This is a genomic window from Actinorhabdospora filicis (assembly GCF_030269765.1).
In the GTDB taxonomy this organism is placed as follows: Bacteria; Actinomycetota; Actinomycetes; order Mycobacteriales; family Micromonosporaceae; genus Actinorhabdospora; species Actinorhabdospora filicis.
Genome location: NZ_BSTX01000003.1, coordinates 110,324 through 167,994 on the forward strand (window position 1 = coordinate 110,324; position 57,671 = coordinate 167,994).

General features: G+C 68.7%; 40 protein-coding genes and 1 pseudogene (2 of these 41 running past the window's edge). 16 read left to right on the forward strand and 25 right to left on the reverse strand.

The features are described 5' to 3' along the window. A pseudogene (locus QSK10_RS20885) lies at positions 1-673 on the forward strand (TIGR02679 family protein) (its annotated part extends 527 nt beyond the left edge of the window); the annotation flags it as partial. Between the two features lie 24 nt (positions 674-697). On the opposite strand, the gene dusB reads toward QSK10_RS20885, so the two are convergent. Together dusB and QSK10_RS20895 are read right to left on the reverse strand one after the other, a co-directional pair. Continuing rightward, the gene (dusB, locus tag QSK10_RS20890; protein ID WP_285664597.1) at positions 698-1,915 is read right to left on the reverse strand and encodes a tRNA dihydrouridine synthase DusB; all 1,218 of its coding nucleotides are present in this window, start codon (positions 1,913-1,915) and stop codon (positions 698-700) included. An 86-nt stretch (positions 1,916-2,001) separates the two neighbouring features. After that, complete coding sequence (locus tag QSK10_RS20895) at positions 2,002-4,140, reverse strand: MMPL family transporter (protein WP_285664598.1); 2,139 nt, start codon at positions 4,138-4,140, stop codon at positions 2,002-2,004. A 208-nt stretch (positions 4,141-4,348) separates the two neighbouring features. Here QSK10_RS20895 and QSK10_RS20900 point away from each other — a divergent pair, with 208 nt between their 5' ends. Beyond that, the gene (locus tag QSK10_RS20900) at positions 4,349-5,536 is read left to right on the forward strand and encodes a sensor histidine kinase (protein ID WP_285664599.1); all 1,188 of its coding nucleotides are present in this window, start codon (positions 4,349-4,351) and stop codon (positions 5,534-5,536) included. Between the two features lie 33 nt (positions 5,537-5,569). Beyond that, positions 5,570-6,256 carry a response regulator gene (locus QSK10_RS20905; RefSeq protein WP_285664600.1) on the forward strand — a complete coding sequence of 229 codons (687 nt, stop codon included), beginning with the start codon at positions 5,570-5,572 and terminating at the stop codon, positions 6,254-6,256. A 51-nt stretch (positions 6,257-6,307) separates the two neighbouring features. On the opposite strand, the gene QSK10_RS20910 is transcribed toward QSK10_RS20905, so the two are convergent. The 8 genes from QSK10_RS20910 to pglW form a co-directional block, all read right to left on the reverse strand. Continuing rightward, positions 6,308-8,410, reverse strand: coding sequence for a DEAD/DEAH box helicase (locus QSK10_RS20910; protein WP_285664601.1), 2,103 nt, complete (start codon positions 8,408-8,410; stop codon positions 6,308-6,310). Continuing rightward, complete coding sequence (locus QSK10_RS20915) at positions 8,407-9,366, reverse strand: ParA family protein (RefSeq protein WP_285664602.1); 960 nt, start codon at positions 9,364-9,366, stop codon at positions 8,407-8,409. The genes QSK10_RS20910 and QSK10_RS20915 overlap by 4 nt, the downstream gene beginning before the upstream one ends. Next, the gene (locus QSK10_RS20920; RefSeq protein WP_285664603.1) at positions 9,363-10,547 is read right to left on the reverse strand and encodes an ATP-binding protein; all 1,185 of its coding nucleotides are present in this window, start codon (positions 10,545-10,547) and stop codon (positions 9,363-9,365) included. The genes QSK10_RS20915 and QSK10_RS20920 overlap by 4 nt, the downstream gene beginning before the upstream one ends. A 46-nt stretch (positions 10,548-10,593) precedes the next feature. Next, positions 10,594-11,895 carry a BREX system ATP-binding protein BrxD gene (gene brxD, locus QSK10_RS20925; RefSeq protein WP_285664604.1) on the reverse strand — a complete coding sequence of 434 codons (1,302 nt, stop codon included), beginning with the start codon at positions 11,893-11,895 and terminating at the stop codon, positions 10,594-10,596. Beyond that, on the reverse strand, positions 11,892-14,600 hold the full coding sequence (pglZ, locus tag QSK10_RS20930; protein ID WP_285664605.1) for a BREX-2 system phosphatase PglZ: 2,709 nt from the start codon (positions 14,598-14,600) through the stop codon (positions 11,892-11,894). The genes brxD and pglZ overlap by 4 nt, the downstream gene beginning before the upstream one ends. A 2-nt stretch (positions 14,601-14,602) precedes the next feature. Beyond that, the gene (locus QSK10_RS20935; protein ID WP_285664606.1) at positions 14,603-18,295 is read right to left on the reverse strand and encodes a DUF6079 family protein; all 3,693 of its coding nucleotides are present in this window, start codon (positions 18,293-18,295) and stop codon (positions 14,603-14,605) included. A 9-nt stretch (positions 18,296-18,304) separates the two neighbouring features. Continuing rightward, entirely contained in the window at positions 18,305-21,955 is a 3,651-nt protein-coding gene (gene pglX, locus QSK10_RS20940; protein ID WP_285664607.1) for a BREX-2 system adenine-specific DNA-methyltransferase PglX, read from the reverse strand. A gap of 71 nt (positions 21,956-22,026) precedes the next feature. Continuing rightward, positions 22,027-26,232 (reverse strand): BREX system serine/threonine kinase PglW, encoded by a 4,206-nt coding sequence (gene pglW, locus QSK10_RS20945; RefSeq protein WP_285664608.1) that lies wholly within the window; start codon positions 26,230-26,232, stop codon positions 22,027-22,029. Between the two features lie 222 nt (positions 26,233-26,454). Between pglW and QSK10_RS20950 the strand changes: the two genes are divergently transcribed. After that, positions 26,455-29,703, forward strand: coding sequence for an AAA domain-containing protein (locus tag QSK10_RS20950; RefSeq protein ID WP_285664609.1), 3,249 nt, complete (start codon positions 26,455-26,457; stop codon positions 29,701-29,703). 59 nt (positions 29,704-29,762) lie between these two features. On the opposite strand, the gene QSK10_RS20955 is transcribed toward QSK10_RS20950, so the two are convergent. The 3 genes from QSK10_RS20955 to QSK10_RS20965 are packed head-to-tail and all read right to left on the reverse strand — an operon-like array spanning position 29,763 to position 30,693. Beyond that, positions 29,763-29,966 carry a hypothetical protein gene (locus tag QSK10_RS20955; protein WP_285664610.1) on the reverse strand — a complete coding sequence of 68 codons (204 nt, stop codon included), beginning with the start codon at positions 29,964-29,966 and terminating at the stop codon, positions 29,763-29,765. Further along, positions 29,963-30,463, reverse strand: a complete 501-nt coding sequence (locus QSK10_RS20960) for a hypothetical protein (protein WP_285664611.1) — start codon at positions 30,461-30,463, stop codon at positions 29,963-29,965. Before QSK10_RS20960 ends, QSK10_RS20955 begins: the two co-directional genes overlap by 4 nt. A gap of 2 nt (positions 30,464-30,465) precedes the next feature. Next, on the reverse strand, positions 30,466-30,693 hold the full coding sequence (locus QSK10_RS20965) for a hypothetical protein (protein WP_285664612.1): 228 nt from the start codon (positions 30,691-30,693) through the stop codon (positions 30,466-30,468). A gap of 461 nt (positions 30,694-31,154) precedes the next feature. Between QSK10_RS20965 and QSK10_RS20970 the strand changes: the two genes are divergently transcribed. Together QSK10_RS20970 and QSK10_RS20975 are read left to right on the forward strand one after the other, a co-directional pair. Next, on the forward strand, positions 31,155-32,021 hold the full coding sequence (locus QSK10_RS20970) for a helix-turn-helix domain-containing protein (RefSeq protein WP_285665394.1): 867 nt from the start codon (positions 31,155-31,157) through the stop codon (positions 32,019-32,021). Beyond that, positions 32,021-32,203: a DUF397 domain-containing protein gene (locus QSK10_RS20975; protein ID WP_285664613.1), complete on the forward strand. Its 183-nt coding sequence runs from the start codon at positions 32,021-32,023 to the stop codon at positions 32,201-32,203. Before QSK10_RS20970 ends, QSK10_RS20975 begins: the two co-directional genes overlap by 1 nt. A 19-nt stretch (positions 32,204-32,222) precedes the next feature. On the opposite strand, the gene QSK10_RS20980 is transcribed toward QSK10_RS20975, so the two are convergent. Genes QSK10_RS20980 through QSK10_RS20990 form a run of 3 tightly spaced genes read right to left on the reverse strand, consistent with a single transcriptional unit; the run spans position 32,223 to position 33,653 of the window. Then, positions 32,223-32,771 (reverse strand): hypothetical protein, encoded by a 549-nt coding sequence (locus tag QSK10_RS20980; RefSeq protein ID WP_285664614.1) that lies wholly within the window; start codon positions 32,769-32,771, stop codon positions 32,223-32,225. Further along, positions 32,768-33,382 (reverse strand): hypothetical protein, encoded by a 615-nt coding sequence (locus QSK10_RS20985; protein ID WP_285664615.1) that lies wholly within the window; start codon positions 33,380-33,382, stop codon positions 32,768-32,770. Before QSK10_RS20985 ends, QSK10_RS20980 begins: the two co-directional genes overlap by 4 nt. A gap of 16 nt (positions 33,383-33,398) precedes the next feature. Next, the gene (locus QSK10_RS20990) at positions 33,399-33,653 is read right to left on the reverse strand and encodes a hypothetical protein (RefSeq protein WP_285664616.1); all 255 of its coding nucleotides are present in this window, start codon (positions 33,651-33,653) and stop codon (positions 33,399-33,401) included. A 169-nt stretch (positions 33,654-33,822) separates the two neighbouring features. On the opposite strand from QSK10_RS20990, the gene QSK10_RS20995 reads away from it, so the two are divergent. Continuing rightward, positions 33,823-38,961, forward strand: coding sequence for an AAA domain-containing protein (locus QSK10_RS20995; protein ID WP_285664617.1), 5,139 nt, complete (start codon positions 33,823-33,825; stop codon positions 38,959-38,961). 109 nt (positions 38,962-39,070) lie between these two features. Here the strand turns inward: QSK10_RS20995 and QSK10_RS21000 are convergent, their stop codons facing one another. After that, complete coding sequence (locus QSK10_RS21000) at positions 39,071-39,340, reverse strand: SAV_915 family protein (protein ID WP_285664618.1); 270 nt, start codon at positions 39,338-39,340, stop codon at positions 39,071-39,073. Positions 39,341-39,732: 392 nt separating this feature from the next. Between QSK10_RS21000 and QSK10_RS21005 the strand changes: the two genes are divergently transcribed. Continuing rightward, positions 39,733-40,824, forward strand: coding sequence for a hypothetical protein (locus QSK10_RS21005; RefSeq protein WP_285664619.1), 1,092 nt, complete (start codon positions 39,733-39,735; stop codon positions 40,822-40,824). On the opposite strand, the gene QSK10_RS21010 is transcribed toward QSK10_RS21005, so the two are convergent. The 3 genes from QSK10_RS21010 to QSK10_RS21020 all read right to left on the reverse strand — a co-directional run bounded on the left by QSK10_RS21010 (position 40,790) and on the right by QSK10_RS21020 (position 42,500). Further along, on the reverse strand, positions 40,790-41,374 hold the full coding sequence (locus QSK10_RS21010; protein ID WP_285664620.1) for a hypothetical protein: 585 nt from the start codon (positions 41,372-41,374) through the stop codon (positions 40,790-40,792). The genes QSK10_RS21005 and QSK10_RS21010 overlap by 35 nt on opposite strands. A gap of 127 nt (positions 41,375-41,501) precedes the next feature. Beyond that, positions 41,502-41,906 (reverse strand): hypothetical protein, encoded by a 405-nt coding sequence (locus tag QSK10_RS21015; protein ID WP_285664621.1) that lies wholly within the window; start codon positions 41,904-41,906, stop codon positions 41,502-41,504. 69 nt (positions 41,907-41,975) lie between these two features. Further along, complete coding sequence (locus QSK10_RS21020; protein WP_285664622.1) at positions 41,976-42,500, reverse strand: PadR family transcriptional regulator; 525 nt, start codon at positions 42,498-42,500, stop codon at positions 41,976-41,978. 120 nt (positions 42,501-42,620) lie between these two features. On the opposite strand from QSK10_RS21020, the gene QSK10_RS21025 reads away from it, so the two are divergent. Further along, positions 42,621-43,943, forward strand: coding sequence for an MATE family efflux transporter (locus tag QSK10_RS21025; RefSeq protein ID WP_285664623.1), 1,323 nt, complete (start codon positions 42,621-42,623; stop codon positions 43,941-43,943). Here the strand turns inward: QSK10_RS21025 and QSK10_RS21030 are convergent. The 3 genes from QSK10_RS21030 to QSK10_RS21040 all read right to left on the reverse strand — a co-directional run bounded on the left by QSK10_RS21030 (position 43,888) and on the right by QSK10_RS21040 (position 45,993). Further along, entirely contained in the window at positions 43,888-44,439 is a 552-nt protein-coding gene (locus QSK10_RS21030) for a snapalysin family zinc-dependent metalloprotease (protein ID WP_285664624.1), read from the reverse strand. The genes QSK10_RS21025 and QSK10_RS21030 overlap by 56 nt on opposite strands. Before the next feature lie 151 nt (positions 44,440-44,590). Next, on the reverse strand, positions 44,591-45,355 hold the full coding sequence (locus QSK10_RS21035) for a glucose 1-dehydrogenase (RefSeq protein ID WP_285664625.1): 765 nt from the start codon (positions 45,353-45,355) through the stop codon (positions 44,591-44,593). Positions 45,356-45,405: 50 nt separating this feature from the next. Then, entirely contained in the window at positions 45,406-45,993 is a 588-nt protein-coding gene (locus tag QSK10_RS21040; protein WP_285664626.1) for a phosphatase PAP2 family protein, read from the reverse strand. A gap of 371 nt (positions 45,994-46,364) precedes the next feature. On the opposite strand from QSK10_RS21040, the gene ppdK reads away from it, so the two are divergent. Next, positions 46,365-49,037, forward strand: coding sequence for a pyruvate, phosphate dikinase (ppdK, locus tag QSK10_RS21045; protein WP_285664627.1), 2,673 nt, complete (start codon positions 46,365-46,367; stop codon positions 49,035-49,037). 60 nt (positions 49,038-49,097) lie between these two features. Further along, entirely contained in the window at positions 49,098-49,451 is a 354-nt protein-coding gene (locus tag QSK10_RS21050; protein ID WP_285664628.1) for a VOC family protein, read from the forward strand. Between the two features lie 42 nt (positions 49,452-49,493). Here the strand turns inward: QSK10_RS21050 and QSK10_RS21055 are convergent, their stop codons facing one another. Beyond that, positions 49,494-51,407 carry a YncE family protein gene (locus tag QSK10_RS21055; RefSeq protein ID WP_285664629.1) on the reverse strand — a complete coding sequence of 638 codons (1,914 nt, stop codon included), beginning with the start codon at positions 51,405-51,407 and terminating at the stop codon, positions 49,494-49,496. Positions 51,408-51,665: 258 nt separating this feature from the next. Here QSK10_RS21055 and dnaG point away from each other — a divergent pair, with 258 nt between their 5' ends. Genes dnaG through QSK10_RS21075 form a run of 4 tightly spaced genes read left to right on the forward strand, consistent with a single transcriptional unit; the run spans position 51,666 to position 56,062 of the window. Next, a complete protein-coding gene (gene dnaG / locus QSK10_RS21060; RefSeq protein ID WP_285664630.1) occupies positions 51,666-53,513 on the forward strand; it encodes a DNA primase in 1,848 nt (615 codons plus the stop codon). Positions 53,514-53,563: 50 nt separating this feature from the next. Continuing rightward, entirely contained in the window at positions 53,564-54,496 is a 933-nt protein-coding gene (locus QSK10_RS21065; RefSeq protein ID WP_285664631.1) for an ABC transporter ATP-binding protein, read from the forward strand. Then, positions 54,496-55,263: an ABC transporter permease gene (locus tag QSK10_RS21070; RefSeq protein ID WP_285664632.1), complete on the forward strand. Its 768-nt coding sequence runs from the start codon at positions 54,496-54,498 to the stop codon at positions 55,261-55,263. Before QSK10_RS21065 ends, QSK10_RS21070 begins: the two co-directional genes overlap by 1 nt. A 1-nt stretch (position 55,264) precedes the next feature. Further along, on the forward strand, positions 55,265-56,062 hold the full coding sequence (locus QSK10_RS21075) for an ABC transporter permease (protein WP_285664633.1): 798 nt from the start codon (positions 55,265-55,267) through the stop codon (positions 56,060-56,062). 4 nt (positions 56,063-56,066) lie between these two features. Here QSK10_RS21075 and QSK10_RS21080 read toward each other — a convergent pair whose 3' ends face one another. After that, a complete protein-coding gene (locus tag QSK10_RS21080) occupies positions 56,067-56,609 on the reverse strand; it encodes an AAA family ATPase (protein ID WP_285664634.1) in 543 nt (180 codons plus the stop codon). Positions 56,610-56,825: 216 nt separating this feature from the next. Between QSK10_RS21080 and QSK10_RS21085 the strand changes: the two genes are divergently transcribed. Further along, on the forward strand, positions 56,826-57,671 hold the 5' portion of the coding sequence (locus tag QSK10_RS21085) for a Gfo/Idh/MocA family protein (RefSeq protein WP_285664635.1). The gene runs 330 nt beyond the window's last position; only the first 846 of its 1,176 coding nucleotides appear in the window; its start codon is at positions 56,826-56,828; its stop codon lies beyond the right edge, outside the window.

A 57,671-nucleotide genomic window follows, 5' to 3' on the forward strand; every position in this document is an offset into this window, starting at 1 on the left:
AGGGGACACGAAGGCCTTGGCGGGGACCCCACTGGAGCGTCTCGTGCTACGGGCGCTCGCCGGACGAGCCGGCTCGCCGACGCCCACCACGCGGACCGCCTCCCGGACGGTCTGGCTGAGCGCCGGAGTGGTCATGGACGACATGGCTTCGCAGGTGCTGGTACTCGGCGTGCGGGTCGCCGAGGGGCATTTGACCGGTGGTTGGCTCAACTCCGCGGCGGACGCCGGAATGCCCTTTCGGCTCACCCTCCAGCAGCTCCACGCCTACCCGGTGACCGCCTTGGGGCCGAGGTTGTTCGTCTGCGAGAACCCTGCCGTGCTGAGGATGGCGGCGGCGCGCCTTGGGCCGTCCACACCGCCATTGGTGTGTACCGAAGGGCAGCCGTCGGCAGCGTGTCATCGGCTGCTGGACGCGGCGGTTGATAACGGTGTCCAGGTCCTATGGCGTGGAGACTTCGACTGGACCGGGGTCCGTACTACGACGGCGGCGATGGCGAACCTACGCGCTCTGCCATGGCGGATGACGACCGCAGACTATGCCAATGCGCTCGACGAAGGGGAAACGACGGCATTGACCGGGAGCCCGGCAGGGACTCCCTGGGAACCTGAGCTTGCCGAGACCATGGCTGAGCGCGGCCGGGCGGTGATGGAGGAGCGGCTGATTCCGGCGCTGCTGGATGACCTCGCCGAGGGCAGATCAGCCGCCGGAGTGCTCCAGGTCCGCCCCCGCCGGGACGGTGTCGTCCCACGGGTCGTCCAGCCAGCCGTCGGGCAGCTGGACGCGGGCGGGGGAGTTGGTGCGCCCGCGCGGCTGGCCGAGGACCTGGACGGGGAAGGGCTGGTCGTCGAGGGTCCCCAGTAGATCGTCCAGTTCGGACAGTGAGGACACCATCGCCAGGGCGCGGCGGGTGTCGCTGCCGATGGCGAATCCCTTGAGGTACCAGGCGACGTGCTTGCGGAAGTCGGTGCAGCCGTGCTCCTCGGCGGAGATCTTGCGGCGCTTCTCCGGACGCAGCGACACGCCCTCCTCGGGCGGGATCCCGGCGTCGGCGTACCAGCCGACCAGCAGCTCGGCGTGGCGGCGCATGAGGCGGGCGACCTCGTGGAGGGACGGCAGGACGCGGTCGGCGGGGCTGGGCTCGCGTCCGGCGGCGCGCGCGGCGAAGGCGGCGGCGAGGTCGGCGAACAGCCAGGGACGCCCGAGGCAGCCGCGGCCGACGACGACGCCGTCGCAGCCGGTGGCGTCCATCATGCGCAGGGCGTCGGTGGCCTCCCAGATGTCGCCGTTGCCGAGGACGGGCACATCGAGGGCGGCCTTGAGCTCGCCGATGGCGTCCCAGTCGGCGGTGCCGGAGTAGCGCTGCGCGGCCGTGCGCGCGTGCAGCGCGACCCAGGACACACCGGCGTCCTGCGCGATGCGGCCGGCTTCGATGAAGGTGGGCAGGTCGTCGTCGATGCCGATGCGCATCTTGATGGTCACCGGGATGCCGGAGGGCGCGGCGGCGTCGACGGCCGCGCGCACGATCTGCTCGAAGAGGCGGCGCTTGTAGGGCAGCGCGGCCCCGCCGCCCTTCTTGGTGACCTTGGGGACCGAGCAGCCGAAGTTCATGTCGATGTGATCGGCGAGGTTCTCGGCGGCGATCAGCTCGACGGACTTGCGGACGGTGACCGGGTCCACGCCGTAGAGCTGGAGGCTGCGCGGCGTCTCGTCGGGCCCGAAGGCCATCATGCGGGTGGTCTTGGGGTTGCGCTCGATGAGCGCGCGGGTCATGACCATCTCGCAGGTGTAGATCCCGGCGCCCTGCTCGGCGCACAGGCTGCGGAAGGCGACGTTGGTGATGCCCGCCATGGGCGCGAGCACCACGGGCGGGTCAACGACGTACTTTCCGAGCGTCAGGGTCACACCTTCGAGCATGACATGCGCTCGGCGGCGACCGGGAACAGGGACGACGCAGGTCACACGCCGGACGCCGGGGCGTGGCTCCCCGGCGTCCGGGCCCCTCAGACCCCGACCTCCTCGGCGACCCTGACCTGCGGGGCCGGTGCCGCCCGCGGCTTGCGGCGTCCGGGCATCCACCAGTTGGCCTTGCCGCACAGCTCCATCACCGCCGGGACGAGGATCATCCGGACGATGGTGGCGTCGATGAGCACGGCGACGGCCATGCCGAGGCCGCCCTGTTTGACCGCGATGTCGGGTCCGAGCAGGGAGGTGGTGAACACGGCGATCATGATGGCGGCGGCGGCCGTGATGACCTTGGCGGTCCCGGCCAGGCCGCGGGAGACGGCCGCGCGGGTGTCGCCGGTGCGTTCGTACTCCTCGCGGACGCGTGAGGTCAGGAAGACCTGGTAGTCCATGGACAGCCCGAACAGCACCGGGAACATCATCATCGGCACCCACGTCGCCACCGGCATCGTGGTGGGGAACCCGAGGGCCGAGCCGAGCCAGCCCCACTGGACGACGGCGACGACGACGCCGTAGGCGGCGCCGATGGACAGCAGGTTCATCACGGCGGCCTGGATGGCGATCGTCACCGAGCGGACCATCGCGATCAGCAGCAAAAGCGACAAGAAGATGACGACGGCGATCATCAGCGGCAGACGCGATTGGGTGGTCTCGGCCATGTCGATGGTCGCGGCGTTGGGGCCGCCGATGTAGATCCGCGCGGTGGACGCTCCCGGCAGCACCTCGTCGCGGAGCCGGTGCACGAGGTCGGTGGTCGCCTCGTCCTGGTAGCCGGTCTCGGGGAAGGCCATGAAGATGACGGCCCGGCCGTCCGCGCTGGGCTGGGGCGGGGTGGCGTAGGCGACGCCGTCGGTGTCGCCGACGATCTCGGCGACGGCATGAAGGTCGGTGTTCTCGGCGGCGAAGATCAGCGGTGCCCCGTAGCCGGGGCCGAAGCCCTCGGAGAGGATCTCGTAGGAGATGTGGCTGCTGCGGTCGTGGGGCTGGACGCTGGCGTCGGGCAGGCTCAGCCGCATCGACAGCATGGGGGCGGCCAGGACCAGCAGGACCGCGGTGGACAGGACGGCGGCGACCAGGGGCCTGCGCTGCACGACGGCGGCCCAGCGCTCGGCGAGGGTGCGGCGGTTCCCGGACGTCCGGCGGGCCGTGCGGCGGGGCAGCCGGAGCGCGTTGATGCGGTGGCCGGTGAAGCCCAGGAACGCCGGTAGCAGGGTGACCGCGGCCAGCATCGTGACCAGCACGATCACCGAGGTGGAGACGGCCACGCCGGTCATCAGCCGCTGCTCCATGACGAGCAGGCCCATCAGCGCGATCACCACGGTCGTGCCGGCGAACAGGACGGCGCGGCCGGCGGTGGTGATGGCCTTGACGGTGGCGCTCTCGGGGTCGTCGCCCTCGTGGAGGGCGTCCTTGTAGCGGGTGACGATGAACAGCGCGTAGTCGATGCCGACGCCGAGCCCGATCATCGAGGCGAGGACGACCGTGAAGTCCGGCGAGGGAACCAGGTACCCCACCAGCTTCATCAGCGCGAGGCCGCCGACGATGGCCAGCACGGCGGTCACGATCGGCAGGCCCATCGCCACCAGCGAACCGAAGGCGATGAACAGGATCACCGCCGCCGCCAGGAGGCCGACGCTCTCGGCCGAGCCCTGCGGGGGCGTCTCGGCCTTCTCCGCCTTCTGCCCGGCGAGCCCGAGCGTCACACCGTCGCCTGAGGCGTCCTTGACGGTGTCGACCAGGACCACGATCGCCTCCTTGGCGGCGTCCTTGTCGGTCAGTGGGACGGTCATGCGCGCGATCCGCCGGTCGTGCGTCACGAGGGTCTCGTCGCGGTAGGGCGAGACCAGCGGCCCGGTCACCGGTGAGGCGTCGAGATCGGCGATGACCGCCTCGATGCGCTGCCGGGCGGCGGGGTCGTCGATGCCCTCGTCCGCCTTGATCGCCAGGGTCAGGGTGTCGCCCTGCCGCTCGGGGAAGTGCTCTTCGATCAGGGCCTGCGCCTTGGCGGAATCGGAGTCCCCGCCGGCGGAGTTGTCGCCGGGTGCGCCATAGCCGAAACCGAGGACCGCCACCGCGATCACGCCGAGGATCCAGGCCAGCAGGACCAGGCGGCGGCGCCGGTGGCAGAACCGGGCCAGGCTCGCCAGAGCCCCGTCCGTGCGTGCGGTCTCGCTCATTGACTTCTCCTCAAACCGGGGGCGATGCTCGACCCGATCGTCACGGCGGGCACGTGCCACCGGCGTCGGCTCGTGGTCGCGTCCGGCGCTTTCGCCCACGGGCGTACGGTCATCCCTCGGCGGTAGGCCGGTACACCGCGTGCGGTAGCCGGACGCACCACACACGGCGGACGCGCGTCCCCGGCTGACGAGGGCAGGATCTCTGGGGATGGCGACGACAAAGACACCCGGCACGGCGGCCAAGGCCGCACCGCCCCTCCTCGACGCCTGTATCGGCCTCGGGCTCGCGGTGCTGGTGGTGGCCGCCAGCGGCGCCGACATCGGACCCCCGAGGGGCATCGAGCCCCGCCCGATCGACGCCGGGGCGCTCGCGCTCGCCGTCCTCGTGGCCGCCGCCGTGGCCCTGCGCCGCCGCTACCCGGTGCCGGTCCTGGTGGTTCTCAACGCGGTCGCCCTGACCTGGTCGGCCGCCCACTATCCGGGCCTGCTGATCCTGCTGGCCCCGCCGGTCGCCGGCTACACCCTCGCGGCCCTGCGCGGCTGGCGGTGGGGACTGGCGGGCGTCCTGGTCGGCGCCTTGAGCGCCCTGGCCTCGCTGCACCTGGCCTTCGGCGGCGCCGAACCGGTCGGGATCATCGGCAGCACCGTGTGGATGACCGCCACCGTCGGGGCCGCCGGGACGGCCGTCGGCTACTACCGGGGGATGCTGGCGGCCAGCCGCGCGCAGCTGGCCCGCGAGGCCCAGACCCGCGAGGAGCAGTCCCGCCGCCGCGTCGCCGAGGAGCGGCTGCGCATCGCCCGCGAGCTCCACGACATCCTCGGCCACACCATGGCCACCATCAGCGTGCAGGCCGGAGTCGGCATCCACCTCCTCGCCACGCGGCCCGCGCAGGCCGCCGAGGCGCTGTCCGCGATCAAGCAGATCAGCGACGAGGGGCTGACCGACGTCAAGGTGCTCCTCGGTGTCCTGCGCTCCGACGACGGCGAACCGGACCGGCCCCGCGCGCCTCGCGGCGGCCTGGACCAGCTGGAGGCCCTGCTGGACCCGGTCCGCGCGGCGGGCGTCCGGCCCGAACTCACCGTCCACGGCGACGCCCGGCCACTGTCGGCGGCGGTCGACCTCGCCGCCTACCGGATCATCCAGGAGGCGCTGACCAACGTCATCCGCCACGGACGCGCGCGCACCGTCCGCCTCGACCTGCGCTACGAGCCCACGCGGCTGGTGATCGAGATCCGCGACGACGGCACGGCCACCGGCGCCATCGGCCGCGACGGGCACGGCATCACCGGCATGCGCGAACGGGCCCTGGCCCTGTCCGGCCGGTTCACCGCCGACCGCCACCCCGGCGGCGGCTTCGAGGTGCGGTGCGAGCTGCCCACCGCCGAGGAGTCATGATGACGCCGTGCGCCCGATGATCACCCCCCGCCCATGACCGAACCCATCCGCGTCCTCATCGCCGACGACGAGTCGCTCGTCCGCGCCGGATTCCGGGCCCTCATCAACGCCGAACCCGGCATGACCGTGGTCGGCGAGGCCGCCGACGGCGCCGAGGCCGTCGAGCTGACGCGGCGGACGCGTCCCGACGTGGTCCTCATGGATATCCGCATGCCCGGCGTCGACGGACTCGACGCCACCCGCCAGATCGCCGCCGACGCCGGCCTCGCGCACGTCCACGTCCTGATCCTGACGACCTTCGACCACGACGAGTACGTGATCGAGGCCCTGGACGCCGGTGCGGGCGGATTCCTGATCAAGAACACCGATCCCGTGCAGCTCCTGCACGGCATCCGCGTGGTGTCGGGCGGTGAGGCCCTGCTGTCACCGGGCCTGACCCGGCGCCTGGTCGCCCGCCTCGTCGACCGCACGCCGAACCGCAAGGTGAACGCCAATGCGCTCGCCCGGCTCACCCAGCGCGAACGCGAGGTCGCCGGGCTGGCGGCGTACGGGATGAACAACGACGAGATCGCCGAGTCCCTGTTCATCAGCCAGGCCACCGCCAAGACGCACATCAGCCGGGCGATGACCAAGCTCGGTGCCCGGGACAGGGCTCAGCTGGTGGCGCTGGCGTATCGGCATCGGCTGGTGGATCCGCCGGGTGCGGGGTCACCGGGGTAGTAGAGCTCTTCGACGTGGGCTGGCTCTGCTGGTGTGCCTCGACGGGCGCACTCAGCGGAGGACGACGGCTTGGTCTCGGATGTGGGCCGCGCCGTCCAAGTCGGCGAGCCGTGCCGAGAGCGTTGCCACCGCGAGGCTTCTGGGTAGGGCCGTGCTGAACTTCAAGCCGGTGAGCGCCTGCTCGTCCGGGATCGGTGCACGGAGCTTGTGCGCGAGCCGATCCCGAAGCGCCGCTGTGGATGTGTCTCGTCGGAGCCGGAGCGAGTTGTCGGTGACTCCGAAGTCTTCGGCGAGCTCTCCGAGGCTCTCCTGGAGCGTGAGATTGGCGCGGTAGCCCGCCCAGGTCCACCAGCGTCGCTCGGAGTCTTCGGTGCCGATGATGGTGCCGGCGCCGTCGACGTGGTCCTCATGGCGGGTCCGTGCGTCGGCGAGAGCGGCTATGGCGCGCCTGGTCAACTGGACTGGCGGGTCGCCGCCGAGTAGTACTTCCCGGATCGCTCGGGTGAGCGCGAAGGACCGTCCCTGTCCGGTGCCGCCGGTGCTGTTCCAGCGGATGCTCCCCGGGGCGGTACTCGGCTCGACGAAGAACCGTCGGCGTTTCCAGTCGATCCAGGTGACCCGCCAGCTTCGTCCCGCCAGGAGGAGCACGCGCGGTCCCTCCGCGGGCGTGGCGAGGACCGCCGGGTCCACCCGGCCGATCTCCTCACGGCCGGCGATGGCGGTGAACTCGGGGGCGGCGGTGAAGACACTGGTGAGCTCCAGGAAGTTCCGGCGCCCGAACTTCTGCTCTGCCCGTGGCCCGATGAACAGCATTCCACCGTCGTTTTCGAGGTGGCCCTCGTCGATGAGGAAGTCCAGGATCGGGGCTGCGCTCGCGTCGAAGGGATGGAGTCCGTTCCAGCCCTCGATCCACAGGCGGTCACCGACGCGGGATTCCTGGAGGCATTGGGCGAGTAGCTGCTGGGCGACGATGTGCCGGGGTTCGGGTGGTGCCGTCACGGGCTCGACCCAGTGCCGTCCCCACAGGTGGAGGAGGGCGGCGGCGTCGAGCAATCCGGTCTCGTTCAGCGCGAGGAAGAGGCAGTTGCGGACGGTCCCCGATCGCCGTCCGGTGCGGCCGATGCGCTGAAGGAAGGATGCGACGGTGCGGGGCGCGTTCAGCTGGATCACCCGGTCGAGGTCTCCGACGTCGATGCCCAGCTCCAATGTGGAGGTGGCGACGATGACGCAGTCGCGGGCTTCGGCGAACGCCGTTTCGGCCTGCCTGCGCTCGTCGATGGACAGTGAGGCGTGGGACAGGAATGTGGTGACGTTACGTTCCCGGAGGGCGGCGGCGAGTTCCTCGACGAGTCTCCGGGAGTCGGCGAACACCAGCCGCTTCTCGCCTTGGTGGAGCGCGGCGATGACCTTGGCGGCATTGTCGACCGAGCCGACGTAGTCGAGCTCGACCTCCCCGGCAGGGGGCGGGTCGCCTTCCAGGACTTCGGTGATGGCCGGAACATCGGGCGCGATGACCTTCCCGGGGCGTACACCGGCCTGTGATCCCTTCAGCCAGATGAGCAGCTCGTGGGGGTTCCCGACGGTCGCCGAGCATCCCACCCGCTGAATCGGGCGTCCGGCGACTTTGGACAGCCGCTCCAGGACCGCCAGGAGATGCCACCCGCGGTCGTCTCCGGCGAATGCGTGCACCTCGTCGACGATGACCGCGCGCAGTCCCGCGAAGAACTTCCGGTGGTCGGTCTTGGTGGAGACCAGCAGGCCTTCCAGGGATTCGGGTGTGGTGAGCAGGATGTCCGGAGGGTCATCACGGATCCGCTGCTTCACCGACGCGGACACATCCCCGTGCCACATCCCGGTCCGCCGCCCGAGCCATCCCGAATATGCCTCCAGGCGGGGGAGCAGGTTGTTCAGGAGCGCTTTGATCGGGCACACGTACAGGACTGATAGGCCGGACCAGTTTTCGGTGACCATCGCCGAGAGCAGTGGAAAGGTGGCCGCCTCGGTCTTCCCGCCCGCGGTGGGTGCGAGCAGGAGCGCATCTTCGCCGGCCATCAGCGGTCCGACCGCCTCCTGCTGGAGTGGCCGCAGCCCCGGCCAGCCGAGGGTGTTGACGATGTGGTGGGTCAGCGACGGGTGCAGCTCGTCGAGGCTCACGGCTTGCGGACCCGATCGAGGCGGTCGAGGATGTTGTCGGCCAGGGCACGGAACTCGTCCCGGCAGATCTGAACGTACTTCTGCGTGCTTCCGATCGCGCCATCGCTGGGCCGCAGATCGAACATCGGCTTGTGAGCGCGCTCGGCGAGTTCCATCAGGCTGCCGTAATACCGGAGACGGCCGAGATCATAGTCCGACGGATCATCATCAGGATCGAGAAACGCATGCTGATAGATTTCGATGAGGTTGTCAATCCAGAAGTCTTTGGTCCGTCGGCGATCGAGCTTGGTGATCGTGTAGCCGAGGGGAACGGCTTGCCCAATGGATTGGGCGGCCGCCGATTCGGGATGTTCGAGGCGAAGTTTCGACCAGGCATCCCACCACTTTCGTACCGCCGGGCCAAGGGTGGAGATGCTGAGCTGAGACCGGAGATTGCCGTTCAGTGGAGTGATGAACGCATCCGCGGCCAGGAGTGCTGAGCGGCTGATCGCATCAAGGTTCGGGCCGATGTCAATGAGGACGAGGTCGGCGGAAACCGATTCTGCGGCCTGAGCTATGAGGCGCCGGAATGTGGTGATGTTCTCGATGGCGGCCGGGTCGCCGGCCAGGGCCGGTTGCCATGAGGCGGCTAGCGGGCTCTCGAAACGAAACAGGCCGACATGTCCCGGTAGTAGCCAAATGCCGTCATTGATCCGCCTCGGCCCGGGCAGTTCGATGGAGCTGTCGGCTGAGGTGAGCGGCGGTGCGCTCGGCTCAGCCAGCTCGAAGAGAGCCGGTTGAGGCCACAAGTCCGATGAGTCGTCCTCGGTGAGGAACACCCTGGTGAGGTCGGCCTGCGGGTCGAGGTCGACCGTCAGGATCGTGAGGCCGCTGCGCTGAAACATGTGGGCAAGGTGGTAGGCCAGGGTGGTCTTCCCTGAACCTGCCAGTAGGTCATAGAAGGCAAGGGAGATCACTGTGATCTCCTCATGATGACCAGCCAGGATGTCGCATCGACCACGAATTCGGGTTCGGGATTACCGTTGCGATTCATGGTTTCGATGATGCGGGAGATTCCCCGGCCGAACCGGTTGACGTATCCCAGAGATTTCATGGCCGCGGCCAGCGACGGATTGCGGTAGTCATTCGTCCGGGTGAAATTGTCGGGCCGTACCTGGCCGTAAGGGCCGCCGGGATTACTGATCTCGATCCGGTCGTCGAACCAGCTGATTCGGACGGCGGCGTTGGAGCTCTCATAGTTTCGGTGCATGATGGCGTTCATGCACGCTTCCCGTAGCGCCTCGATCGGGTAGTCCGGTCGTGTTTCCTCGCGCAGATCGCCCGTAGGGTGAATGGACTTGCGATTGTGGGCGCGCAGGAGTGCGCTGAGCGGGCGCTCCAGGTCGGTGATGTTGTACCGAAGCTCCTGGTCGTCGCCGATGTCGCCGGTGACATCCTTGCTTAGGTATCGGATGAATTGCACGTATGCGCCGGGGATCCGGTTTCTCGGATCGAATCCCAGGACCAGGTGCCCGAGTACGGTCGGCACGCCGTCGGCGTCGGTCATGCGGGCGGCCGCGAGCTGTTGCGGGATCGGCCGTCCGTTCTCTTCCAGGACCGACCTGTCCACTGTCGCCGGTAGGTAGTCGTGCCGGAAGAGGCCGAGGTCGAGTTCCTCGACCGTGCTGCCGAGCACCGGGTGGCTGTCGAAAGGCTGGTGGAAATGGATGCGCCGCTCACTGAGGATGCGCTCCTCGTCGGCGACGGCCTTTCGCGTCGACGGACCCGAGCGTACGTAGACGATGTTGTCGAACCGCACTGGAGGAGTCCGCGACGCCTCCACCCTGATCCGGATGACCGGCTTCCCCCGGTACGGGGCCGCGCTGACCTGGATCGTCGGGACGTCCAGGATCTTTCCCTCGTTGCGCATGTTGGAGAACGCGAGGAGCATCGCGTCGGAGGTGTCCGTGCCCTCGACCGGGGTGCCGTCGTCGTTGACCCCGATGAGGATGTCGCCACCTCCGCGACGACCGAGATCGTTGGCCATCGCACAGATCGCCTTGCGGATGTCATCGCGCTTCGTCTTCTGCGACTCGCGCTTGAACTCCAGGGCGATGGTCTCCTGCGTTCCGAGCAGGTCGGCGAGGTCCTCGGTCATCCTCTGATCCTCTCAGACCCGGGCTGGGCGGCCGGGCATGATCGCTTCACAGATCCAGCTCCACGTCATCGGCCGATCCGGCCGCGTTCCGCTCGATCTCCGACAGCTCGCCGGTGCTGATCGTCAAGGTGTAGTGCCGGCGCGGGTCGAAGTCCTCGAACTGGTCGACCCGGTCCAGGACCTGCTCTACGAGCTTGCGCAGGAACAGCCTCGGCGCGATGCCCACCTTCCCGCCGAGCCCGCCCGTCACGGCGACCGCCAGGTCCGTCACGTAGGCGTCGTCGACGACCTGCGCGACCCTCTTGTGTGCTCCATCGGCGTACAGGTCCCGGATCACCCGTCCGAGCTCGGCGAGCTTGCCGAGGTCGAAGCCGGTGAGCCGGATCTGCACCGCCCGTGGGTTGTCGAAGCGCGGATCGGCGAAGTCCGTCGCGAGCCGCTGCGCCAACGGCGCGAGCCGCTGGATTCCTTGCGTCCCGTCGAAGAATGGTGGCGTCCCGGTGATCATCAGGTACAGGCCGGGGAAGCGCCCGCCGTCCACCTCATCGAGGAGCTGGCGGAGCGCGTTGAGGCCCTTCTCCCGCACGTCCGACCGGACTCGCTGGAGCGTCTCGATCTCGTCGAGTACCACCAGGAGCCCGCCGTGCCCGGAGTCGCGCAGGACGGTCAGCAGCCCTTGCAGGAATCCCAGGGCTCCGAAATGGTCGAGGTCTCCCTTCACCCCGGCCGCCCGCTTCACGTTCGCCGCGACATTGGGCTGCCCGCCGATCCAGGCGATCAGGCCCTCGGCCAGCTCGTGGTCCCCGGACAGCAGCGCCCGCCGGTACGCCCGCAGTGCTGCAGCGAACGCAGGAGTCGTCCGTGCGACCTGCGCGAGCCGACGCTCCATGAGCTCCTCGACCGCCGACGCCAGTTCGTCGGCGTCGGTGAGGGCGCGCTCTGCCAGGACGTCCTCTTCGAGCGTGTAGAACCACCCGTCGATGATGTCCCGCAACGCAGATGGCGGCTGTGCTGCCGTCGATAGTCGCTCCACGAGGCGCCGGTACACCGTTTCCAGGCGATGCAGGGGCGTTTCGGTCTCCGAGATCTGGATCTCGGCGGTGGCGAACCCTCGCCGTTTGGCCCGCTCGGCGAGCCATCGCGCGAAGAAGGTCTTGCCGGACCCGTACTCGCCGCGTACCGCCTTGAACACCGCGCCGCCACCGGCGACGGTGTCCAGCTCGGCGTCGATCGCCGTCTCGAAACGGTCCAGCCCCACCGCGAACAGGTCGAGGCCGTTGTACGGGACGGTCCCGCGGCGCAAGGCGTCGATCACCTCACGGCGGCGGGCCGGGCTGACGCCGCTCATCGGGTGCCCCCCAGAAACTGCTCGGCGAGCAGATCGCGGTCGAGCTCAAGGGTCCGGCCACCGTCGATACGGGTGAGCACCTGGTAGCCGTCCAAATTGAGGATCCGGCTCAGCTGCGAGATGTACCCGTCGATCCGGAACAGCGGCAGGCCCGTGATCTCGGCGGCCCGGGCGATGGGAAGCCGCCCACCGGCCTCGTCGAGCCCATCGATGAGGGCCGCGACCTTGTCGCCGTCGAGCTTCGTCCGCCCGAACTTGAGCATGGTGGTGAACTGCGCCGTGCCAACGACGCGCGCCCCCAGACCATCGGCAGCGGCCGGAAGCGTCTCGGGACCGAAGAGAGTCTCGTCCTGTACGGGACGCCGACCGGCGGGAGCCTGTTCGGCCATGGCGGCGGGAAGTCGACCCCACCACTGGGGCTCGTGGTTGCTGCTGGGGGTGAGGGTGTCCCAGTCCGCCGGAACCGACATGCCGACGGGGAGGTACACCAGAACGGGGATGGCCATCTCCGCGAGTGAGGCACCACCGTGGTAGCCGGCCTTGCGCATCCGGTACCGCAGACTCTCGTCATAGGCGGCCACGATGCGGCCGTTTCCGTGCACGACACGGTCGCCGTCGAGCAGGACCTCGCCATCGTCCACCGCATCGGTCGGCGCCCGGAACCGTGCGCTCTCCCCGGACGTACCGGCGCGCCCGCCGTAGTCGCGGATGTGCCCGTGGTCGGAGGTGATGATCACCGGGCGGCCGGCGTTGGCCGCTTCCCGCATCAGCGGTGCGAGGTAGTCGACGGTATCGAGCGTCCATAGTGGAGCACTGATCCGCTCATCGGCCTGGAGCGCGTCGTCGATGCTGTTCAGGACCACCCCGACGACTGCCTTCGGATCCATGAGCGCGTCGCGCAGCTCGTCGGGGATCGTGCTGCCCGGGGTGCCACGAAGGTCGTCTTTGTGGAACAGCCGCGCGGGACGGCCCTTCCAGAAGGCGGTGAAGCCGGTGTCCTCGGCCTTCTGCCCGCCGGCCGTGAGCGAACCGGTCAGCAGGCTGGTACGCGAGTAGGTCGTCATCGACGGGATCACCGCCAAAGCGCCTTCACGCCCGGCGGCGTTACGTCCCGCCTCGATCCAGTCGCCGACCCGGGCGAGGTCCTCGCCGATCGCGGTGGCATCGGCGGCGCTCATGCCGTCGATGACGATCAGGAGCGGCGTCCCCCTGGTCACCAGCGGGCGTGCGACACGACGCATGAGGTTCTCGGCGAGGAGCATGTGCTCGGTCTCGCGCCCCTTCCACGCCGCGAGCTTGAGCGCGAACGCCCGGTCGAGGGTCGTCCGGCGCTCGCGGACCGCCGTGAACAGGGCACGGTAGACGCGTGCCGCCGTCGGCGAGTCCGTGGTATCGGCCCAGGCGAGGACCCGCAGGGCCCGGTCGACCCAGCCGCCCACGCGGATCTGCCAGGTGAGTCCCTCCTCAAGAGAGGCGAACACCGGTGTCTCGATAGAGAGCCAGCGCAGCAGGCGGATCGCATTGGACGCGGCGGCCATCGGCCGTCGATGGACCGGCTCGGAACGCTTGGCCAGCCGGTGCTCCACCAGGAGCACATAGGCCGCCTCGGCGGCCTCCAGACGCCGCCGGTCGGGCTTGGAGCGTGCGGCGCCGATGGCCTTGGCCAGGTCGTCGAGACGGCGGCGGAACCCCTCGGGAAGCACCCGGCTGTGCTCGGCGAGATCGCCGACCCTCAGCTCGCCCAGCAGCGCGCCGGCCCGCGCGTACATGTCCTCGGCGTCCTGGGCGTGCGCACCCTCGGTCCACCGCTCCACCAGGGCCGCGCACGTACGCCCGAACGTACGCAAGGACGCCTCACTGGGCGGCGGTTCGGGGAGATGGCGTTCCAGCCTGATCCGGGCGTCCCGGACCTGCTCGGGGGCGGGATGCCGGTCGGTGTAGAGCTCATCGACGACCAGCCCGAGCGGAATCGCGTCGGCGAGCTTCCCGGCGTGCGTCTTTCGCGGGTCGGCGAGGCTGAGCACGATCTCGGCGACCGGGCCGATGGTCTCGCCGAGGTGGCTCGTGATGCCTTCGCGCTCCTCTTTCGGAAGGTCTCCGAAGGAGGCGAAGGCACCGGGCCGGCGGCTCCAGGTGAGCAGTGTGGCCGGGTCGATGCTCTCCCCGGGCGGGAACCCGAGTCTGAGCGCGGCAAGGCGCTGGAGGAGGTCGCGGGCGCGCAGAACGGGCGTGCGGGCGCGGGCGACCCGCCGCAGTAGGTCGCCATCGCCGAGGACCGCCTCCACGAGCCACCGGTAGCGGCTCGTCTGGAGCACCGGGTCCAGCCGGTCGGCACCGGTCTCACCGAGCAGCACATCCCACAGCCCGAGGCTGAAGACCCGCTGCTCGACGACCCGGGCGAGCACGTTCGGGCCGAGCTCCTCCTCCCGGAACGGGCTGAGGACGATCAGCAACTCGTGCTCGCTCCGCGAGTCGATGGCGTCGAGGACGGCGAGCACGCTGCGGGCGGGGCGGACCCGCACGGTGTGCGCGGTGCCGTCCTCGCCGTCGATCTTCAGCAGCTCGTCCCCGGTCCAGTCCGCCGAAGCGCGCAGCAGCATGACCGGTGGCACATTGTGCGAACCGGTCCGTTTGCGGACGAGCCCCCGCGCCTCACCGAGGATGAGGTGCGGCTGAACCACGGGAACATCGGCGGTCACTGTCATGATCAGGCCATTCTGCGCCAAGTGATCTCGTAGCGCCCCTCTGGATCCTTGGCGAGTTGGGTGCGCAGCTCGTCGAGGACGTCGAAGGAGTCCTTGCCGAAGGTCCGGCGGGTCACAGCTGGTGCCTCACCGGGGGCCGGAGGTGCGGCGGCGACCGGAGGAGGCGTCGCAGGCCCTGGCGCAGGGTCCTGAACCGCTCTCCGGGCCAGCAGTTCGGTGGCCTCCTTGGTGACCTGGCGCAGCACGGGAGCCAGCGCCTTGCCCTGCTCGTCAGCGGCGGCGGTACCCCGCAGCAGCTCCAGAAGGGAGGCCGAGGCCTCGTCACTTCCGGAGGTGGTGACCAGACTGCCGAGGATCGGCCACTGAGCCATCCGCAGGTCGTGCGCGACCGTGGAGGCGGTGTCGAGGCTCTTGCGGTACACCGCGGTATCCGCAGGGAGTTCGGCGGCGGCGAGGGCTTTGACCAGCGCCGTCGGGTCCTCGATCGGGCCTAGCGCCGTGACAAGTTTGAGCGTGGCCTCCGCGGTCGCCAGGCGTGGGCTGCCAGCGGTGAGTCCGAGGACGCCGGAGTGCTTGACCAGCTCGTTTCGCAGTCCGGTGACGTGGCTGTCCATCGCACGACACCGCTCGCGAACGGCGCTCGCGATGGCGGTGACCGATCGGGAGGTGTAGGCCTCACGCCGCGGTCCCTCGAAGATCTCCACGGCCCGCTTGAGCGCGAGGTCGAACTCCGACCGGGACGGCAGTGCCTGCTTGCGCAGGTACATGTCCGCATGAAGCTCGCCGATACCCGGGTTGGTCGCCTGGATCTTGCCGCTGCGGATCCAGACTCGGTCGGCGCGGATGGCATAGAAGCAGACCAGCAGGTCGACGACCATCGCGGGGAGACCGGGGAACTTCTCACCGATCCAGCGGCGCAGCAGGCCGACGCTCAGGTCGTCGTCGGCCATCTTCTCCTGGGCCGCGCGCTGGTCGAGGTCGGTGAGCCAGTCGTCGCGCAGGACCATGACCTCGCCGACGGTGGCGATACCGAGCGGGTTGGCGATCCGCTTGAGGGTCGGCAACTCAGAACCGTCGGGTTCCAGGCGGCCCCTCGGGTCGAGGCTCGCTCGTTCGATCGCACCCAGGACGACCTTGAGGTCGGCGGCGGTGACCGTCTTGCCCTTGTGTTCGAGGTCGAGGTCGGGGTGGGCGGGGTAGGTGGTGTCGAGGAGCTTGCGGACCATCCACGGCAGCGCGTCCCCGAGGGCCATGCCCGCCGGTGGCCGGTCGTGCTCGGCGCGGGGGTCGAACGCCACGACGTGCTTCTCCGTGGTCGGGCTGACATCGGAGGCGTCGGCGCCCTCCACGCCGTAGGCCTTGCGCAGGACCTTGCCCAGCATCTCCTCAAGGCTGCCCTTGCGGGCCTTGAGCTGGTTCTCGGCCTGCGAGCGCTCGTCGGAGGTGAAGTGCCCGGTGTACGTGTCCAGCCGGTCTTTGCGGGCGAGCAGGTTGTCGATGATGACGAGGTCGCCCAGCTCATCCTCGCGGTTCGGAGTCAGGAAGGCCGGCAGCCAGGCGAGGGTGAGCGGTGGGGGACCGGTGAGCAGATCGCGTGCCTTGTGGACGTGCCGCCGGTCATCGACCGGGAAGTGGTTGGCCTCATCGAAGGGGTAGTCGATGAGGACCTTGACCGCCTCGGGCTGCTCGGGCGCGAACCGCACCGTGGGCATCTCGCGGACATTGGTGAAGACCAATTCGACGGTGCGGGACGTTCCACGCCAGTCGACCTTCATCGTGGAGACGGGCGCGTCGAGGTCCTTGAGCCCGAGGTCCTGCCACAGGCGCCGCTTGATCATGTGCTGCCGGGCGTAGGCGTTGTCGACGCCGCGGGCCGCGTCGATGATCTCCTTGGTGTCGACGCCTTTGAGGCTCACCGTGACGGTCGGGTCATCGGAGCCGACGACATCGAAGATGTCGAAGCGCTGCCCGAGTTCCTTGAGGGTCGCGGCGACCTTGCGGGGCTCCATGCCCTGGAAGGAGGCCACGATGGCGCCCTGATTCAGCGCGGCCAGCCGCCCGGCGGTGAGGTTCTGAAACGCAGGGACGCCCTCGACGAGCGCGGCGAGCAGGAGGGTCTTGACGACGAGGTCGTCGGCGGTGAAGCCGCTGCGAGTGGAGCGTGTCTCTGGGGCTCCCTCTTCAAGGCCGTGCTTTTCGAGGAGGTATGGGCGCAGTCGGTCGTGGTAGTAGTTGCGGGCCTTGTCGAAGTGGACCTTGACGGCGTGGCTCGTAGGCGAGTCGGCTCCGTCGGTGAGGACGCCGAAGATCGCGCCGACCGGCATGAGCTGGCCGAGTGGGAGCCGGTCGCGGTACTCCACCAGAAGGCGGCTGATCAGCTTCAGCGCGGACCGCTGCCGCTGGAGGACTCCGGCGACGTCGACCATGACGTTCAGGAACGCGGGAGAGAAGGGGTAGCTGCGCCGGAAGGTGTCGCGGTCGCTGGGGCGGCCCTGGGCGTCGAGGAGGACGTCCCAGACCTCGCGTCCGAGGTTGGCGGTGTTGGCGAAGGCCGCGTCGAGAGCGGCTGTCGCCTCGGTCGACTTCGGCCGCAGGAGCCGCTTTTCGACGATGACGGGGAGGTTGGTGTCGGAGAGCGCGATGGTCTCCAGGCGGCCGTCACCGTGGCCGAGGTCGTCGAAGAGCGCTTCGCGCTCGGCACCGCTGGCCCGCTTCCCGACGAAGTCGTGCAGGCTGCGCTGGCGGGGGACGAAGCTGATGATCGGCGCCGGCCGGTCGGTCTCGGCGGACTCGAAGAGTTTGGCGAGCTTCTGGGTCTCCCGCCGCAGCTTGTTCATGTCACCGATGTAGCTGGACAGCCACAACACCATCTCGTCGAGATACAGGACGAGCGCGTCATAGCCGAGGACGTGGCGGGCGTGTCGGCTGATGACCGACAGGCCCTTGTCGAGGTCGATGAACGCGTCAGCGTTGTTAGCGACGGCCTCGGTGTAGCCGGAGTAGTAAGAGGAGCCGATGAGGGCGGAGACGAGGTCGCGACGTTCCTGGGTGTCTCTCCCAGCGGCGAAGGCACTATCCAGAGAGGCGGTGTTCCACGACGGAGCGTCCCCCCATTCGTCGTCGTCCTGATCGTCGCTCTCGACCACGGGAAGAAGCCTGATGAACGCGTCGTCACCGATGCTCGTGCGCAGGTTCGCGGCGTCGGCGAGCAGTTTGTCGTCCTTGTAGACAGCCGGTAGCGGCTTGTCCGGGTGCTTCTGGCGGACCGTGCGGATATAGCCGTTGAAGATGGCCGACTCGACCGACTCCGCGTTCAGCATGTGGTAGCCGACCTGGAGGAACTTCGTGGTCTGCAGCCAGTCGTCGTGCTTGGAGACGACACCCGCGAGGTTGTCCTTGGTCCGCGCGGCCGGGAAACCGGACAGCAGGGCGTGCAGGACGGTCAAGAAGTGCGACTTACCGGCGCCGAAGGAACCGTCCAGGTACGTGGCCTGCGAGGACTGGGTCTTCACACCCGCCTTGATCAGGTCGAGGGCCTGACTGAAGCAGTCGGCGAGCTGATCGGTGACGACGTAGGAGTCGACGAGATCGGCGGTCTTGCTGTCGGCGTCATTGAGGACGGCGACGAAGTCGCCCGCGAAGACCCGGTCCTCGATGGAGAACAGGTCGTCGAGGGTCTGCTGCGGCTGCGTCACGGGGTCCTCCTACTGCGTCTTCTTCTTCGCCCGGCCGCGGGCGGTCGGCGCGGGGCGCCAGCCAGCGAGGTCCTCGTCGGTGATCCCGAAGCCGCTCGCCAGTTCAGCGCGGACGATGTCGTACTCCCGGGCCGGGTTGATGCCGGTGGCTGGGTCGGTCTCATCGTGCCACTGACGGACCCACGGCATCACCTCGGCGAGTCCGGCGAAGAGCGGGAGGAGTTCCTCGCGGCCCCAGCCGAGCTGCGACATGCGCTCGGTGATGAGGGCGATGAGGGCGTGCGCGGACTCGCGGTGGTCCCAGCCTGCCCAGCCGAGGAGGAGGGAGCCGTCGTCGGAGGGAGTGGCGCCGGGGTAGGAGATGAAGCGTTCCTTGGGGATGTCGAGCTTGCCGCGGTGGCGCCAGTAGTCGGTCTTGAGGAAGTCGGCGGAGGTGTACTTCGGGGGGACGGGAATCGTCTCGGGCTCGCCGGTGAGGTCTTCCTTGCGCTGGAGCTCCCAGGTCTTCTCCCACTGGGCGCGCTTGCGCAGGCCGGAGTCCTTGTAGCGCAGGGGGGAGAGGAAGGGGACGTGCTCGGGGGTCAGGAGGTCGGTGAGGACCTTGACGGGAGTTGCTTCGGGACCGGCGTAGAGGCGCAGGACGGACATGAACTCGTCGTTGGCCGAGAGGCGGTCGGCGAGGCGGTTGATGGTCTGGGGGCTGGGCTGGAGGGCGCCATAGGCGTCGGGGGAGTACCAGAGGTCGCGGTTCTCGATGGCGTCGAGGAGCCAGGATTTGAGTGCGGCTTGCTCCTTCTTCTCCCAGGGCTCGGTGGCCCACCGGCGCTTGTACTCGGGGCGCTCGATGAGGGCGATGTTCCGGTTGGAGGAGATGGTGTCGATACGGCGCTGGACGAGGTCCTGGTACCACTGCGGCCAGTGGGACGGGATCTCGGTGATGGGCGTGGAGTTGTGTCGGGCGAACCACTGGGTCTCGGTTTCTCCAGCGGCCATCTTGCGTGCCAGGACGATCTCGAAGGCGCGCTCGCCGAGCTTGATCTCGGGGACGGCATCGAAGTCGGGGGAGATGAGGGAGGAGGACTCATCCTCTGAGAGGAGGTCGTAGAGACCGTAGACCTGCCAGTCGAGTTCTTCCTGGAGGGCGATCATTGTGGCACGGTTGTGGAGGTATGTATCGTGGGCTTGATCGAGGTCATCACGAGTGAGGTGCCGTGTAGTTGCGGCCGGTTCATGCTGCGCCAGTTCCTGTGCAAGCGAATCAAGGCGGCGACCCAGGAACAGTGGCAACGTCGAAGGGAGGGGGAACTCCTGAAGCTTTGTTCCTGTAAATTCGTAACGATCGATCCAAGCCTCTGGGGACCATCTATTTCCACCGCCGCTATTGTTTTCTGTGCCAGCTTTGGCCTGGCTGACCTGCTTCAACCAAAAGCAAGTAGTGGAACTGTTGAGGATGCCGAGCAGTTCAAGGTGGTGATCCAGGCTTGCGTCTTCGGACAACTTGATGACCGGCGCCGACTGCTTAAAGACATTCCCGCCTCGATCGAGTGTGAAATGGTTATGGGTAGCTACGAATGCGAACGTAATCGAGAGCTTTGTTGCGTATCGTTCTGGAATCCAGCGATACCAAGTCCACCACTTGTGTGACGATCCTTTAACCGCCTTGCCGTCGAATCCGATCGTAGACTGAAGGATGCTCCTCTGGCTCCAGAGGTGGCGCCCCCAGGGTGAGTTCTCTTGATATGGCAGCGGAGTATGGTCCGATTCGTATGGGACCAGTGCGTCTTCTTGGAGGCGCTCCTCCCAGTCGCGAACAACTTCGCCGATAATCAACGGACGTCTTACTGGGAAGTCGATGTTGTGTCGACTTAGCCATGGACTTCCCGGAAAGAAGACTTCGTCTTGGCCGGGGAAACTTGCGAATCCTATCGGGCGTGAGAGTCTATGTTCCAGTTTGTGAACTGTTGTGTCGAGGGTCGATGTGAGTTCGTAGGAGCCGCCTCCGCTTAGGCTCCATGGGTATCGTGCGAGTTGAATAGGTTCAAGTGTTCGTACGCTCACCCATTCGCTTTCACTGCCAATGTTGTCGACTTGGCTGGTGATTGCGGTCCATACCCTACCCTTGGCAGCGATATTTGGCTGACTCGGTTCTCCTCGCACGCCGAGAACCGCTCGAATAGCCCCGTTCTTGCGGTGAGAGCTGTTCTTTCCGACGAGAATTACCGTAGGTGTACCGTGTCCAGGAATGTATGCACCTGAAGTGTCAATTACATCGGTCAGGCGGACCTCGCCGTTGAAGAACTCCTCGATTAGTTTCTGTCCAAACTCGCGTTTCATGAACGAATTTGCTGTGATCTGGCTGATTCTCCCTGCGTTGCGGCCTTCGTTATCTCCTCGTATGCCGAGTCGAAAGAATCGTTCTGCGAAGGGAATTGAGAGCGAGTATTTCCCGTGGCAAGTGCTGTACAGATGTCGATAGTTCTCACTCTCCCTGCGATCCTTCACAGTGATGTACGGCGGGTTCCCAACCACCACGTGATACGTTCCCATGCCGAGGATATCCACCGACTTCTCAAACTCGCTCACGTCCTCCGTGACGAAGGTGTGCGGCTCGTCCTCGCTGAACAGGTCCCGCTCGGCCTTGAGCTCGTACACCCCTCGCCCATGGATCAGCGAGTCTCCCACTGCGATGTTCACCCGGAACGAAGGCGCATCCCTGAGGGTCGTCTTGTGCGAAGCCTTCGTCGCCGCGAGGAACAGCCTGAATCGCGCGATCGACACCGCGAACGGGTTCTTGTCCACCCCGTGCACGCCATCGAGCACCCGCCCGATCAGGTCCCACTTGCTCGCCCCAGGAGCCTTCGCCTCCCAAGCCTTCAGCAGCCGATGGAACGCCCCCAGCAGGAAGTGCCCGCTCCCGCATGTCGGGTCGATCACCCGCAGCACGTTCGGGACCCCCGGTATCGGACCCCTGTATCTCGGCTCCAGCCCGAACTCCGCTAGCGCCGGCTCCAGCGTTAGTTTGAGGATGAACTCCTCCACGAACTCCGGTGTCTGGAGCAGGGCGTATCGCTTCTTCGCCGCCTCCGACAAGTCCTGGTACAGGTCCCCCAGGAACCGCGTGTCCCACTCCGGATCCGTGAAGTCGTACGCGACTTCCCGCCCCTCCGTGTCCCGCTCCCGCCAGAACCCCAGAAGCTCCTTCGCCGCCGGGTGCGAGGGCGTGATCCGCCACATCGGGTTGTGCCCCTTGTCGAACAGCCCCGCCACTACCGGCGAGTCGTTCGACATCTCCTCGAATCCCGTCAGGATCCAGTCCCGGTCGGTGTTCTCCGGGTGGTTCTTGAAGTACTCTCGCTGCCGGTCCACCGCGATGTCGGTGCCGTCCCCTGGCCCTGCCAGGTACCGCCCCTCGATCAGCCGATTGTCCTCGCAGAACCGCAAGAACACCGTCCCCAGGACCCACGCCACAGCTGCCTGCGTGACCTGGTCCTCCAGCCACGTCTCATACGAGATCGACAGCCGCTCCCGGTTGAACGCCTGGTCGTACTCCGCCCGCAGGTCCCCGTGGAATTCCGGCTCGGCAGCCCGCTCCCGAAGGTCGTCCTCCAGTACGAGTACTCGTTGCCGCAGGTCGCCCAAGAGCGCGGAGTGGTCCATCATCGTCCTCCCACAGACACTTCTCACGAGGAAACGCGGGCGCACACCCCGCGCCGAGTTCGGTGACCAGGCGGTTACTTATCGCCCGTCCAGGTTACTAACGCGCCGGTCAGCGCGAGCTGTTCGGCCTGAGCCGAGATGGCCCCGATCATGTTCCCGTCGATCTGGGCCGGCAGCCCCAGCGACTCCATCGGGCACAGGACCCACAGCGCGTGCGGGTTGGCTTCCGCCTCCCGCGCCGCCGCGATCAGCCGCCCGAGGAGCCGCTGCCCACCCGGGTACCGCCCCAGCGGTGTCGCGTTGTGGAGCAGCACCACTCCCGGGATCTCGGTGAACTCCGCCTCCAGCCGGGGCCACACCTGCTCCAGCAGGCTCATGAACCCCGACTGCGCCCGGGGGCTCGCGTCTGGCGAGTCCGCTTTAAGCACCGCCTCCCAGGACGGCTTCCCGCCGCGCTCGTCCACGATCTGCTTCAGCGTCGCCAGGAACCGCTCGCTCACGTCCACCGCTCGTACCTGGGGCAATCCGGCCAGCTCCGCTGCGATGACCTGCGCCTGCTTGACCGGCACCTTGATCGCCAGGAGGCCGCCGTCACGCGTCTTTACCGCCAGGAGCGCCCGTGCCTCCTGCTGTGGAGTCTGTGCGTCGGCGGTCCGGCTGTGGCGGGCGCTGAGGGAGCGGGTGAGCGGTGCCGCCTTCAGCGACAGGTACTCCACGCCGTCCCGGCGTCCGATCTCCGTGTCGTAGCCGTCGGCTTCGAGGAGTCCGGCCAGCGTTGTCCCATCCGCGGGGAACCCGCGCAGCTCCGGTAGCCGCGAGTAGACCCGCTCGACCAGCTTCGGCACGGCTGTGGCCCGCTCGGTGAGGTACACCCCGAGCTGAGCGACGCGGATCGCTCGCTCCGGTTCCAGGTCGACGGGGTACAGCTCCAGGCGCTGGGTCGCGGCGGCGTGCGGTGAGGCCCCCGCTGCGAGGCGCACCAGGTCGGTGTCGGGGAGGGCTGGCATGTTCTCCGGCCGCGGCACGTCGAGGAGCGCCGCGAGGACTCGCGAGGGTGACGGCAGCAGCTCCGCCTCGGTGAGCTTGACCAGCTCGGACGCGCGTGCGCCGAGGGCCACGGCGTGATCGAGCAGCTCGGTGTCGGACGGCTGGGCCGGATCCTCCGAGATGGTGGCGACGAGTACCGCACCGTCGGGGAGGCGGCGGAAGGCCAGGTGCTGCTTGGCGAGGGTCGAGTCCCACTCCAGCGCCGCGCGGACGCAGGCCATTGCGCTCACGCGTCGGGCTACCGCATCATCGAGGTCGCTGCCGCGCTCTTGGAGGAGGGCGACGCTCAGACCCCCGAGCTCCATGACGCGGCCGTGCGCGGTGAGGATCGTCGCGATCGTGTCCCGCAGCGCGGACATGCCCTTGACGCTCTTGTCCCAGTACAGGCGGGCCTTCTGCAGGGAGTCGATGAGGGCTTCCTCATCGATCCCGGTCGCCTGCGTGATCGCGCTGACCGTGGCCCAACCGGGCTCGGTGGCCGTCCGGTCCCCGTCGGGTAGACCGAGCAGCAGTCTTACCCGCCGGGTGTGGTCGAGATTGTGCCCGCCGGGGACGATCCGCCGGACCATCTCGTCGATGCTCGGCGCCGCACCCTCGAGGTCAGCGACCGGAGTCGGTGCGGGTTCGGACGCCTTGAGCCGGTCGCGGATCTCGCGGGCACGCTGGTTGAGTGCGTTGCGGACGGGGAGGCCGGTGCCGCGTAGCTGGGCGATCTTGTTGGCCGGGATTTCGATGAGCTCACCGGCGGTGGACACGTTCAGGCGTTCGACCGCGAGTGAGACCGCACGGGCGGATAGCCCGACGTCGTAGATGGAGGTGTTGGCCGTGATGCCGTCGGGGAGTGGGCCGCCCTCGGAGTTGGTCGTTGGGTGCTCGCTCGGTACCGGCTCGTCGAGGGACTCGAAGACCTTAGCGAAGGCCGTGCGCATCTCGTCGTGGCTGAGGTATCGCTCGCTCGCCTCGCGGTGCAGGGCTTTGCGGAAGAACTTCTCCAGCCCTGCGGCCAGTGCGGGGTCGAAGGAGGACTTGGAGATCACCGGGATGACCACATCGGCCCTGAGGAGCTTCGGATCGATCGATCCGTCACCCCAGGAAGGGAGCTCCCGAGTCGCCATCTCGTAGAGGGTCACCGCGACGGCGTAGCGTTCGGCGGCCCCGTCGTAGCGAAGCCGGTTGTGGGAGCCGAGGAACGGGTCGAGATAACCCTGCGTCCCCGCGAGCAGCTCGTTGTCGGAGACCCCGGCCAGGGAGAAGTCGAAGAGGACGAGTTGCCGTCCCTTTTTGCCCTTTCTGGGGAACTCGTGAATGCCGAGGTTGTCCGGTTTGATGTCGCGGTGGTAGACCTCTTCCTGCTCCAGGTAGCGCAGGGCCTCGAAGAGATCGTGCGACCAGTCCTGCAGCTCCTCGATGGTGAGGCGGCCCTCTTTGCGGAGGTAGTCGGCGAGGGTCTGCTTCCCGGCCCGGTCCAGGACCAGGACTTTCCGCTTCCCGAGCGGGAGCGGCCCGGCGAGGTAGCGGACGATGTAGCCGGAGTGCAGGTCGCGTAGCTGGACGGCCTCGAGCTCCAGCCGTTCCGACGCTCCGGTGGCCAGGGCGACCTTGAGTACGACCTCTTTGCCTTCGGAGTCTTTGGCGAGCAGGGCGCGGGCGGTCGCGCCGGTGCCGAGGACCTGGACGATCTCGTATTCGCCGAGCCGGTCCTTGCCGCGTGCGTCGAGGGCGTCGAGTTCGTCCACGGTCGGTGCGCGGAGGTCGTCCTCGATGATCGCGAGGATGTCGGAGAAGTCCTTGACGCTCTCGTAGCGTTCGCTCGGGGCCGACCGTGTGGCGCCTCGGATGAGGTCGTCCAGGTCGAAGGAGATGTCGTCGGAGACGGCCGAAGGCACGAGTGCCTCATCCCGGCTCAGGACCTCGCCGAGATCCCGCCCGTTGAGTGCGGGGGGCCTGCCGGTGAGCAAGAGGAACCCGATGGCTCCGAGTCCGAAGACGTCCAGTGGGGTGGGGTCGCCGGAGAGGTGCCTGAGGTCGGGTGCGAGGTAGGGGCCGGCGGTCAGCTCGATGTGTCTCGCCAGTGAAGGGAGAGGCCCGGCACCGCTCAGTGTGGAGAATGTCGCCTCGGCCTGGGCGGCGGTCTGCCAGTCGGCGATGCGCAGCGTCGGCACCTCGCCCGGCTTGCTCGCGTCCACCCAGACGCTGCGGGCGGCCAGCGCACGGTGGAACAGGTGCTGCCGGTGGGCGTGCCCGAGGGCGTCGGTGAGCTGCCGCAGCATCGCCACGCGCGTGTACATGTCCAGGTCCGCGCCTTGCTGGGCCATGTACTGGTCGAGTCGCTGCCAGTCCTTGCCGTGCCGGAAGATGACGGCCGTGCCCAGGTCGGAGGTGTTGCTGATCGCCTCGGCCTGGACGATGCCATCGTGCTGGATGCCGAGGAGGCTGCGGTACTCCCGATTGGCGGCGCGCTCGGCGGACTGGCGGTCGGCGTCGGTGACGGAGCCGTCCGCGGTCAAACCGGTCACGTAGATGCGGATCCGGCGGGGAGCGTCGCCGGCGAGGGCGGTGTTCTCGCCGAGGTAGTCGCTCCAGGTGGGGCCGTCGTCGAGGAGTTCGCCGAGCCGGTAGGAGTTGACCTTCTGCTCGGTGTTGATGGGCATCACGCCCATCGTCTCCAGGAGCCGGTGGAAGTTCCTGGCGAACCCGGGGGTGAGCCGGTTGTGGGTGTAGCCGGGCTGCCCGTTGAGTGCGGTCCAGATGCCGCCCAGCTTGGTCTGGGCGGTCTTGCCTTCGCGTCCGTACAGGTGTTCGCGCTGGATCTGGTCGAAGTTGCACACCAGGTCGGCGGCGGACAGGAAGGTGACGGCGTTGACGAAGGGCACCTCGCCGACCGGGATGCCGATGCGCTGCGCGGCCCAATGAAGGCGGCTCTTGAGCTCCTTGGCCTTCTGGTCGGTCAGGTGGTACGGGTTGACGAAGGATCTCCCGTAGCCGCTGAAGGACCACATCGCGCCTTGGTTGGTGGCGGTGCCCGAGTGGCTCTTGATCTCCACGAGAGTCAGCCCGGCGGGCGTGCCGATGAGCAGGTCGCATTCGCGGGCGTGGCCGGAGGTGCCGGTGAAGGTGAAGCACTGACGGGCGACATAGGGCGCCCGGTCGGGGAAGAAGCTCCTGATGTGGTCGAGCGCTTCCTGCTCCCAGGCGAACTGAGACTTGTCTCCCTGCCAGCGAGGGTTCGTCACCTGTGACCTGTCCATTTCTTTCGAGCACTTTCAGTGGGCACTGCTACCGAGCATGTGGGCGATCCTCCTACTCTGCCACAGGTGGTGTGGATCACCGGGGGAGCTTCGTGGGGAGCGTCATCCTGGTTGATCACCAGGTGGCCCGTTTCGCCCGGGTTGCCGAGGCGGGCGGGAAGGGAAATGACCACCAAATGAAAAGACCCGCTGTCCACAGGGTCATCGGTGGACAGCATCTTCACTTCGTCCCACCCCGCCACTACCGTGGACCGGTCGAAGGGGGCGATGGTGGGGCGTTCGGAATGGTTCGATGGGTTGATCGCGGCCCTGGACCGGCTGATCCTCAAGCTGAAGAACACCGGAAAGCGCGAGTTCGCACGGGTCGGCAAGGTCGCCCCGGATCCCGGCCGGGGCCCGGGATGGTTCCGGTTCGAGGGCGTGGGCGCGAAAGTCAAGCTGGAACGGCTGACCGACGCCGTCCTCGCACCCAACGAGGGCCCGCAGGAGCGTCAGTACGCGGTCATCGAATCGCTCCTGGACGACGGGGCACTGCTGGTGAAGGCCAGTGCGACGGCGAGTGGAGCACTCCTGCTGTGGGCACCGGCCTATGACAAGCGCGAGCAGACGAAACTGCTGCGCGAAGGCCTTGATGCCCTCCCGCAGGGGTCTCTCGCCGACCGCTTCGCCGAACGGCACCTCGATCCCTTAACGGGCTCCCCGGCACCCGACGCCCGGTTCAACCCCGCCCAGCTGCTCGCGCTGCGCGCGTGCGTTTCGCCTGGTCTACAGCTCGTGTGGGGCCCGCCCGGTACCGGCAAGACGCACGTCATCGCCGAAGCGCTCGCCCAGATCATCGCGATGGGCCGCAGTGTGCTCCTGGTGTCGACGACGAACATCGCGGTGGACAACGCCGTGGAGAAGGTCGCCGGATACCTCAATCCCGATCCGGGCGTGATCGTGCGGGTAGGCACTCCCTCGGTCCGTGAGGTCGCCACCGACCCTCGGGTGGCGCTGCCGCTGCTCATCCAGGCACGGCAGGCCGCGTTGCAACGGCAGATCGAGGACGTCCTGGAGCGCATCGACCGCCTGCGGGACGATCCCCGGCCGGGCCGTTACGACGAGGTCGAGCGTCGCATCGCCTCCTTCGACCTCGGCGCCTACGACGAAGCGTGCCGGCGAGCCGAGCGCGAACACCGTCACGGTGAGCTGCAGCAGCGAGTGCTCGACCTGGAACGAGAACAGGTGAACACGACGCGCCGGCTGGAGGAACTCCCCAAGGAAATGGCGCTCGCCGAGCTCGTCCGGTGCCACGCGGTGGAGCGAGAGGCCGAGGCCGAGATCACCGCTACCGGTCAGACCCTCGACGGACTGCGGTCGCTGGACTGGTGGACGCGCTTCAAGCAACGCAAGCTCATCAAAGCCGCGAAGCGCCAGCATGGTCGCGCCCGGCTGGAGCACGCCGAGGCTGTCACCACCCGCCGCGACCAGACCGACCGGCTGTCAGAGCTGGGGGTGGCGGCTCCCGAGCAGATGACGGTGCCTTCCGCGGCTGAGGCGAGGAAACTGTCACTGGCCTTGTTCGGGGAACACGACAGGCTGCCTGAGCGGCTCACCAAGATTGGCTTGCAGGTCAGCGCCGCCAAGTACCGCGCGGTTCAGGAGCTCCACTCCGGACCGCTCCCGACCACCGACGATGAGGCGCTGCTCGCCCGCGCGGAGCGGGAAGGGCTGGCAGGGATGCGTTCGGGCCTCCCCGCCCTTCAGACGGCCGCGGACACCGCCCGGGTGGAATTGCGGGCCGCCGAACGCGAGTACGAGCAGCTCCAGGAGCGGATGGCGAAGGAGCGCGCGGACCTCGCCAAAGGGATCATCCAGGAGGCCAAGGTGGTCGCGACCACCCTGGCGACCTCGGTTCTCAATGCGGCTGTCCGCACGCGCGAATACGACTACGTGGTCGTTGATGAGGCCGCCTTCTGCCGGCTGCCCGAGGTCGTGCACGCCGTCGGCAAGGCCCGGATCGGCGCCGTCCTGGTCGGGGACTTCCTGCAGAATCGGCCGATCCTGGACCCGGAGGAGGAGAAGGACGACACGATCAAGCCGTACTTCGATGACGAGTGCTTCGCGCACTTCCAGATCAGGTCTCACGCCGAGGCGGAGGCGGATCCGGGCTGTGTAGTCCTCACCGAGCAGCACCGCTTCGGCAGGCAGATCAATGACCTCGTGAACCGCGCGGTGTACGAGGGAGCCCTGCGCGCTCTCCGTGAGGAGGGCGGCGAGGTGGTCTTCATCGACGTCGACGGTCTCGGCAGTGACCTCGTCCAGATCCACCGCAGCGGTGTGCACAAGGGACACTGGTCCATCGGAGGGCTGCTCACCACCGCCCTCGCTGAGCAGCACATGCAGCAGCAGGGCGAGAGCTTCGGCGTGATCGTGCCGTACAAGGACCAGGAGGAGGCGACCAGGCGCTTCCTGGAGGCCGAGCGCTCGCCCGTCCGCTCGCGGATCGACATCGGTACCGCGCACGCTGCACAGGGGCGTGAGTTCGACGTGGTCCTGTTCGACCTGGTGGAGGACGGGAAGGGGCGGCTGCCGCAGGCCGCCCGATCCGGACGCGACTACGACGTCGACGGGCTGCGGTTGTTCAACGTGGCCGTCACGCGGGCGCGGAAGCGCGTGTACGTGGCCGGTCTGCTGCCGGTCGTCCAGCGCGCCACGACCGGGCCCCTCCGGGTGCTTCGCGAGATGATCGAGGCGGGGGAGATCGGCGTCGTCAAGGCCGCGGGAGTCCTCGGGTACGACGAGGTGGATCCGCCACCGCCGGACACTCCGGAGAGCGATGTCTGGGAGGCGCTGAAGCCCTATGTGCGGATCGTCGGCCAGTACGACCAGGTGACGGTGATGGACGCGGTCGGGCACGCGTTGCGGCAGGCGGAGACGAGTGTCTGGGTGTGGAGTCCGTGGGTCGGCAAGTACCAGGAGGTCCAAGACCTGCTGGTGGAGACCGCGGATCGGGGAGTGCGGGTGACGGTGTTCTGCCTGGCGCACAGGGAGATCAATGAGAAGCTGCGCCCTGTGCTCGACGCGTTCATCGCGAGGTTTCCCGGGACCGTCCGGCACATTCAGAACATGCACCAGAAGCTGGTGCTGGTGGACGGGCTGTGGACGTTCCAGGGCAGCATGAACCTTCTGTCGGCGGCGGAGAAGGAGCCCTACCGGCGCAAGGAGACGATGCTGGAGATCCGAAGCGCCGCCCTCGTCGCCGAGACTCTGCGGATGGAGCGGGCCGAGGAGGTTGCGGCCGCGGGAATGTCGTGTCCGAAGTGTGCGGTGGCGTTGAATACGGCCGACATTCGCACCAAGAAGGGGCAGCGTGAGTGGTCGTGGGTCTGCACGGTGAAGGGCTGCCGGGGAGTGCGGCCGTTCGCAGGTGACAAGGTCCCGCATCAGCGCTCGCGCTGGCCAGGACGGGACTGAGCAGGTTTCGCGTGAGCGGCCTCCCTCACCGGGTCTGCGGTGGGGGAGGCCGTCGGTTTTCAGCTCCAGCGGCCACATCGGCGCCAGTCGGGGCGGACGAGGACCTGCACGCGGTGCTTGTTCCACATGCGGTGGCGGCCGGACTTGCGGGGATTGCAGAAGGCGATGAGGCGCAGGAGGACGTTCGTGGTGAAGGTCCAGGCGGGGGAGGCGGGGTTCTGCGGGTGGGTGGTGGTGAGGACGTAGGCGGAGATGGTGCTCATGGCTGCTGTTCCGCGGATCGGGCTGCCTGCTCGGCCTTGGCGGCGCGGGCGGTGAGGCGGGCGTGTTCGTCGCGGACGCGGCGTTCGGTGTGGACGGCGAAGCGGTCGCGTTCGGCGTCGAGGCGGCCGGAGCAGCGGGTGGGAGAGCGGGTTCCGCAGCGGGGGCAGCGTTCTTCGCCGAAGCGGGGCGTGTGGGTGGTGAGGCGCTGGTAGGTCTCCTTTTCGGCTTCGAGGAGTTCGGCGTCGGTGAGGGACTTGAGGTGGGCGCGGAGTTCGGTGTCGGCGGGGTCGAGGCCGGGCCAGAAGCCGGTGAGGACGCCGAAGAGGGCGTGTCCGAAGGGGAGCAGGAGGACGACGGCGGCGAGTCCGGCGAGGATGCCGAGTGCCCAGTGCGTCTCCCAGAAGTGGTATCCGGCGTAGGTGGCGGCGGAGGCGGCCGGGCCGGCGACGACGGCGGAGTGGAAAGCGCCTCGGAGGTAGCTGATGACGGCGGACATGGTCAGGCTCCCGTCCGGTTGCGGCGGAGGAGGTCGTCCCAGTGGAACCAGGACGGGCAGGGCCATGGGCGGTGGCAGAGGCGGCAGTCGCGGTGGCCGAGTCCGGCGGGGGTGTGGCGCCACCACCAGTGGAGCTGGATCGACCAGAGTTCGGGGTCGGCGGCGGTCGGGGGAGCGGACTGGGGTGGCGGGCGGAGGAGGTTGAAGGTGGGGTGGTCGGGGGTGTTCATGAGCGGGTCCGCTGGCGGGGGACGGCGGAGGTCATCCACGTCCGGGGTTCACCCGCGGCCATCCGGGCTCTCACGATCGTCGGGCAGGGGTGAGAGTGGGAGCAGGTCCGGCAGATCAGGACCAGCCAGGGGAGGGGGAAGCCGAAGAGGTAGAGCACGCCGATACGGCGTTGCGGGATGTGACCTGACCCGTGGTAGGAAGACAGGTACAGGCGAGTAACGCGATCCATCGATCGCTCCTCTCTTGTCTGGATCAGGGCGGGCCGACGGTTGTCTAGGCCGAGGTGCGGCCCGCCCTGATCGTTTCTTCGAGTGAGATCCCCTGTCGCAGTGTGGATCTCGCCTGCCCAGTGGATCTGAGCTGCGGAGATCACCACTGGCGACAATGGACTCACCCAGTGCTACTGTGGCATGACGCGATCGTTTTAGCAACGACCCACGGCCGATTAATTGAGGGTGTCATGGTTCAGTCACTTCGCCCGGCTGGTCCGAGCCTGCGAAGCCAGTGGCTCGGGCAACGCATCAAGCAGCTCCGAGTCGAGCACCAGGTTCCGATGGCCGAGATCGCCGAGTTCCTCGATATGGCGCAATCGACCATGAGCCGCATCGAAAATGCTCTATCCGCGATCAAACGCGGTGACCTCAAGGAGCTGCTGACCTTCTACAACGCCGATGAGGAGACTCGCGAGCAGCTGCTCTACCTGCGCGACATCGCTTGGCGGCGTGACTGGTGGGATGGGAGTACCGACGGCGGGCAGGTGTCCTCGTTCGCCGACTACGCCTGGCTCGAATCACGCGCACTCACGATCCGTGCGTACGGAATCCTCGTCATCTCTGGCCTGTTTCAGACGGCGGAGTACGCAGAGGCGGTCATCCGCGACTCGGCGATCCAAGGCGAATCAGCGCATCGAATCGACGAGTGGGTGAGTCTGCGGCTCAGGCGTCAGGAGATCCTCACCAAGTCTGACCCGCCCACGTTGGATGTGGTCCTAGACGAGTCCGCGCTTCGGCGTCGCTTTGGTGGCCCCAAGGTCATGCGTGCCCAGCTTGAGAACCTTGTGCGGCTCGCGGCTCTCGATCATGTGACCATCCGCGTGCTGCCGTTCACCCACACTCTTCACTCAGGCTACGAAGGCACGTTCTCGTACTTCACGCTGGAAGAGCCCTACCCCGATGTGGCCTACTCTGAGTCCGCCGTGTCCCAGATGTTCGTAGAGACGCCAAAGAAGCTCGATCACCTTGAACGGGTCTTCACTTTGCTGTCAGGATCAGCACTGCCGTCCGACGAGTCGGTCCGGTTCATCTCCGCCATCGCGAAGGAACTCTGATGATCTGGCGTAAGAGCAGCTACAGCCCCAATGCGGGCGGGCAGTGTGTCGAGATCGGCCCCACCCTCGACCACATCGCCGTCCGCGACAGCAAGGACCGACACGGCCCGGTCCTCACCACGTCCCACTCCGAGTGGGCCGGCTTCGCCCGCGACCTGCGAACCGGCCTCCTCGACCGCTGAAACACCCGCGGCGGCCCGACTACAGGGCCGCCGCCCAGGTCTTGGTCTTGTCGCCGATCGTTCCGGCGACTCCGGATGCCTTCTCCAGTCCGGAGGCTGCCGTGCCCAGCTCCCCGATCGCAGTGTTGACCTGGGAGTTGGAGGAGCCTTCCAGGACTCCCTGGAGTTCGGCGAGCAGAGCTTCCACCTTGTCCTTCATCCCTCGGATGCGGCCGGAGCAGTCCTCTGCGGCAGCAGCGGCTCCAATCAGGATTCCCTTGAGGGCTCCGAGGCTCCCGGCTGACGCGGACTCGACCGGCTCAGCCTTCTTCGCGTCGTCGCGGGCCTGACCACGGGAGGCGGCGATCGATCCGACGATCTTGGAACCTCCGCCGAGCGCGAACCCCAGTGCTCCACCGATCGCAGCCATGGTGGGACTGCCCGTCATCGAGCCCATCACAGCCCCGGTGACTGCGCTGCCGAAGGACCCGACGGCCTCCTTGAGGGAGCTCCACTTTTCCTTCTTCACCGCCCCAGCCCACGTGGTCGGTGGCTTCTCATCGGCTTCCCGGTCCTGGCCGTCTCTCACGCGACCGGCTCCACGACACCTGCCTCGATTGCGACGATCGCCGGAAGGAAGATGGCCACCTCGTTGGCGAAGGCTTCGGGCGGAGCGTCTTTGCCGCGCTTGCGGAAGGCCTTCGAGAGTGACTTGCAGCCTTCCCAGATGGAGCCGTGAAGGTAGGAGTAGGTCCAGATTCCCAGCGCCTGACGGTTGACCACGGTCGACGCCTCTCCCACGACGAGTCGATAGAGGTCGCGCCGATCAGGGATGTTCCCTGCACATGTGCCGGTTGGGATGAGCCGATACCGCTTGAAGAACTCGGTGGGTATCTCAGTTTCGAGATCGACCTCGACGAGTACGCCCTCACTCAGTAGGAAGTCGACAGCTGATCCGGGGTTCGAGATCTTGTACGTCTCCCGTGCGACCTTCTCCAGCTGCTCGCGATTGAACTCGTGGCGGGCCTGGGCGTCGAAGCGATCGTGTGCCGCCGCCCAGACGGTCGCCTGTTCATAGGTGAACTCGCCGACCTGTGAGCCAGCAACGATCTCGTAGTACTCCGGATCCTTCTTCTCAGGCTTGTCCGGGGCGTAGTACGGTCCCCGCCCGCGCCCTACCGCCATGATGATCTTCGCCATGTGTCCCCTCACTCTCCTAGAGCATCTCTCGGTATGCCCCGAGCTCCTCGATCGCCACAGAGAGCGCCGCCACGGCACCCTTCAACTCCGTGGTGACCGCATCCGCCTCACTCTTCACCTGACCCGGTACGTCCGAAGAGGACCCCTCCCCGATCGTCGCCACAGGCCCGGCGACTCGTGCCTCCAGATCCTCCGCGACCTGGCCGCACAGCTGCGCCAACCCACCGAGATCCTGCAACACACCGTCCACGACCCGGATCACGTCATCCACGCCCGGATCCCTCCCCCTGACCTAAAGTCACGCTCGCCACGGTACCGCCTGACTCCCACCACCCATTCAGTCGACTTTCCCGTTACACGCGGCTATGCGATCCTCGACGGATGCGTGCCCCTGCAAGCGATTCCGCCCTCCTCACCAGTCAGGCCCGCGGAGGTGCGAGGTGACCCGCCCCGATCCCTTGGCCGAGCGGGCGCTGCGGCTCTTCGACTTCCTCACCGAGGTCCAGCAGCTGAAGAACCGCCCGGTGACCGATGTCGAGTCCTACGAGCGGGTCCTCTGGTTCGCCGACTTCCCCGCGCACCCCTCGATTCGCGTCACGGGCTTTGACGCGGACACCGGGGCCGAGGACATCGTCGCGACCGTCGACCGGGTCGCCGAGATACCACCGCCGGAGCCGCCACTGGCGCTCAAAGGGCTTCTTCTCGGTGAGCTGACCACTCCACGCGAGGCCCCGCGGCTGAATGAAGACAAGCGCGACACGCAGCCCGACCACGAATGGCGCAGGCTCTCCGAAAGCTACGACACCTGGATCGACCGCTGGTTCGACTGGGCCGAGCGCGAAGAGGCCGACCGTCCGGTCCGCGAGCTGTACCAGCGGCTCTTCCGGACCCGGATCCAAGCCGTCGGGGAGGCCGACCAGCTGGAGCTCGTGATCGGTCTCGGCCTGCTCACCTGGGACCCCGACACCGGCCCCATCCGCAGGCACTTCCTCACCACCACCGCCTCGATCGAGTTCGACGACCTGAGCGGACGCCTGCGAGTCGTCCTGGACCAGACCACCGAGGCCCTACGCTGCGAAATCGACATGGTCGACCCGGGGCTCTTCGCCGATCCGCAGCGCCTGCGTGACATTCGGGAACTCGCCCGCTCCGACGCTCATCCGCTCGACCGTGAGCATGTCGGTGACATCGTCAGCCGCCTCGTGCACGTCCTCGACCCCGCCGGTGGCTACGACGACGTGGACACCAGGGTGGCTCCGGGGCCGCGCGCTTTCGCCACGCTCGCCCCCGCCCTCATCTTGCGCAAGCGCTCCCGGCGCAACCTCACCGAGATCTATCAGACGATCATCGAGCAGATCCGCGACACGGGCATCGTGCCCGGCGGCCTGCGTCCCCTCTTCGACCCCGACCACGACCCGGCATTGCCCGCTCCCAGCGGCGATGGCGCCATCGTTCAGGTCGACGATGAGATGTTCCTGCCGCTGCCGGTCAACGACGTCCAGTTGCGCATCCTCGAACGCGTCGACACCCAAGCACAGACGCTGGTGCAGGGACCGCCCGGCACCGGAAAGACCCACACGGCCGCGGCCTTGCTCTCCCACCTCCTCGCACAGGGCAAACGCGTCCTGGTGACCGCCCAGACCGACCGGGCGCTGCACGAGGTCCGCGACAAGCTTCCTGAGGCCATCCGAGACCTGGCCGTCGCGGTGGTCGGCAACGGCCGGGCGGAAATGGCCGCGCTCAAGGCCTCCGCGGAACGGATCGGGGACCGGATCAACGATCACGACCCGCTGGAGATCAAGGCGACCGTAGACCGCTGCCTCGAAGCCATCGACCGTCTTCGCCGCGAGCGGGCCGTGCTCCGCGGGCAGCTGGTCGAGGCGCGAAAGGCGGAGGTCTGGGAGCACGAGCGTCCGGGCTACCGGGGCACCCTTGCGGCCATCGCGCAACAGCATGGAGCCGACCGCGACCGCCATGGCTGGATCGACGGCCTGGGCGGAGGCCAGGACGCGGCACCGCTGAACAACGACGAAATCGGTGAATGGTACCGCCTCGTTAGCGACTCCGGCCTGGGTGCCGAGTCCACCGACGTCATCGAGGCCGCGGGACGTCTGGTGCCCACCACGGAACTGGCGACCTCGGAGGACTTCGCCGCTCTGGTCGCCGCCGAACGCGAATCGGAGGGCCGGGCGGACCACTACGCCGAACTCCGGGATCACCCGGCACAGCAGGGCATCGCGGCACTGTCGGCAGCCGACCGCCGGCCACTGCGAGACGTCGTCATTGCACTGGCCGAGGACATCGAGGGCTTCCGGTCCCGGCGGGAGACCTGGATCGCCGTGGCACTGTCCGATGTGCTCCAGGGCCGGGAAAAGATCTGGACCGCCCGTCACACCGAACTGCGTTCCCTGGCCGAAGACGCGATTCCGCTGGTGAGCGGTTTGGGACCGCGCACCACCGTTACGGCCACTGGAGAACTCGGTCCGCTCATCGCGCTGGCGAAGGCCGTGTCAGACCATCTGGCCGCCGGTGGGAAGGTCAAGACCAACGCCGACGGCACGGTGAAGTACGGGCTCGCCACCGCGGGGATCGTCAAACAGGCGCGCGCTCTGTTCGACAACGTCCGCGTCAACGGGCTTCCACCTGCCACTGCGGACGGGCTCGCGCTCTTTCGTGCGTGGGCCGAGGCGACCGGCGTGCTGGACGCCCTCGACCGTGCCTGGCCGCAGAGCGTCGAGATCCCCGATGAGGACACACTCTCCGAGCGGCTCCAATGGCACCTTGCCGAGATCGAGCAGCTCACCGCACTGCTGAACTTCGGCGACCGTCTGGCGGCCACGAAACGAGATCTGCCGGGCCTGGGAGTCAAGGCTCCCGACTGGACGGACCTGGACGCGGTGGCAACGTGGGCCGAGGTGGTCGACGCCGTCGACGCGGGCGAGCGACTGGAAGCCGCAAGACTGCCACTGGCAGCGCTGGAGCGAGCCGTCAACGACCGTGCCGGGTTCGGCGACGCGGCCAACGCGACCCTCGCATTGCTCGCGGCCATCCGGGCCAGGGACACCGCGGGGTACGTCACCGCTCAGACACGGACGCTCCATCTGCATGAGGTCGCGTCCCGTCTCGCCCGGCGGGACGAGCTCGATGCCGCGCTCACCGTGGGCGCTCCCGGACTCCGGCGCGTCATCGAGGCGAGCCCGGTCGCCGACTGGCAGTCACGGCTCTCCTCCTTCACACAGGCGTGGAACTGGGCTTCGACCGGGTCGTGGATCGCCGAGCTGGAGAGCGTCGACGTGAACGCGCTCCGCGCGAGGGCCGATCGGGTGGACACGAGCCTGCGCGGACAAGTCGAGAAGCTGGCGGCGACGCGGGCGTGGTCTTACGCGGCCTCACCGGAGCGGGTGGACGGCCGCACCAGGCAGGCGCTCATCAACTACGTCCAGCTCTTCCGGCGCGACGGCAGAGGCATGGGCAAGTACTCCGCGGGCCGTCAGGTGAACATGCAGAGCGCCCTCGACCGGTGCCGCACCGCGGTACCGGTCTGGATCATGCCCATCCACCGGATCGCCGATCAGCTGCGCGTCGCACCCGACATGTTCGACGTCGTGGTCGTCGACGAGGCCTCGCAGGCCGGCCTGGAAGCCGTCTTCCTCCAGTACCTCGCACCCCGCATCGTGATCATCGGCGACGACAAGCAGGTATCTCCCGCGGCCGTCGGCACCGTCGAACAGCAACTGATCGACCTGGCACACCGCCATCTGCCGGACATGCAGGACAGGTCGGCGTGGTCCGACCCGAAGCACAGCCTCTTCGACGAGGCCAACCTGCGCTTCCGGGAGAAACTGACCCTGCGCGAGCACCGCCGGTGCGTACCGGAGATCATCGGCTTCTCCAACCGGATCGCCTACGAACCGGAAGGAATCCGGTTGATCCCGGTCCGGCAGTACGGCGCCGACCGGCTGGATCCGGTCATCCCGGTGCACGTCCCGGACGGCTACACCCGCGGCACTCGCGGGAAGGTCAATCCTCCCGAGGCCGACGCCATCGTCGACCAGATCGTCAAATGCATCGCCGATCCGCGCTACGACGGCAAGACCTTCGGCGTCATCTCACTACTGGGGCAGGCGGCCGACCAGGCGAAGTACATCGAAGGGAAGCTGCTGGAGGCGATCGGCCCCAAGGAATGGGAGGCCAGGCGGCTGCGATGCGGGATCGCCCCCGACTTCCAGGGCGCCGAACGCGACGTCATGTTCCTCTCCATGGTCGCCACGGTGGAACCGGACGTGCGCTACCGGCCCTTGACGACGCTGGAGTTCGTGCAGCGCTTCAACGTCGCGGCCTCGCGCGCCAAGGACCAGATGTGGGTCTTCCACTCCCTGCGGCTCGAGGAGCTGACCAACCAGGAGGACCTGCGGCGCAGGCTCCTGGAATACGCCTACGAAGTGCGCGCCAGGACGGAGGTCGAGGGCCTGGCATCGCCGGCGGTGCCGGAGAACGAGCGCGTCGAGCCCTTCGACTCCCTCTTCGAGCAGCGCGTCCACAATCGCATCCGCGACCGCGGCTATCGGGTCGAGCCCCAGATCGAGGCCCTCGGATACCGCATCGACCTGGTGGTCGTCGGCGCGAAGGCGAAGCTCGCCGTCGAGTGCGACGGCGACCATTGGCACGGACCCGAGCGATACCAGGACGACCTACGGCGGCAACGGGACCTGGAGCGGTGCGGGTGGCGGTTCTTCCGGATCCGCGAGTCGCGGTTCTACCTCGATGAGGCGGCCGTCCTCGACGAGCTGGTCGAGCGCCTGCGGGAGCTGGAGATCGAACCAATAGGGTCGGCCTCGTTCCCTCGTCCGGCACCCGAACCGGTGACCGCTGAGGCGGCACCGCGTGCACTCCCGGTCAAGCCTGAACCGACCAGGGAACCCGAGCCCGTCATGAAGCCCTCGGTGATCCGGGAGCCGGAGCATCCTGTAGAGGAGCCGACGAAGGCTCGTCCTCCCACCGTGGTGCGGGTCGCCACACCGATCGCAGAACGAGCCGTGGCCCCGGCCCCATCGGCGCTCGACGGGCGGCTGGAGCCCTACCAGCGGTACACCGGAACCCGACCGCCGCTGGCGGGGCCCGTGCTGCCCGGCGTGCTCATCGAGGGCCTCATGTCCATCGTGGCCGTGGAGGGCCCGATTCTCGGATCGCACCTGATCCGCACCTATCGGATCGCCACCGGTGCCGCACAGACCGGCAGGTTGATGAGGGAGAGCCTGAACAAGGCCATCGTCGGTGCTTTGAAGCGAGGTCTTGCAATGGAGGACCCGCTGAAAACGAGCCTGATCGACCACAGGACCTTCCGGTTGCCGGGGCAACCCGGGGTGAGGCTGCGGGAACTGGGGCCCCGCAACCTCTACGACGTTCCTCACATGGAGCTGGCCACGGTCATGGCATTGTGCGCCGAAAAGACCGGTTGGCGGGCGAATGAGCCGCTGTTCCGGGAGGTGCTGGCGATGTACGGGCTGGAGCGGCTGACCGACAAGGTGGAGGACCACCTGCGGATCGTGAAACCGCTGGCACGCGAACTGGGGGACTGAGGGCGTTGCCGGAGCGGGCGGCGAACTCTGCCGCCCGCTCGCCTAGAACAGGGCCGTCACCAGCAACAGCACCCCGACGATCGCCAGCAGCCGCCAGATCCCCGCCGCGTCAGACACCCGCTGCCACCGGCATCGAGATGTCGGGGGCGACCAGGATCGGGTCGACCTGAATCCTGTTGACGCCCAGGGGCCGCAGCATCGAGCGCAGCGCCGACTCCGCCAGCCGCGTCCACGGCTGGCGGTCGCCCATGGCGGCGGCGAGGTGCTCCAGTGAGGTGAAGGCGATGCCGACGCGCTCGCCCTGGGGAAGCCGGCCGGTGCGGATGACGGCGGCGAGGCGGGACTGGTGGACCGGGACGTATAGATGAGCGTCGCTCAAGGGACTGCCCCTCAGGTGCGGGCCCGCGGGATGCGCGCCGACTCGTCGACGCTAGATCCAGATCTTCGTCGTGACACCGATCCCGGCGTGATCTTGACGGTCCGAGGCCGCTCTCATACCGATGCTTGACGAGCGGCGAATATTGGTCGCACATCGTGTGCTGGCCGATTGGCTACCATGAGAGCTGTCGTCTCAGTGTCTTTCACCGGAACGGTCCGAGAAGCGGGTAGAACCGCATGGGATCGGTGCCCGGATTCGAACATCAGTTCCTTGATCGGTCACGTCGATGCCCTTCCGGGGTGGATCGGGGTTGCGTCATGTCAGGCGATTCGGTTCGGCAAGGACCATTACCTTCCACTGGAACGTCGCTGGCGCAGACGGATGCAACCGCCTTGGAGGCGGTGCGCGGTCGCTTCTTCGACTTGCGGAGCGCTCACGGAGCGAAAGCCCCATCCGGCCTGGAAGGGGCGTCGTTCGGTCTCGGCCTGGTCGGTGCAAAGGCCTCCGCGAGGTTCATCGCGCTCCGGGACCACATTAAGGTGCCGTGCATCCTGGACTCGGCGGCGAGCGCGAGGAGCATCGCCACGTCTGCGACACCACTTGACTACAGCGAGCTGACCGGAATGCTCGGTCCCGAGATCTACCATCGGGATGCCCTCAGTCTTGGTGCCGCCGCGAGTCTCTCCGCCTCGTGCTATATCGAGGCGCATGACACGGCGGCATTGGAAGCGGTCGCCGAATCCTCATCCCGAATCGACTCCGGTGGCGTGATCGCGTCGGTCGCTCTGGATGTGAAGTGGCTCAGAAACGATGCCGTCGATGAGCTGATCGAGGTTCTGCGCGGCATTTCGCGGCCGGTCGCGCTGACGCTCGGCGGTCAGTTCAATCCGACCGACGCGCACACCACGAGCATCCCGAACCTCCGCCGGATCTACCGGGAATGTGGCCACGTCGGCCTGTGGAGAGTCGACGTGCTGGTCGGCTTCGATGCCATGGTCCATGGTGCTCTGTTCGCCGGGATCGGCAACTCGGGAACCCTCCGCCACCTCGTCCCGCCGGACGAGAAGCCGCGCTTCGGCGGTGGTGGCGGGCGCCCGGCTGTCTACATACCGAAGCTGATGCAGTATTTCTCGCTCGACACATTGACGGACCGATGGACGCAGGTCGGCGGGCTGATCTGCGACTGTCCCGTCTGCGAGGGGCGTGCTCCGACATGGATGGCCGAACTGAGCGAGGGGATGCGCGCTGCGGCCGCCGACCATAATCTCTGGTGCTGGCTTCGATTGTGGGAAGAGCTGGACGAGGGGTCGAGCGCCGAACGTGCGAGCCGGCTTGCCGATCGGATCGTCGCGGCGGTCGAGGCGCACACCGAAGAGAGTGAGCGAGTGGGCGCACTCGGTGCCTTCAAGCCATCGCCCACTCTGGCGACCATGGCGAAGCTCGCCGCCCTCACGCCCGAAGCCGCGCGTACACCCGCTCCTTGAAACGCCATCGTGCTGACGTGATGCGGCCCGGACGGAAGGGCGCCGGCGGAACATCGAGGTCGATGGCGGAACCGAAGGCGAGCCCGACGCCGAACCGGCGTGCGTGCGTTCGTGCGAGATCTCGGTCCGCGAAGTTGGCCGGCAAGCACATGACCCGGGCGGTGAAGGGGGCGAATCTGCCCACCCGTTCGAGACCTGTGCGCCACGACCGGGCGTGGACCAGAACTAGATCGACGCGTACTGGGGTCACAGCGGCGCGGACGACGTCGGCCTGCGTGCGCACTGTGGCGCCAGCGGGGAGACGGGCGACCCTGCGACGCTCGGATGCCGTGAGTGCCGCGAGTGGAACGGGCATCCCGACCGGCAGGGACAGAAGGGTGTCGAGCTGGGAGGCCTCTACGATCGCGCCGAGTCCCACCGCTTCGCGGCGGCGGTCCTCCGCCGCGTCCACGTGATGCCACACGGTCGCGGAGGTGCCCAGAATCTCGATCCGGCTGCGGACCGAGTCGTCCGGGACGAGGGCTTGGAAACTCTTCATCGTTTCGCTCACGTGAGGGTCGTACGGTCTCGAAGACGGCTGAGCCCGTCTCGGCCGCATTCATATCATCGCCACGGCGCGGGGTGAAGGCCCCGCGCCGATCCGTTATTCCAGGTTCGTCGTTCCATGTAGTGAGCCGCTATGCCGTCAGCAACCCCAGGCCGAGTGCGATGACTCCGGCGGCCAGTGAGGCGGCGCCCAGGAAGAGGATCACGATGGCCTTGTTCGGCTGGGTGCGGTCCTTGCCGGCGCTGGCGGCGAAGAAGCCGCCGGACATCAGGATCGCCGCGGCGGGGACGCCGAGGCGGGCGATCCAGGCGGGGATGCCGGTCAGTCCGGACGAGGGCATCAGCAGCTGGGTGACGAGGCCGAGGATGACCAGGACACCGGCGTGGGCGTGGCCGGCGCGGGCGAAGGACTTCTGGAAGCCGGTCATGGGGACCTGGCCGCGGACGATCTTGGTCATGAAATAGCCGCCGAACTCGATGGTCACCATCGACAGCAGCATGATTCCGGCGAGGATGCGCCCGGTGTCGTCCAGCATGGCCGGTTCCTATCTTGTCAGTGTCAAGTCGAGTACGTGAAGAAAGATAGCGCACTAATCTAGTCAGTGTCAAGACTGCAGCTCGGAGATGGTTCTGCGCAGCCAGTCCTTCTCGGCGACGCTGGTCGCGCGCGCGATCTCGACCATCCCGCGCCGGAACGGGTCCGGGGTCTGGGACGCCTTCACGCGCGTGCCGTCGCGGACGAAGAACGCCGCCGGGGCCTCCAGGAATTCCAGGCGGCGGCGCAGGACGGCGGCCTGCTCGCCGGGGGAGTCCAGGTGCCGCAGGAACGCCAGAAGCGTGAAGTACCTGTTCCGGTCGGTGATCTCCACCTGCTTCGGCTCGCGCAGGCGGCGGCGCAGTTCCTCGCGTCCGGTCTCGGTGAGGGTGAGGACCTGGCGTGGCGCGGCTCCGGTGCCCTCCTCCAGGTGGCGGGTGAGGAGGCCGTCGCGTTCCAGGCGGGTGATGGCGGGGTAGAGGGCGCCGTCGCTGACGGGCTTGACGTGGCCGGTCAGTGCCGAGATGCGCGACTTCAGCTCGTAGCCGTGGAGGGGTTCCTCGTAGAGGAAACCCAGGATCGACAGTGGCAGCAAGGCGGCGCCCCTTTCAGTCGTGGCGGCTCGATCTTGCCCCAACTCCGGCCTTGTGGAGACGGGGTCGAGGCTATATCGTTCCGATGCACCTCGATTCGAGGTATTGATCGGAGGTCCCTCGTGCACCATCGCCGCATCCTCTCCCTCGCCGGGCCCGTCTACGCCGAGCTGCTGGCCGGGGTCGTCGCCGGTGTCATCGACATCGCCTGGGTCGCGCGCCTCGGCGCCGGTTCGGTGGCGGCCGTCGCCGTGGCGACCAACGTGGAGAACGCGCTCATGGGCGCGGCCCTCGTCGTCGAGCTCGGCGTCACCGTCCTCATCTCCACCCGCCGGGGCGCCGGACGTCCGCCCGGCGCGGCGATCCGCGCGGCCTGGCTGCTCTACGCGCTGATCACCCCGGCCGTCGCGGTGCCGGGATTCCTGCTGCGGCACCAGATCGCCGGGCTGTTCGGCGCGCCGGAGGCCGCGGGTTTTCTTGCAGTGTCCATGCCGGGCCTGGCCCTGTACTTCGGGCAGCTCGTCGTCTTCGGCGTCTTCAAGGGACGCGGCGACACCCGCACCCCCATGCGCCTGGCGCTGCTGGGCAACCTCGTCCTGCTGGTCCTGGACCCGCTGCTCATCTACGGCCTCGGCCTCGGCGTCGAGGGCGCGGCCCTGGCCACCGCCATCGGGCGCGGTGTCTCGCTGGCGGCGGGGCTGTGGCTGCTGCGGACGGTCCGCGGCGGCCCCGGGAGCCTGCGTGCCGACGTGCGCGCCATCGCCGCCACCGGCACGCCGATGGCCGCCGAGTTCGCCACCCGGCAGGCCGGCGCGCTGGCCATGGCCGGGATCGTCGCCGGGTTCGGGACGGTCGCGCTGGCCGCCTACGGGATCGGCACGAAGGCGATGTACGCGGCCACGATGGGCTTCTACGCCGTCCGGCAGGGCGCCACCATCCACACCTCGCACGCCGTCGGAACCGGGGACGCCGACGTGCGCGGCATCGCGCGCCACACCCTGCGCATCGCCGCCGTGGTGGGCCTGGCCGCGGCGGTGGTCTACGCGACGGCGGGGGAGTGGCTGATGCGCGTCTTCACGAGCGAGGACGCGGTCATCGCCGCCGGGACGGGCTTCCTGCGCTGGATGGCGCCGTACCTGCTGGCCCTGTCGTGCCTGATCGCCGCCACCGGCGTCCTGCTGGGCACCGGATCCGGCGGGCGGCTGTTCCTCATCACGCTGACCGGGACGGCCCTCCAGCTCCCGCTGGCCTTCGCGCTGTCGCGGGCGTGGGGACTGCCCGGCGTGTGGATCGCGCTGATCGCGTCCGTCGCCGGGCAGTTGATGGCGGTGCGGGTACTGGGCGTGGGCCGGTCCGCAAGGGGAGTGGAGACGGACCGGCCCGGGCTCATCAGGACGCCGGGGCGTACACGTCCGTGGCGAACGGCCCGATCCGCGCGCCGTTGAACGCGAAGATCTGGTTGACCCGGTTGGCTTCGGCGGCGTTCGGGTACGGGTTGGTGCACGAAGTGCCCGCGCTGCCGCCGGACATCAGGTACGAGCAGACGCCGTTGTAGTTGTCGGGCAGGCCCAGACCGTGCCCGATCTCGTGGGTGACGATGCGCAGCGGGTTGTGCCCGGCGCGGATGTCGTTGCTGTCGATGTAGATCGTGGCGCAGCCGGCGCCGCACGGGTAGGCGCGCGAGCCGCCGCCGGTGGTCCCGTAGATGCGGATGGTGGCGCTGCCGCCGCGGACCATCCGGACGTTGGGGGCGCGCGAGCTCCAGATCTGCGCGGCCTGGTCGGCCTGCGTCCCGTAGGCGCTCGCGGAGTAGTAGACGGTGCGGACATTGAGCGAGGAGTCGGCGATGGCGGCGGACTCGGCGACCAGCTGTACGCCGATCAGCGCCAGCGCCATCGTCATGAGGGCGGTGAGCACGCGGAAGGAACGCTTCGCTAACACGAGGTGTCTCCCTTGGGGTGTTTGCCGGGGGTTTCCCACCGTTTCTTTCCGGTTGCGGCGGGTTTCACCGACGGTACAGATGCGGACATGTGAGGGTCCAGTAGGGGAAACCCTCGACATACCGCCGATAAGTCAGTGAAGTGGGACGGTTTCACTGACCCATCACGTACTTGACGGTGGGACCGGCCGTCCAGCCGCCGTCGACGGCGATCTCGGCCCCGGTCACGTAGGACGCGGCGTCCGACAGCAGGAACACCACCGTCCCGGCCAGCTCGTCGGCCGTCCCGACCCGCCCCATCGGGGTGTTGGGGTAGTTGCCCTCGCCGGGCTGGATGCCGGTCTCGGCGGTCATCGGGGTGTAGGTCATGCCCGGGTGCACCGAGTTGACCCGGATCCGGTCGCCGCCCAGCTCGACGGCGGCGACCTTGGTCAGCCCGCGCACGCCCCACTTCGAGGCCCCGTACCCGGCGGTCAGCGCCAGGCCCATCAGCCCGGCCGCCGAGGAGATGTTCACGATCGACCCGCCGCCGCTCTGCCGCAGCGCCGGGATGGCCGCCTTCATGCCGAGGAACACCCCGAACAGGTTGATGCGCAGGACCAGCTCGAAGTGCTCGGGCGGCTCGTGCTCGATGAACTGCCCGGTGGCGATCCCCGCGTTGTTCACCAGCCCGTCGAGCCGCCCCCACGCCCCCAGCGCGGTGTCGATCGCGACACCCCACTGGGAGGCGTCGGTGACGTCCAGACGCTGGTAGCGCGCGTTGCCGCCGAGCTTCTCGGCCAGCGCGGTTCCCTCGTCGTCCAGCACGTCGGTGATCAGGACGTTGCCGCCCTCGGCGGTGATCGCGGTGGCGAAGGCCGCGCCAAGGCCGCGCGAGCCTCCGGTCACCAGCACGGTCTTACCGTCGAGTGCGGGCATGATCTCTCCCCAGGTCGTCCCGCAAGGATGCTAGACCGTTTCGGGGGCATTCACCCCGCTATCAGCCAGTACGGCAGCGGCGCCACCACCGCGCCCCACACCACCCCGGCCAGCACCTGCGCCGGGGTGTGCTCGCGCAGCGCCACCCGCGACCAGGCGATCGCGGCGACGAGGACGAGCCCGGTCAGCGCCACCGGCCCGAAGGCGAGCGCGATGATCAGGACGGCGCTGGTGGCCACGGCGGTGTGGAAGCTGATCTTCCACAGCAGCGTGACCAGTGTCGTGGTGACCACGCCCGACAGCAGCGCCACCGCGGCGGCCAGGACGGGCCGGGGCGCGCCGGCCGCCCAGAGTCCGGCGAGTCCGAGCGCGGCGGTGGTGATGGCCAGCGCGAGGGGCTTGAGGCGCTGGGCGCGGACGGTGACGTTGCGGTCGGTCAGCAGCCCGCGCTTGGTGGCGATCTCCACGACGGCCTGCGGGATGATCGAGGTGCCCAGGGCGGCGGCCAGGCCCCAGGCGAGGGTCCCGGCGGGGGTGCCGGTGGCGTGGGCGGCGACGGCCAGGCACAGCGCGGTGACGACCGCGGCGGGGTGCAGGACGGTGGTGACGGCGCGCGCGAGGCGGTTTTCGGACGGCACGGTGGCTCCCTGAGGGGGCGCCGTGTGACGGCAGGGCGCGGCGAAAGGTTCCCCGGACGATAGCCCGCGCGCGCCAGCCCGGCTTTCACTGATCGGCGGGCGCCGGCGCGCTTCGCGCAGCACGCCTGCGCGGTCGTGTCGTGGTCATCACCTGGACGGGAGTTCGTCATTCGCCGGACGTGGGTACGTCCCTTTGGACAAGCTGTCAGCAGTGCTGGTTGTGTGCGCGTGAGTGTGGGAGGGTGAAAACGCGCGCGCGTACGCGACGTGGAGTGCGGTATCCCACTGTGGACTTACGATCACCGTCCGGTGCCGCTAGCCTCCACGACCACACCCCGCTTTCGAAGCGGACGCGCCATCGGGAGGCCGAGATGCAAAGGTTCGTCTTCGATTTCACCGAAGGAAATAAAGATCAGCGCGACCTTCTCGGTGGAAAAGGCGCCAACCTGGCCGAAATGACCCGGATAGGCCTCCCCGTGCCACCCGGCTTCACCATCACCACCGAGGCGTGCCGCGCCTACCTCGCCGACGGCGACGTGCCGTCCACACTCGACGCCGAGATCGCCGAGCACCTCGCCGCCCTCGAAGCGAGCATGGGACGCACCTTCGGCGACGCCGCCGACCCGCTGCTGGTCTCGGTCCGCTCGGGCGCGAAGTTCTCCATGCCCGGCATGATGGACACCGTCTTGAACGTCGGCCTCTCCGACACCAGCGTCGCCGGGCTGGCCGCGCAGTCGGGCTCGGAGCGCTTCGCCTTCGACTCCTACCGCCGCCTCATCCAGATGTTCGGCAAGACCGTCCTGGGCGTACCCGGCGACCCCTTCGAGGACGCCATCCACGAGGCCAAGACCGTCAAGGGCGTCACCGACGACGTCGACCTGGACGCCGCCGACCTGCGCGCCCTCGTCGAGGCCTTCAAGAAGATCGTCGCCGAGCACACCGGCGCCGCCTTCCCGCAGGAGCCCGCCGAGCAGTTGCGCCTGGCCGTCCGCGCGGTCTTCCAGTCCTGGCAGGGCGAGCGCGCCGTCCTCTACCGCCGCACCGAGCGCATCCCCGACGACCTGGGCACCGCCGTCAACATCGTCGCGATGGTCTTCGGCAACCTCGGCGCCGACTCCGGCACCGGCGTGGCCTTCACCCGCGACCCCGCCACCGGCGCCTCAGGTGTCTACGGCGACTACCTGCCCAACGCGCAGGGTGAGGACGTGGTGGCTGGTATCCGCAACACCGTCGCCATCGCCGAGCTGGAGCGCCTGGACAAGGAGAGCTACGACGAGCTGATGCGCTCGGCGCGGATCCTGGAGGACCACTACCGCGACCTCTGCGACATCGAGTTCACCATCGAGCGCGGACGCCTGTGGCTGCTCCAGACGCGCGTGGGCAAGCGCACCGCCGCGGCGGCCTTCACCATCGCGTCCTCGCTGGTCGACGACGGCCTCATCGACATCGACACCGCCACCCGCCGTGTCACCGGCGCGCAGCTGGCGCAGCTGATGTTCCCCACCTTCGGCGACGTCACCGACGTCCCCCGTGTGGCCACCGGCGTCCCGGCCTCACCCGGCGCGGCCGTCGGCGCCGCCGTCTTCGACGCCCACCGCGCCGCCGCGCGCGCCGCGACCGGCGCGCCGGTCATCCTGGTCCGCAAGGAGACCAACCCCGACGACCTGCCCGGCATGATCGCCGCCAAGGGCGTGCTGACCGCGCGCGGCGGCAAGACCAGCCACGCCGCCGTCGTCGCCCGCGGCATGGGCAAGACCTGCGTGTGCGGTGCCGACGCCCTCCAGGTCAACGCCGACCACGCCATCGTCGGCGACGTCACCATCCACGAGGGCGACATCATCTCCGTGGACGGCTCCACCGGCGCCGTCTACCTCGGCGAGGTCCCCGTGCGGCCCTCCCCGGTGGTGGAGTTCTTCGAGACCGGCGAGGTACCCGAGGGCGACCCGCTCATCGCCGCCGTCGCCCGCATCATGGGCCACGCCGACCAGACCCGCCGCCTGGGCGTGCGCGCCAACGCCGACACCGGCGAGGACGCCGCCCGCGCCCGCCGCTTCGGCGCCGCCGGGATCGGCCTGTGCCGCACCGAGCACATGTTCCTCGGCGAGCGCCGCGTCCTCGTCGAACGGCTCGTGCTGGCCGGTGGCGACGCCGAGCGCGAGCCGATCCTGGGCCAGCTCCTCGACCTCCAGCGCGCCGACTTCGGCGACATCCTGCGCGCCATGGACGGCCTGCCCGTCACCATCCGCCTGCTCGACCCGCCGCTGCACGAGTTCCTGCCGTCCCTGGAGGACCTCGCCGTCGAGGTCGCCCTCGCGCAGGCGCGCGGGGAGAGCGATGAGCACCGGGCCGGGCTGCTGGCCGCCGTCCGGCGCATCCACGAGCAGAACCCGATGCTGGGGCTGCGCGGCGTCCGCCTCGGGCTGGTCCTGCCGGGTCTCTACGAGATGCAGGTCCGCGCCATCGCCGAGGCCGCCGCCGCGCTGCGCGCCGAGGGTCTCGACCCGCGCCCGGAGATCATGGTCCCGCTGGTCGGCGACGTCCGCGAGCTGGCCGTCATCCGCGAGCGCGCCGAGGCGGTGCTGGCCGAAGTGGGCGGCCCCGCCCCGATCGGCACGATGATCGAGGTGCCGCGCGCGGCCCTGACCGCAGGGAGCATCGCCGAGAAGGCCGACTTCTTCTCCTTCGGCACCAACGACCTCACCCAGCTGACCTGGGGTTTCTCCCGCGATGACGTGGAGGGTGCGTTCTTCGGCCGCTACCTCGAACTCGGGGTGTTCCCCGTGTCGCCCTTCGAGACCCTGGACGCCACCGGCGTCGGCGAGCTGGTGCGCGTGGCCGTCGAGCGCGGCCGGGCCACCCGTCCCGGCCTGCACCTGGGCGTGTGCGGTGAGCACGGCGGCGACCCCGAGTCGGTGCGGTTCCTGCACGCGGTGGGCCTGGACTACGTGTCCTGCTCGCCGTTCCGGGTGCCGGTGGCGCGGCTGGCGGCGGGACAGGCCGTGATCGAGGAACGACAGAGTGGCGAGCACATTGACAGCCGCTGACCTATTGCCCGGGATCGGGTGACACGGCAGTATCGACTCACCCGACGAAGGGAGTCCACTGTGGGCAGCCGGTGGTACACGCTCGTGGTGGACGCGACCGATCCGGCCAGGCTGGCCCGCTGGTGGGGTGAGGTCCTCGGGTACGAACTGGTCTACGAGGCGAGCACCTACTCGGTGATCGGCGCCGACAAGCACGCCCGGCCCGGCATCTGCTTCGTGCGGGTCGATGACGCCAAGCGCGTCAAGAACCGCCTGCACATCGACCTGAACCCCGATGACCGCGACGCCGAGGTCGAGCGCCTGGTGGACATGGGCGCCCGGCACGTCGACATCGGCCAGAAAGAGGTCCCGTGGGTGGTCCTGGCCGATCCCGAGGGCAACGAATTCTGCGTGCTGACCGCGCGTGAGCACTGAAAAGGGCCCGGACATCACGTCCGGGCCCTTTCTCGTTATGCCTTAGACGACCGGGCGGTCGAGGGTGACCGAGACGCGGAACGGCTTGCCCTTGGGGTCATAGCCGCCGCCGTACTCCCAGCCCTCCTGCGGCAGGGCGACCTTGTTGCCGTCGGCGAAGGCGGCCTCGCCGATCCGGTAGGTGTGCACCAGCCCGGAGAAGTCGGCCACCGCGATGACCGGGACGATCGTGGCCGGGGTGCCCTTCTCGCCCGGGCGCTGGGTGGTGCCCAGGTCCTCGGCGGCGATCGGGTCGGCCAGGCGCGAGTCGGCCAGGGTGCGCGTCACGCGCCCGGCGTTGCCCTCGGTCTGCACCCACTGGACGACGCGGTCGCCGCGCGAGGTGACCAGGAACTGGCCGCCGTCCTTGGTGTGGGTGATCCCGGTCGGGTTGGCGCCGACCTTGATCTGGGCGAGCTCGACGGGCTGGGCGGCGTTCTCCACGCCGATCACCCGCAGGTTCCCGTCGCGGGTGGCGACGTAGGCGAACTTGCCGTCCCAGGCCAGGGCCACGGCGTTGGGGGTGGCCGGGAGGGTCACCGCGCCGCCGGGCTTGGGTGCCATGCCCGGCTCGGCGGAGAACGCCGGGGGCCAGGCCTTCTCACCGCCGCCCGGCTGCGGGAGCTGGGTGACGGAGTCGGCGAAGAAGGCGTCGTTGACGCCGTCGAAGAGCGGGGTCAGGTCGACCACGACGGCCTTGCGCTCGGCGACCGAGGTGATCACGGCCCGTCCGGTGTGCGCGACGGCGGCCTTCCAGTTGGCGCGGCCGGCGGGGCTGGTCAGCCACTCCTGGCGGCGGTCCAGCTCGGTGTTGCCGTGGAAGTCAGTGGTGACGCCGATGGAGGTCGGCGCGGCCAGGTCCAGCGGCACGATGCCCAGCAGCTTCATCGAGGTGATGTAGCCCGAGCCGGGCAGGCCCGCGTAGGCCTTGGCGAAGTCGGCGCGGGTGCTCTGGGCCTTGCCGGTGAGCGCGACGACGGCCAGGCCGCCCTGCGTCTTCTCGGTGTCCCAGGTGGTGATGAGCGCGAACTCGTTGCCGGGGGTCACCGCCACCGAGGTCGGGACGGTGTTCTTCGGCAGCTTCAGGCACTGCCCGTCCTGGGTGCCGCTGGTACCGGCGGTGGCGATCAGGCCCTGGTCGAAGACCATGACGGTGTGCGCGGCCCCGTCCAGGCCGTCGCCGCGCGCCATGTCCACCATGTGCCCGATCGGGATGTCCTTGTCGCGGGCGCAGAAGGCGGCCTTGCCGCTGGTCAGCTCCACCTCGGGATGGCCGTCCTGGGACAGCGCGCCGCCGGGGCGGGGGGCGTAGTCGACGGTGGAGGTGGTCGTCTCCACGGCGGTGATGTGGTCCACACCCGGCAGCTGGCCCTCGGTGGGGAGGTAGCCGACCTGGCCCTGGATGTTCCGCATCGACGTCAGGTCCTGCGGCGGGTTGTTCCCGAGCTGGTACTGGTGGTCCACCTTGCCGGTGGTCGCGCCCAGCGGCTTCGAGCCGGGCTGCGGGACGGTCGGCAGGCCCGCGAAGTCGTCCTCTTTGTGGTACTTGTGCCAGTCGGGGCCGTAACGCCAGGCGATACCGGCCTCGGTGGCCAGCTTGGCGGCCATGTCCTGGTACTTGGCGGGGTCGATCTTGCCGTCGGCGCCCAGCAGCGGGTCCGGGGCCTCCGGGTCCTGCGTGGCCTGCGTGGGGTGGTCCCCGGCCTTGCCGCCCTTGTCGGGGGAGTCCGGCGGCAGGAACACGATCCAGCCGATGAGCGCGAGCATGATCGCCACGCCCGCCAGGTAGATGATCATCCGCACGCCCCGGCCGTGCGTCTCCGGGGCGGACGGCTTCGACGGAGGCGGCGGCGCGGCCGCCGCCGAGGGCTCGGCGGGGTTACCGGGCTCGGGGGTGGGAACCGTAGGGGGCCTCATCGGTGATTCTGTTTCCCTCTGAACGTCATGTGGGCTTGCTCGGCTCACTCAGCAGGCGCAGCACTTCTCGACCGGGTCAGTGGTTTCTCGCATGCGATGGACCAGACGCCCATCGCCGCTGGCGAGGTGCGTCACCCGGGCCCGTCGTTCGCTCGTCGGTGGGGGGACATGGCCTCGGACTCTAGCGCATGACGGTCTCACCATTACCAGCGAACTCGTGCCGAAGAGACACTTCCGGCACGGGGGTAAGGTTGCCGCGTGGCTGGCCGGATCCGGGATGAGGACATCGCCGCGGTGCGCGAGCGCACCGCGATCGAGGACGTCGTGGCCGAGCACGTGACCCTCAAACCCGCCGGAAGCGGCAACCTCAAGGGCCTGTGCCCCTTCCACGACGAGAAGACCCCCAGCTTCCACGTCACCCCCTCCCGCGGCTTCTTCTACTGCTACGGCTGCGGGGTCGGCGGCGACGCCATCAGCTTCCTCATGCGCGTCGACCACCTCTCCTTCGCCGAGTCGATGGAGCGCCTGGCGGGCAAGGCCGGGTACCAGCTGCGCTACGAGGACGCCGGCGGCGCGCACATCATGCGTCCCAAGGTCGGCGTCAAGCAGCGCCTCATCGCCGCCCACGCCGAGGCGGCGCTCTTCTACCAGGAGCAGCTGGCGCGGCCCGAGGCGCAGATCGCCCGCGAGTTCCTCTCCGAGCGCGGCTTCGACCGGTCGGCCGCCGAGACCTACGGCTGCGGTTTCGCCCCCGACGCCTGGGACGTGCTGACCAAGCACCTCCAGCAGAAGGGCTTCACCGCCAACGAGCTCACCGAGGCGGGCCTGGCCAAACCGGCGCGTTCCGGGCGTCTCATCGACCGCTTCCGCCGCCGCCTGATCTGGCCCATCACCGATCTGACCGGCGATGTCATCGGATTCGGCGCGCGCAGGCTCTTCGCCGACGATGACGGCCCGAAGTACCTCAACACCCCCGAAACGCCCCTGTACAAGAAGAGCCAGGTCCTCTACGGCATCAACCACGCCAAGAAGGAGATCGCCAAGCAGGGCCGGGCGGTGATCGTCGAGGGCTACACCGACGTCATGGCCTGTCACCTCGCCGGCGTCCCCACCGCCGTGGCCACCTGCGGCACCGCCTTCGGCGGCGAGCACATCTCCGTCCTGCGCCGCATGCTCATGGACTCCGACGAGTTCGCCGGTGAGATCGTGTTCACCTTCGACGGCGACGCCGCCGGGCAGAAGGCGGCCCTGCGCGCCTTCGAGGACGACCAGAAGTTCGTCGCGCAGACCTTCATCGCCGTCGCCGCCGACGGCATGGACCCCTGCGACCTGCGCCTGGCGCGCGGCGATGACGCCGTCCGCGAACTGGTCGCCGCCCGCGAGCCGCTCATCGCCTTCGCGCTGCGCTCGGTGCTGGCCCGCTACGACCTCGACACCGTCGAGGGCCAGGTCGCCGGGCTGCGCGCCACCGCGCCGATGATCGCCAAGATCAAGGACCGTTCGCTGATCCCCGGCTACATCAACCATCTTGCCGGGCGCATCGGCATCGACGTCGAGCAGGTCCGCCGCGCGGTCGCCTCCGCCTCCGGGCAGCGTGTGGAACCCCCGCGCCGCGCGCCCGTGGCGTCCCCCGACAACCCCCGCTGGATCGTCGAGCGCGAGGCCCTCAAGCTGGCCATCCAGTCCCCGGCCATCGCCGGTCCCTACTTCGACATCGTCGACGAGACCCCCTACGGCCACCCCCTGCACGCCGAGGTCCGCAAGGCCATCGCCGCCGCCGGAGGCGCCTCGGTGGCCTCGGCCGGGCCGGTGTGGATCTCCTCCATCACCGACTCCTGCGCCGACCTGGGCGCCCAGGCCCTCGTCGGCGAACTGGCCGTCGAGCCCCTGCGCGTCCACGGCGAGGCCGACTACACCTACGCCGCCAAGACCCTCGCCCGCGTGCAGATCCCCGCGGTCAACGAACGCGTCGAGTCGCTGAAGTCGCGCCTCCAGCGGGTCAACCCGGTGGAGGAGAAGGACGAGTACATGCGCCTGTTCGGTGAGCTGATCTCGCTCGAACAGCACGCGCGGTCGCTGCGGGAGCAGGCCAGCCAGGCGGTCTAGCCCGCCTAACCCCTTGGCTTTCGTCCCACCCCGCGTGTACGGTCCCGGGCGTGCCAGACGACCAGCCCATGATCTCCGCGCGAGGTCTCATCAAACGTTACGGCGACCACACCGCCGTCGACGGCATCGACATCACCGTGCCCAAGGGCCAGGCCTTCGGGTTCCTCGGCCCCAACGGCGCCGGGAAGTCCACGACCATGCGCATGATCGGGTGCGTCTCCCCACCGACGGCCGGTGAGCTGCGGATCCTCGGCATGGACGCCGCCACGCAGGGCCCGGCGATCCGGGCGCGGCTGGGGGTCGTCCCGCAGGACGACACCCTCGACACCGAACTGAACCTGCTGGAGAACCTGGTCATCTACGCCCGCTACTTCGGCATCAAGTACAAGGTCGCCCGCGAGCGCGCCCGCGAGCTGCTCGACTTCGTGCAGCTCTCCGACCGCGCCGAGTCCAAGGTCGAGGCGCTGTCCGGGGGCATGCGGCGGCGGCTGACCATCGCCCGTTCGCTGATCAACGAACCGGACCTGGTGATGCTCGACGAGCCGACCACCGGTCTCGACCCGCAGGCCCGGCACCTGGTCTGGGAGCGGCTGTTCCGGCTCAAGAAGCGCGGCGTCACCCTCGTCCTCACCACCCACTACATGGACGAGGCCGAGCAGCTCTGCGACCGCCTCGTCGTCATGGACGGCGGCAAGATCGCCGCCGAGGGCACGCCCCGCCAGCTCATCGAGACGCACGTGACCCGCGAGGTCGTCGAGCTGCGCTTCAACACCGAGGACCACTCCGCCTACGCCGAGAAGCTCGACGGCGCCGCCGAGCGCGTCGAGGTCCTGCCCGACCGGGTCCTGCTCTACACCGACGACGGCGAGTCCTCGGTCAGCGAGGTCCACGGGCGCGGACTCAGCCCGGCCTCGGTCCTGGAGCGCCGGGCGACCCTGGAGGACGTGTTCCTGCGCCTGACCGGCCGGACGCTGGTCGACTGATGCGCGCGGGCACCCTTCACGCCTTCGAGCACTGGCTGCTCAACTACAAGCGCACCTGGCACGGGACCCTGTTCTCCGGCTTCCTGCTGCCCGTGCTGTTCATCGTCGGCCTCGGCATGGCCGTCGGCGGCTACGTCAACGGCTCCAGCGCCATCGGCGGCGTCGACTACGTCGCCTTCATCGCGCCGGGCCTGCTGGCCTCCACCGCCTTCCAGATCAGCTCCGGCGAACTGACCTGGCCCGTCTTCGCCGCGACCCGCTGGGGCAGCCAGTACAAGGCCATGCAGGCCTCACCGCTGTCGCCGGGCGAGATCCTCAACGGGCACCTCCTCTACGGCCTGCTGCGGGGGGTGTCCTCGGCGCTGTTCTTCTTCATCGTGATGGCCGTCTTCGGGCTGCTCCAGTCGGCCTGGGCGCCACTGGCGCTACTGGCCGCGGCCGCCACCGCGGCCTCGGTGATCGGCGCGACCTACGCGGTGTCGATGTCGGCCAAGCACGAGTCGGCGCTGTCCATGGTCCACCGCTTCGCGATCCTGCCGCTCACGCTGTTCTCGGCGGTGTTCTTCCCGCTCGCGCAGCTCCCGTCCTACATCCAGCCGCTCGCCTGGATCTCCCCGGTCTGGCACGGCGTGGAACTGTCGCGCGCGGCGACCCTGGGCGTGGCGCCGCCGTGGCCGATCGCCGCGCACATCGGCGTCCTGGCGGTGTGGGCGGTCGGCGGCTGGTACGCCGCCCGGCGCTCGCTGCTCAAGAAACTGAAGGTCTGACATGGCCGTGATGACCACCCTCGCCGTCCGCAACAAGGGACTGCGCCCGGCACCCATGGTCGAGCGCAACTACGCCGTCCACCGGCACGGCTGGATCATGATCATCTCGGGGCTCCTGGAGTCCCTGTTCTACCTGTTCTCCCTCGGCGTCGGCGTCGGCGCGCTGGTCAAGCAGATCGAGCTGCCCGGCGGCCGGATGGTCGACTACGCCGTCTTCGTGGCCCCGGCGATGCTGGCCAACGCCGCCATGAACGCCGCCGTCGCCGAGACCACCTTCAACGTGTTCGGCAAGCTGAAGTGGATGAAGCTCTACGACGGCGTCCTGGCCACCCCGATGCGTCCCCGCGACGTCGCCGCCGGTGAGATCACCTGGGCGCTGATCCGGGGCGCCATCTACAGCGCGGCGTTCCTGGTGGTGATGGCCGCGCTCGGGCTCACCGATACGTGGTGGGCGGTGCTGGCCTTCCCCGGCTCGGTGCTGATCGGGCTGACCTTCTCCGGCATCGGGATGCTGGCCACGACCTACTTCCGCAACTGGCCGGACTTCGACTGGATGATGGCCTTCATCTTCGTGATGTTCCTGTTCTCCGGCTCCTTCGCGCCGATCGAGAACTACCCGTCCTGGCTCCAGTGGGCCGTCTACGCCTCACCGCTCTACCACGGCATCGAGCTGCTGCGCGCCTTCTCGCTGGGCGACCTCAGCCCGATGCTGCTGGTGCACGCCGCCTACCTGGCGGTGGTGGGCGCGGTCTGCATGGGCTTCGCCGCGCGGCGGCTGTCGAAGCTGCTCTACAAGTAGGACGTCACCACAGCGAAGCGGTGGCCCCGCCGTCGAGGATCCGGTCCACGGTCTCCTCGGCGGTGAGGTCGCCGCTGTCCAGCCACAGACCCCGCTTCGGAGTGGTGAGCAGGTCCTCGCGCATCATCGCCACCGCCTCGGTCAGATCGGCCGGCCAGTCGCGGTAGGCGTTCGAGCCGCGCCCCCGCTCGCGGGCGACCACCGCGTCCACAGACGGGTCGAGGACGACCAGGTGCCGCTCATGCCCGGCGACGGCCTCCATCCAGCGCTCGACGTCGGCGCCGAACATGATGTCGCTGCAGGTGAAGTCGAAGCCCGCGTCGGCGTAGTGCTTGGCGAGCAGGGCGGAGCCGGCGTAACGCAGCCGCAGTTGCCGCAGCGCCTCCGGATGCGGGTCGGGGGTCATGTCGACGCCACCGGAGACAACGCCGTTGTAGAGGACGTCGCCGTCGAAATGGGCGGCCAGCGGCAGCCGCCGGGCGAGGAGCTCGGCGACCGTCGACTTGCCCGCGGCCTGGAGTCCGGTGATGAGGAAGATGCGCGCCATGCGCCGATCATCGGGGGCCCGGACGCATCGGTCGAGGGATTTTGCGCCGGGCCGCCGCGTGCGGGGTTCGGCCACGATGTCTGCGGAAGCCCCCCATCCCGTCCGGCGGCGAGGAACCCGTCATCGCGAGGTGGGTGGGGGTTTTGGGGTGGCCGAGGGGCCCCGGACGCATCGGTCGGGGGATTTTGTCGCGCCTGCGCGATAGGGTGCGGATCCATGGGCGCTTCAACGCTTCGGGTGGGGATGATCGGGTACGCGTTCATGGGCCAGGCCCATTCGGCCGCGTGGCGGGAGGTGAACCCCGTCTACGCCGATCTGCCGGTCACCGTCGAGATGACCGCGCTGTGCGGGCGCAGCCGCGACAAGGTCGAGGCCGCGGCCCGCCAGTACGGCTGGTCGCGCTACGAGACCGACTGGCGGGCGATCGTGGCCGCCGACGACATCGACATCGTCGACATCGGCACGCCCGGACACACCCACGCCGAGATCGCGGTGGCCGCGCTGCGCGCCGGCAAGCACGTCCTGTGCGAGAAGCCCCTCGCCAACTCCGTCGCCGAGGCCGAGGCGATGGCCAAGGCCGCCGCCGAGGCGCCCGGGCTGACCGCCATGTGCGGCTTCACCTACCGCCGCGTCCCGGCGGTCACGTTCCTGCGGCACCTGGTCCAGTCCGGCCGCTTCGGGCGCATCCGGCACGTGCGCGCCCAGTACCTCCAGGACTGGCTCGTCGACCCCGACGCCCCCTGGACGTGGCGGCTGGCGCGCGCGAAGGCCGGGTCCGGTGCCCTCGGCGACATCGGCTCCCACATCGTCGACCTCGTCAACTACGTCACCGAACAGCACGTCACCCGCGTCGTGGGCACCACCCGCACCTTCGTCGCCGAACGGCCCCTCGCCGACGACGACGGCACCGGCGAGGTCGACGTGGACGACGCGGTGTCCTTCCTCGCCGACCTCGACGGCGGCGCGATGGCCACCTTCGAGGCCACCCGCATGGCCACCGGACGCAAGAACGCGCTGCGCCTGGAGATCAACGGCCTCAAGGGCTCGGCCGTCTTCGACCTG

Coding starts and splice junctions, on each gene's coding strand:
- dusB (WP_285664597.1), bottom strand. CDS start 1,915: ATGCTCGAAGGTGTGACCCTGACGCTCGGAAAGTACGTCGTTGACCCG.
- QSK10_RS20895 (WP_285664598.1), bottom strand. CDS start 4,140: ATGAGCGAGACCGCACGCACGGACGGGGCTCTGGCGAGCCTGGCCCGG.
- QSK10_RS20900 (WP_285664599.1), top strand. CDS start 4,349: ATGGCGACGACAAAGACACCCGGCACGGCGGCCAAGGCCGCACCGCCC.
- QSK10_RS20905 (WP_285664600.1), top strand. CDS start 5,570: ATGACCGAACCCATCCGCGTCCTCATCGCCGACGACGAGTCGCTCGTC.
- QSK10_RS20920 (WP_285664603.1), bottom strand. CDS start 10,547: ATGACCGAGGACCTCGCCGACCTGCTCGGAACGCAGGAGACCATCGCC.
- brxD (WP_285664604.1), bottom strand. CDS start 11,895: ATGAGCGGCGTCAGCCCGGCCCGCCGCCGTGAGGTGATCGACGCCTTG.
- pglZ (WP_285664605.1), bottom strand. CDS start 14,600: ATGACAGTGACCGCCGATGTTCCCGTGGTTCAGCCGCACCTCATCCTC.
- pglX (WP_285664607.1), bottom strand. CDS start 21,955: ATGATGGACCACTCCGCGCTCTTGGGCGACCTGCGGCAACGAGTACTC.
- QSK10_RS20955 (WP_285664610.1), bottom strand. CDS start 29,966: ATGAGCACCATCTCCGCCTACGTCCTCACCACCACCCACCCGCAGAAC.
- QSK10_RS20960 (WP_285664611.1), bottom strand. CDS start 30,463: ATGTCCGCCGTCATCAGCTACCTCCGAGGCGCTTTCCACTCCGCCGTC.
- QSK10_RS20965 (WP_285664612.1), bottom strand. CDS start 30,693: ATGAACACCCCCGACCACCCCACCTTCAACCTCCTCCGCCCGCCACCC.
- QSK10_RS20970 (WP_285665394.1), top strand. CDS start 31,155: ATGGTTCAGTCACTTCGCCCGGCTGGTCCGAGCCTGCGAAGCCAGTGG.
- QSK10_RS20975 (WP_285664613.1), top strand. CDS start 32,021: ATGATCTGGCGTAAGAGCAGCTACAGCCCCAATGCGGGCGGGCAGTGT.
- QSK10_RS20985 (WP_285664615.1), bottom strand. CDS start 33,382: ATGGCGAAGATCATCATGGCGGTAGGGCGCGGGCGGGGACCGTACTAC.
- QSK10_RS21015 (WP_285664621.1), bottom strand. CDS start 41,906: ATGCTGGACGACACCGGGCGCATCCTCGCCGGAATCATGCTGCTGTCG.
- QSK10_RS21035 (WP_285664625.1), bottom strand. CDS start 45,355: ATGCCCGCACTCGACGGTAAGACCGTGCTGGTGACCGGAGGCTCGCGC.
- ppdK (WP_285664627.1), top strand. CDS start 46,365: ATGCAAAGGTTCGTCTTCGATTTCACCGAAGGAAATAAAGATCAGCGC.
- QSK10_RS21055 (WP_285664629.1), bottom strand. CDS start 51,407: ATGAGGCCCCCTACGGTTCCCACCCCCGAGCCCGGTAACCCCGCCGAG.
- QSK10_RS21070 (WP_285664632.1), top strand. CDS start 54,496: ATGCGCGCGGGCACCCTTCACGCCTTCGAGCACTGGCTGCTCAACTAC.
- QSK10_RS21075 (WP_285664633.1), top strand. CDS start 55,265: ATGGCCGTGATGACCACCCTCGCCGTCCGCAACAAGGGACTGCGCCCG.
- QSK10_RS21080 (WP_285664634.1), bottom strand. CDS start 56,609: ATGGCGCGCATCTTCCTCATCACCGGACTCCAGGCCGCGGGCAAGTCG.